General features: G+C 50.6%; 60 protein-coding genes and 1 pseudogene (1 of these 61 cut by a window edge). 33 read left to right on the top strand and 28 right to left on the bottom strand.

Features of this window, described 5'->3' with window-relative positions:
- Positions 1–89 precede the first annotated feature (89 nt).
- From IE074_RS06390 to IE074_RS06435, 10 genes and pseudogenes are all read right to left on the bottom strand, one after another.
- Positions 90–533, bottom strand: a pseudogene (locus IE074_RS06390) (tripartite tricarboxylate transporter TctB family protein); the annotation flags it as partial.
- A 122-nt stretch (positions 534–655) separates the two neighbouring features.
- Complete coding sequence (locus tag IE074_RS06395; protein ID WP_189384608.1) at positions 656–1,627, bottom strand: tripartite tricarboxylate transporter substrate binding protein BugE; 972 nt, start codon at positions 1,625–1,627, stop codon at positions 656–658.
- A gap of 180 nt (positions 1,628–1,807) precedes the next feature.
- A complete protein-coding gene (locus IE074_RS06400; RefSeq protein WP_189384609.1) occupies positions 1,808–2,791 on the bottom strand; it encodes a branched-chain amino acid ABC transporter permease in 984 nt (327 codons plus the stop codon).
- On the bottom strand, positions 2,788–3,675 hold the full coding sequence (locus tag IE074_RS06405) for a branched-chain amino acid ABC transporter permease (RefSeq protein ID WP_189384610.1): 888 nt from the start codon (positions 3,673–3,675) through the stop codon (positions 2,788–2,790). Before IE074_RS06405 ends, IE074_RS06400 begins: the two co-directional genes overlap by 4 nt.
- A gap of 106 nt (positions 3,676–3,781) precedes the next feature.
- Positions 3,782–4,999 (bottom strand): ABC transporter substrate-binding protein, encoded by a 1,218-nt coding sequence (locus IE074_RS06410; protein ID WP_373297782.1) that lies wholly within the window; start codon positions 4,997–4,999, stop codon positions 3,782–3,784.
- A 32-nt stretch (positions 5,000–5,031) separates the two neighbouring features.
- Complete coding sequence (locus IE074_RS06415; RefSeq protein ID WP_189384611.1) at positions 5,032–5,751, bottom strand: ABC transporter ATP-binding protein; 720 nt, start codon at positions 5,749–5,751, stop codon at positions 5,032–5,034.
- Position 5,752: 1 nt separating this feature from the next.
- Positions 5,753–6,523, bottom strand: coding sequence for an ABC transporter ATP-binding protein (locus IE074_RS06420; RefSeq protein WP_189384612.1), 771 nt, complete (start codon positions 6,521–6,523; stop codon positions 5,753–5,755).
- Positions 6,524–6,755: 232 nt separating this feature from the next.
- Positions 6,756–8,189: an NAD-dependent succinate-semialdehyde dehydrogenase gene (locus IE074_RS06425; protein ID WP_189384613.1), complete on the bottom strand. Its 1,434-nt coding sequence runs from the start codon at positions 8,187–8,189 to the stop codon at positions 6,756–6,758.
- Positions 8,190–8,250: 61 nt separating this feature from the next.
- The gene (locus IE074_RS06430; RefSeq protein WP_189384614.1) at positions 8,251–9,441 is read right to left on the bottom strand and encodes an amino acid aminotransferase; all 1,191 of its coding nucleotides are present in this window, start codon (positions 9,439–9,441) and stop codon (positions 8,251–8,253) included.
- Positions 9,442–9,599: 158 nt separating this feature from the next.
- Complete coding sequence (locus IE074_RS06435) at positions 9,600–10,643, bottom strand: ABC transporter substrate-binding protein (protein WP_189384615.1); 1,044 nt, start codon at positions 10,641–10,643, stop codon at positions 9,600–9,602.
- Positions 10,644–10,880: 237 nt separating this feature from the next.
- On the opposite strand from IE074_RS06435, the gene pdxR reads away from it, so the two are divergent.
- The 27 genes from pdxR (at position 10,881) to IE074_RS06570 (ending at position 30,644) form a co-directional block, all read left to right on the top strand.
- Complete coding sequence (gene pdxR, locus IE074_RS06440; RefSeq protein WP_189384616.1) at positions 10,881–12,359, top strand: MocR-like pyridoxine biosynthesis transcription factor PdxR; 1,479 nt, start codon at positions 10,881–10,883, stop codon at positions 12,357–12,359.
- A 119-nt stretch (positions 12,360–12,478) separates the two neighbouring features.
- Positions 12,479–13,849 (top strand): aspartate aminotransferase family protein, encoded by a 1,371-nt coding sequence (locus IE074_RS06445; protein WP_189384617.1) that lies wholly within the window; start codon positions 12,479–12,481, stop codon positions 13,847–13,849.
- A gap of 18 nt (positions 13,850–13,867) precedes the next feature.
- Complete coding sequence (locus IE074_RS06450) at positions 13,868–14,980, top strand: ABC transporter ATP-binding protein (protein WP_189384618.1); 1,113 nt, start codon at positions 13,868–13,870, stop codon at positions 14,978–14,980.
- Positions 14,981–15,041: 61 nt separating this feature from the next.
- Positions 15,042–16,292 (top strand): ABC transporter permease, encoded by a 1,251-nt coding sequence (locus tag IE074_RS06455; protein ID WP_189384755.1) that lies wholly within the window; start codon positions 15,042–15,044, stop codon positions 16,290–16,292.
- Positions 16,289–17,128, top strand: a complete 840-nt coding sequence (locus tag IE074_RS06460) for an ABC transporter permease (protein WP_189384621.1) — start codon at positions 16,289–16,291, stop codon at positions 17,126–17,128. Before IE074_RS06455 ends, IE074_RS06460 begins: the two co-directional genes overlap by 4 nt.
- 1 nt (position 17,129) lies before the next feature.
- A complete protein-coding gene (locus IE074_RS06465) occupies positions 17,130–17,870 on the top strand; it encodes an SDR family NAD(P)-dependent oxidoreductase (RefSeq protein WP_189384623.1) in 741 nt (246 codons plus the stop codon).
- Between the two features lie 327 nt (positions 17,871–18,197).
- Positions 18,198–18,566 (top strand): 50S ribosomal protein L14, encoded by a 369-nt coding sequence (gene rplN / locus IE074_RS06470; protein ID WP_169293345.1) that lies wholly within the window; start codon positions 18,198–18,200, stop codon positions 18,564–18,566.
- Between the two features lie 10 nt (positions 18,567–18,576).
- A complete protein-coding gene (rplX, locus tag IE074_RS06475) occupies positions 18,577–18,897 on the top strand; it encodes a 50S ribosomal protein L24 (RefSeq protein WP_189384624.1) in 321 nt (106 codons plus the stop codon).
- A gap of 13 nt (positions 18,898–18,910) precedes the next feature.
- Entirely contained in the window at positions 18,911–19,450 is a 540-nt protein-coding gene (rplE, locus tag IE074_RS06480) for a 50S ribosomal protein L5 (protein ID WP_189384625.1), read from the top strand.
- 11 nt (positions 19,451–19,461) lie between these two features.
- Positions 19,462–19,767, top strand: a complete 306-nt coding sequence (gene rpsN, locus IE074_RS06485; protein WP_169293348.1) for a 30S ribosomal protein S14 — start codon at positions 19,462–19,464, stop codon at positions 19,765–19,767.
- A gap of 10 nt (positions 19,768–19,777) precedes the next feature.
- Entirely contained in the window at positions 19,778–20,173 is a 396-nt protein-coding gene (gene rpsH, locus IE074_RS06490; protein ID WP_189384627.1) for a 30S ribosomal protein S8, read from the top strand.
- Between the two features lie 10 nt (positions 20,174–20,183).
- Complete coding sequence (gene rplF, locus IE074_RS06495) at positions 20,184–20,717, top strand: 50S ribosomal protein L6 (RefSeq protein WP_189384628.1); 534 nt, start codon at positions 20,184–20,186, stop codon at positions 20,715–20,717.
- A gap of 21 nt (positions 20,718–20,738) precedes the next feature.
- Positions 20,739–21,104: a 50S ribosomal protein L18 gene (gene rplR, locus IE074_RS06500; RefSeq protein WP_189384629.1), complete on the top strand. Its 366-nt coding sequence runs from the start codon at positions 20,739–20,741 to the stop codon at positions 21,102–21,104.
- 15 nt (positions 21,105–21,119) lie between these two features.
- Positions 21,120–21,641, top strand: coding sequence for a 30S ribosomal protein S5 (gene rpsE / locus IE074_RS06505; protein ID WP_169293352.1), 522 nt, complete (start codon positions 21,120–21,122; stop codon positions 21,639–21,641).
- 3 nt (positions 21,642–21,644) lie between these two features.
- Positions 21,645–21,833: a 50S ribosomal protein L30 gene (rpmD, locus tag IE074_RS06510; RefSeq protein WP_169293353.1), complete on the top strand. Its 189-nt coding sequence runs from the start codon at positions 21,645–21,647 to the stop codon at positions 21,831–21,833.
- A 10-nt stretch (positions 21,834–21,843) separates the two neighbouring features.
- Positions 21,844–22,284, top strand: a complete 441-nt coding sequence (gene rplO / locus IE074_RS06515) for a 50S ribosomal protein L15 (protein ID WP_189384630.1) — start codon at positions 21,844–21,846, stop codon at positions 22,282–22,284.
- 12 nt (positions 22,285–22,296) lie between these two features.
- On the top strand, positions 22,297–23,631 hold the full coding sequence (gene secY, locus IE074_RS06520; RefSeq protein WP_189384632.1) for a preprotein translocase subunit SecY: 1,335 nt from the start codon (positions 22,297–22,299) through the stop codon (positions 23,629–23,631).
- A gap of 5 nt (positions 23,632–23,636) precedes the next feature.
- Positions 23,637–23,855: a translation initiation factor IF-1 gene (gene infA / locus IE074_RS06525; protein WP_189384634.1), complete on the top strand. Its 219-nt coding sequence runs from the start codon at positions 23,637–23,639 to the stop codon at positions 23,853–23,855.
- A 24-nt stretch (positions 23,856–23,879) separates the two neighbouring features.
- On the top strand, positions 23,880–23,993 hold the full coding sequence (gene rpmJ, locus IE074_RS06530; RefSeq protein ID WP_014752488.1) for a 50S ribosomal protein L36: 114 nt from the start codon (positions 23,880–23,882) through the stop codon (positions 23,991–23,993).
- Positions 23,994–24,025: 32 nt separating this feature from the next.
- Positions 24,026–24,391, top strand: coding sequence for a 30S ribosomal protein S13 (rpsM, locus tag IE074_RS06535; RefSeq protein ID WP_169293357.1), 366 nt, complete (start codon positions 24,026–24,028; stop codon positions 24,389–24,391).
- A gap of 15 nt (positions 24,392–24,406) precedes the next feature.
- Positions 24,407–24,805 carry a 30S ribosomal protein S11 gene (gene rpsK / locus IE074_RS06540; RefSeq protein WP_189384636.1) on the top strand — a complete coding sequence of 133 codons (399 nt, stop codon included), beginning with the start codon at positions 24,407–24,409 and terminating at the stop codon, positions 24,803–24,805.
- 17 nt (positions 24,806–24,822) lie between these two features.
- Positions 24,823–25,446 (top strand): 30S ribosomal protein S4, encoded by a 624-nt coding sequence (gene rpsD / locus IE074_RS06545; protein WP_169293359.1) that lies wholly within the window; start codon positions 24,823–24,825, stop codon positions 25,444–25,446.
- A gap of 222 nt (positions 25,447–25,668) precedes the next feature.
- Positions 25,669–26,652 (top strand): DNA-directed RNA polymerase subunit alpha, encoded by a 984-nt coding sequence (locus tag IE074_RS06550; RefSeq protein WP_189384638.1) that lies wholly within the window; start codon positions 25,669–25,671, stop codon positions 26,650–26,652.
- 158 nt (positions 26,653–26,810) lie between these two features.
- Positions 26,811–27,200 carry a 50S ribosomal protein L17 gene (gene rplQ / locus IE074_RS06555; protein ID WP_169293361.1) on the top strand — a complete coding sequence of 130 codons (390 nt, stop codon included), beginning with the start codon at positions 26,811–26,813 and terminating at the stop codon, positions 27,198–27,200.
- Positions 27,201–27,415: 215 nt separating this feature from the next.
- Entirely contained in the window at positions 27,416–28,258 is an 843-nt protein-coding gene (locus IE074_RS06560) for an aromatic ring-hydroxylating dioxygenase subunit alpha (RefSeq protein ID WP_189384640.1), read from the top strand.
- A gap of 35 nt (positions 28,259–28,293) precedes the next feature.
- Positions 28,294–29,997: a Rieske 2Fe-2S domain-containing protein gene (locus IE074_RS06565; RefSeq protein WP_189384642.1), complete on the top strand. Its 1,704-nt coding sequence runs from the start codon at positions 28,294–28,296 to the stop codon at positions 29,995–29,997.
- Positions 29,998–30,005: 8 nt separating this feature from the next.
- Positions 30,006–30,644 (top strand): glutathione S-transferase family protein, encoded by a 639-nt coding sequence (locus IE074_RS06570; RefSeq protein WP_189384643.1) that lies wholly within the window; start codon positions 30,006–30,008, stop codon positions 30,642–30,644.
- A gap of 38 nt (positions 30,645–30,682) precedes the next feature.
- Here IE074_RS06570 and IE074_RS06575 read toward each other — a convergent pair whose 3' ends face one another.
- The 5 genes from IE074_RS06575 to IE074_RS06595 form a co-directional block, all read right to left on the bottom strand.
- A complete protein-coding gene (locus IE074_RS06575) occupies positions 30,683–31,513 on the bottom strand; it encodes an ABC transporter permease (protein WP_189384645.1) in 831 nt (276 codons plus the stop codon).
- A gap of 66 nt (positions 31,514–31,579) precedes the next feature.
- Positions 31,580–32,656 (bottom strand): extracellular solute-binding protein, encoded by a 1,077-nt coding sequence (locus IE074_RS06580; protein ID WP_189384646.1) that lies wholly within the window; start codon positions 32,654–32,656, stop codon positions 31,580–31,582.
- Between the two features lie 43 nt (positions 32,657–32,699).
- Positions 32,700–33,737: an ABC transporter ATP-binding protein gene (locus IE074_RS06585; RefSeq protein ID WP_189384649.1), complete on the bottom strand. Its 1,038-nt coding sequence runs from the start codon at positions 33,735–33,737 to the stop codon at positions 32,700–32,702.
- Between the two features lie 4 nt (positions 33,738–33,741).
- The gene (locus IE074_RS06590) at positions 33,742–34,512 is read right to left on the bottom strand and encodes an ABC transporter permease (protein WP_189384650.1); all 771 of its coding nucleotides are present in this window, start codon (positions 34,510–34,512) and stop codon (positions 33,742–33,744) included.
- Between the two features lie 97 nt (positions 34,513–34,609).
- On the bottom strand, positions 34,610–35,248 hold the full coding sequence (locus IE074_RS06595; RefSeq protein ID WP_189384651.1) for a TIGR00725 family protein: 639 nt from the start codon (positions 35,246–35,248) through the stop codon (positions 34,610–34,612).
- Between the two features lie 159 nt (positions 35,249–35,407).
- On the opposite strand from IE074_RS06595, the gene IE074_RS06600 reads away from it, so the two are divergent.
- Entirely contained in the window at positions 35,408–36,178 is a 771-nt protein-coding gene (locus IE074_RS06600) for a DeoR/GlpR family DNA-binding transcription regulator (RefSeq protein WP_189384652.1), read from the top strand.
- Between the two features lie 77 nt (positions 36,179–36,255).
- On the opposite strand, the gene dsbD is transcribed toward IE074_RS06600, so the two are convergent.
- From dsbD to yihA, 5 genes are all read right to left on the bottom strand, one after another.
- Entirely contained in the window at positions 36,256–38,148 is a 1,893-nt protein-coding gene (gene dsbD, locus IE074_RS06605; RefSeq protein WP_189384653.1) for a protein-disulfide reductase DsbD, read from the bottom strand.
- A 10-nt stretch (positions 38,149–38,158) separates the two neighbouring features.
- Positions 38,159–38,491 carry a divalent-cation tolerance protein CutA gene (cutA, locus tag IE074_RS06610; protein ID WP_189384654.1) on the bottom strand — a complete coding sequence of 111 codons (333 nt, stop codon included), beginning with the start codon at positions 38,489–38,491 and terminating at the stop codon, positions 38,159–38,161.
- A 94-nt stretch (positions 38,492–38,585) separates the two neighbouring features.
- The gene (locus IE074_RS06615) at positions 38,586–38,849 is read right to left on the bottom strand and encodes a SinR family protein (RefSeq protein ID WP_189384655.1); all 264 of its coding nucleotides are present in this window, start codon (positions 38,847–38,849) and stop codon (positions 38,586–38,588) included.
- A gap of 166 nt (positions 38,850–39,015) precedes the next feature.
- Entirely contained in the window at positions 39,016–40,029 is a 1,014-nt protein-coding gene (gene hemB, locus IE074_RS06620) for a porphobilinogen synthase (RefSeq protein ID WP_189384656.1), read from the bottom strand.
- The gene (yihA, locus tag IE074_RS06625; protein WP_189384657.1) at positions 40,026–40,649 is read right to left on the bottom strand and encodes a ribosome biogenesis GTP-binding protein YihA/YsxC; all 624 of its coding nucleotides are present in this window, start codon (positions 40,647–40,649) and stop codon (positions 40,026–40,028) included. Before yihA ends, hemB begins: the two co-directional genes overlap by 4 nt.
- A 173-nt stretch (positions 40,650–40,822) precedes the next feature.
- Here yihA and IE074_RS06630 point away from each other — a divergent pair, with 173 nt between their 5' ends.
- The 3 genes from IE074_RS06630 to ccsB all read left to right on the top strand — a co-directional run bounded on the left by IE074_RS06630 (position 40,823) and on the right by ccsB (position 45,089).
- Positions 40,823–41,521, top strand: a complete 699-nt coding sequence (locus IE074_RS06630; RefSeq protein WP_189384658.1) for a c-type cytochrome — start codon at positions 40,823–40,825, stop codon at positions 41,519–41,521.
- A 115-nt stretch (positions 41,522–41,636) separates the two neighbouring features.
- Positions 41,637–43,727, top strand: coding sequence for a cytochrome c biogenesis protein ResB (locus tag IE074_RS06635; protein WP_229793921.1), 2,091 nt, complete (start codon positions 41,637–41,639; stop codon positions 43,725–43,727).
- A gap of 9 nt (positions 43,728–43,736) precedes the next feature.
- Positions 43,737–45,089 carry a c-type cytochrome biogenesis protein CcsB gene (gene ccsB / locus IE074_RS06640; protein WP_189384659.1) on the top strand — a complete coding sequence of 451 codons (1,353 nt, stop codon included), beginning with the start codon at positions 43,737–43,739 and terminating at the stop codon, positions 45,087–45,089.
- A 21-nt stretch (positions 45,090–45,110) separates the two neighbouring features.
- Here ccsB and cydC read toward each other — a convergent pair whose 3' ends face one another.
- The 7 genes from cydC to lptM all read right to left on the bottom strand — a co-directional run bounded on the left by cydC (position 45,111) and on the right by lptM (position 53,322).
- Positions 45,111–46,823: a thiol reductant ABC exporter subunit CydC gene (cydC, locus tag IE074_RS06645; RefSeq protein WP_189384660.1), complete on the bottom strand. Its 1,713-nt coding sequence runs from the start codon at positions 46,821–46,823 to the stop codon at positions 45,111–45,113.
- A gap of 2 nt (positions 46,824–46,825) precedes the next feature.
- Complete coding sequence (cydD, locus tag IE074_RS06650) at positions 46,826–48,535, bottom strand: thiol reductant ABC exporter subunit CydD (RefSeq protein ID WP_189384663.1); 1,710 nt, start codon at positions 48,533–48,535, stop codon at positions 46,826–46,828.
- A gap of 7 nt (positions 48,536–48,542) precedes the next feature.
- The gene (gene cydX, locus IE074_RS15045; protein ID WP_189384664.1) at positions 48,543–48,668 is read right to left on the bottom strand and encodes a cytochrome bd-I oxidase subunit CydX; all 126 of its coding nucleotides are present in this window, start codon (positions 48,666–48,668) and stop codon (positions 48,543–48,545) included.
- A gap of 12 nt (positions 48,669–48,680) precedes the next feature.
- Positions 48,681–49,841 carry a cytochrome d ubiquinol oxidase subunit II gene (gene cydB / locus IE074_RS06660; protein ID WP_189384665.1) on the bottom strand — a complete coding sequence of 387 codons (1,161 nt, stop codon included), beginning with the start codon at positions 49,839–49,841 and terminating at the stop codon, positions 48,681–48,683.
- A gap of 11 nt (positions 49,842–49,852) precedes the next feature.
- A complete protein-coding gene (locus IE074_RS06665; RefSeq protein WP_189384666.1) occupies positions 49,853–51,421 on the bottom strand; it encodes a cytochrome ubiquinol oxidase subunit I in 1,569 nt (522 codons plus the stop codon).
- A gap of 315 nt (positions 51,422–51,736) precedes the next feature.
- Positions 51,737–53,029, bottom strand: coding sequence for a diaminopimelate decarboxylase (gene lysA, locus IE074_RS06670; protein ID WP_189384667.1), 1,293 nt, complete (start codon positions 53,027–53,029; stop codon positions 51,737–51,739).
- Positions 53,030–53,076: 47 nt separating this feature from the next.
- On the bottom strand, positions 53,077–53,322 hold the full coding sequence (gene lptM / locus IE074_RS06675) for an LPS translocon maturation chaperone LptM (RefSeq protein WP_189384669.1): 246 nt from the start codon (positions 53,320–53,322) through the stop codon (positions 53,077–53,079).
- Positions 53,323–53,359: 37 nt separating this feature from the next.
- Between lptM and cyaY the strand changes: the two genes are divergently transcribed.
- A complete protein-coding gene (cyaY, locus tag IE074_RS06680; protein ID WP_189384671.1) occupies positions 53,360–53,689 on the top strand; it encodes an iron donor protein CyaY in 330 nt (109 codons plus the stop codon).
- Between the two features lie 138 nt (positions 53,690–53,827).
- Here the strand turns inward: cyaY and IE074_RS06685 are convergent, their stop codons facing one another.
- Complete coding sequence (locus tag IE074_RS06685; protein ID WP_189384673.1) at positions 53,828–56,278, bottom strand: penicillin-binding protein 1A; 2,451 nt, start codon at positions 56,276–56,278, stop codon at positions 53,828–53,830.
- Between the two features lie 156 nt (positions 56,279–56,434).
- Between IE074_RS06685 and IE074_RS06690 the strand changes: the two genes are divergently transcribed.
- Positions 56,435–56,644, top strand: the beginning of a protein-coding gene (locus tag IE074_RS06690) for a shikimate kinase (protein ID WP_189384675.1). It continues 351 nt past the right edge of the window; 210 of the gene's 561 nt are visible here — the first part of the coding sequence; the start codon lies at positions 56,435–56,437; its stop codon lies off the right edge, out of view.

Below are 56,644 nucleotides of genomic sequence, written 5' to 3' on the forward strand. Positions count from 1 at the left end.
CAAACAGCCCAGGAAAGCATAAGAGAGGTTTTCCAGCGTAAAGGCCACTGAAAAGCCCAGGGACAAGTGTTCCAGCAATTCCATCATGATTATTTGCTCCCTTTAATTTTTTTAATCAGGATAACGAAGCCGACAATAATCGATAGTGGAATAATGATCATTGCATAGGTGGGCCATTCGGCAAAGGGAACCGGCCACAGCGGGAAGATCAGGCCCAGGCCCCTGACAAAAGCCAGCCAGGTGAAGATCACCAGGAAAATGGCATTGCCAATGGCGATTTTAAGGCTGAACTCGTGACTGGCCAGGCTGCTGAAAATAACCAGCAGCACCAGTGAGATGTACAGGCCCAGGTTGTCCAGCATGACACCGAACACCACAATCGAGCCGATGATCAGGGCAAGAATGTCGAAGTCGAATTTGCCAATATGATGGTCATCCGCTTCTTTACCACGCAGTGAGCCAATGGTGACTACACCGCCCAGCAAGGCCAGGACAACACCCAGCCAGAATGGAAAATAGCCGGGCCCCATGCGGGNTTGATTCTTAATGTGCATAACTTACAACCTTAGTTAAATAGATAAATGTGTGAGATTTACGTGGATTGGGCAAAAAAGCGGATGAGACTTTCATCCGCTTTTTTTAAAAACCGCAGGGGTTACTGCAATTCAATATTGCCTTTTTTTACAACATCCCTGGCCCAGTCATACTGTTGCTGGATTTCCTTGGCAAATTCTTCAGGTGTGTTGCCTGAAGGGAATGCGCCCTGTTTTTCCAGGGCAGCAACCACGGCCGGGTCTTTCAACGCTTCAGCTGCCGCTTTATGCAGGGTGGCAATCACGTCCTCGGGTGTACCGGCAGGTGCCAGCAGACCATACCAGACGGGCTGGTTCAATTCGGGATAACCCAGTTCTTTAAAGGTGGGAACATCTTTCATGCTATCCAGGCGTTCTTCCCAGGCAATCGCCAGGGGACGAAGGTTTTTGGCGTCGATTTGCGGGAAAGAAGATGGCAGGTTGTCGAACAGAATTGCAATTTGTCCACCAACAGCATCGGTAACGGCTGGGCCTGAACCCCGGTAGGGAACATGAACGATATCGGTTTTGGTAGACAGGCGGAAGGCTTCGCCAAACAGGTGCAGAACGCTGCAGGTGCCGGATGAACCGTAAGAGTATTTATTTGGATTAGCCGTGATTTCAGCCAGGAAGGCTTTGAAGTCGTTGGCCGGGAATTTGGGGTTGACTTCGAGCACGTTGGGAACGTTGGCGAAGTTGGTAACCGGTGCAAAATCTTTCAGGGCGTCGTAACCCAGTCCTTCGGGTTTGCAGGCAGGGTTTACGGCCAGGGTTGAAACGGTTGCAATGGAAAGCGTATAACCATCGGGTTTGGCGCGCGCGGCTTCAGAGGCACCAATCGCACCACCCGCACCGCCTTTGTTTTCAACCACCATGGGTTTACCCAGGATGTCGCTCATTTTGGTGGTGACGATGCGGGTCACGATATCGGTAGAGCCGCCAGGGGCAAAAGGAACAATAACGCGGATGGGTTTGTTTGGGAAGTCAGCCGCGTAAGACGTGCCGGTCATTATGGCGGCAGTGCTTAAAACTGCGGTTAAAAGGGATTTTTTCATATAAATTCCTTGACAATTTGTAAATGCTATATCGAAAAATATGCTTATAAAAATAATCTATTTCGAGGTAGGGCAGATAATAGTAAGAACAACCTTAGCCTTGCAAGCATAAACACAAAAAATAAGGGTAATTGCTTAGAAATTTGCAGAAAGCTTGCAAGGTTTAGGGGGTATTTGTAACTATTGGCTTTTACTTTGTCGTGCAGTGAAAAAATGTGCTAGTTCCCCTACAATTCCTTTTCGGAAAGCCATCACACAGATAATAAAGATGAGCCCCATCACAATGGTAACCGATTCGCCCAGGCTTGAAAACCACTGTACGCCAGTCGTATCGGCAATCATGCGACCAAAATCGCCAATCTTGTTTTCAAGCATCACAACAATGAAGGCGCCAATGACCGGACCAATAAAGGTGCCTACACCGCCAATCAAGGTCATTAATACAACGATACCCGACATTTGCCACATGGCATCTGACAGGGTGGCTGACACAAACACCAGCATTTTGGTGGAACCGGCCAGGCCCGCAATAGCGGCGGACAGGACAAAAGCCAGCAGTTTGTATTTGTCCACATCATAGCCAAGCGAAATGGCACGGGGTTCGTTTTCCTTGATGGCTTTCAGGACCTGGCCAAAAGGTGAGTTGACGGTTCTCCAGCAGATGAAATAACCAATCATGAAGATGCCAACCACCATATAGTAAAGATTCAAGTCGTTTTTCAGGTCGAGCAGGCCGAACAGATGCCCCCTGGGAACGCCTTGCAAACCGTCTTCACCACCGGTAAATGGTGCTTGCAGAAAGAAAAAGAAAACCATTTGAGCCATTGCCAGCGTAATCATGGTGAAGTAAATACCGCTGCGCCGGATGGCCAGGCCCCCGATCACAAAACCAAGAGTGGCGGCAATCAGGATGCCGTAAAGAATACCCATTTCGGGTGAAAATCCCCATACCTTAATGGCATGGCCTGACGCATAGGCGGCACTGCCCAGAAAAGCGGCATGCCCGAAAGAGAGCAGGCCAACGTAACCCAGAAGCAGGTTGAAGGCGCATGCAAACAGGGCATAGCACAGGATTTTCATGATAAAAATGGGGTATATGCCGAACGCAGGCAATGAGGCGGCCACAATGGCAAATAATGCATAGCCAAGGATTTGTCGGTTCATTTTTCTTTCCCAAAAAGTCCGGCGGGGCGGAGTAATAAAACAATGGCCATAATAATAAAGACCACCGTGCTGGAGGCTTCAGGCCAGAATACTTTGGTGAGTCCTTCAATAACACCCAGGCCAAGACCGGTCACAATAGAGCCCATGATAGAGCCCATGCCACCGATAACAACGACCGCAAACACGACAATAATCAGGTTGGCGCCCATGAGGGGGGATACTTGTAGCACGGGGGCCGCCAGCACACCGGCAAAACCGGCCAGGGCAACACCAAAACCATAAGTCAGGGTAATCATGAGCGGCACGTTAATGCCGAACGCCTCAACCAGTTTGGGGTTTTCGGTACCGGCACGCAATAAGGAACCAAGACGTGTTTTTTCAATCATGAACCAGGTGAACAGGCAAACAATGACAGAGGCCAGCACAATCCAGCCACGGTAAATGGGCAGGATCATGAAACCCAGGTTGACCGCGCCGCGCAGGCTTTCCGGGGTGGGGTAGGGTTGGCCTGAAACACCATAAAAGCTGCGGAAAATACCCTCGATCATCAGGGCAATGCCGAAAGTGAGCAAGAGGCCATAAAGATGGTCGAGCTTGTATAAATGGCGCAGCAGCAGTCGCTCCAGAATCATGCCAAAAATGCCAACCAGAATGGGCGCGACAACCAGCATGACCCAGTAATTAAGCCCCAGGTATTGCATTCCCATCCAGGCCAGGAAGGCACCCAGCATGTATAAAGCGCCATGAGCGAAGTTGATGACATTGAGAAGACCAAAAATGACGGCCAGACCCAATGAGAGAATTGCGTAAAAAGAACCGTTTACAAGGCCCAGTAAAATCTGGCCAAGAAAGGCTTGAATAGGGATGCCGAAAATATCAATCATAATGCATAACGTTCAGTTTATTTATTGACAACATTTTTTAACTGGTATTGTGGCAGCCCCGTGTGGAGCTGCCATGACTACAGTGCGAGTTGATCGAGGGTGCGATTTACAGCTTGCAGGTGGATTCGCTTTCCGGACCGAAGGCTTTTTCGCCCGGAATTTTTTCAACCACGTTGTAGTAATCCCATGGGCCTTTGGATTCTTCCGGTGTCTTGACCTGCATCAGGTACATGTCGTGGATCATCAGGCCATCTTTGCGAACCATGGCATCCTTGGCAAAGAAGTTGTTAATGGTGTTTGACTTGAACCATTTCATGATGGCCTCACCATCATCGGTGCCGGTTTCCTTAACGGCTTTCAGGTAGGTTTCGGCGGCGGTATAGTCTGCAGCCTGAACGAACGAGGGTTTACGCTTGATGCGTTCCTCGAATTTGGCTGACCATGCGCGTGACTCGTCATCCTGGTTCCAGTACCAGGGGGCGGTCAGGTACAGTCCCTGTGTGGCTTTCAGGCCCAGTGCGTGCACATCGTTAATGAATACCAGCAAACCGGCCGGCTTCATGCCGGGGGTAACGCCAAATTCACTGGCGGCCTTGATGGAGTTGATGAAGTCACCCCCTGCATTGGCCAGGCCCAGGATTTGGGCGCCAGAGGTTTGGGCCTGCAACATGTAAGAAGAAAAGTCGGTAGTGCTTAATGGCACACGAACCGTGCCCTTGATGGTGCCTCCGGCGGCTTTCACCACATTGATGGTGTCCTGCTCAAGAGAATGGCCGAAAGCGTAATCGGCGGTAATGAAGAACCAGTCTTTGCCACCCTGGTTATAAACGGCAGAACCGGTTACATTGGCCAGTGCTTTGGTGTTATAGGCATAGTGAATGGTAAAAGGGGTGCAGTGGGTGGTGGTAAGTGCAGTAGAACCGGCACCAATCGAGATATAGGGTTTTTTCTTTTCGGCGGCAACGGCAGCTGAGGCCAGGGCAGTGGCAGAATTTGTGCCACCAATAATCATGTCAACCTTGCCCTGGTCGATCCATTCACGGACTTTGGCTGAAGCCACGTCAGCCTTGTTTTGGTGGTCGGCGGTAACCAGTTCAATTTTTTTTCCATTGATTTCACCACCAGCGGCCTCAATAGCCATTTTTATGGCCTCGCCACCGGCCGGTCCGTCCAGGTCGGAATAAACACCGGACATGTCGGTAATAAAGCCGATTTTGATGATGTCATCGGAAATTTCCTGGGCTTGGGCAAGGCCCAGACTGGATAGGGCAATTGCCGTGGTCAAGGCTGTTTTTTTCAATTTTGCTGTTTTCTTTAATCTCATGTTTGTCTCCGGGGATAGAATGAAAAAATAGCTTAGACACCCAGCAGGGTATGCAGGGTATCCTGTTTGGCAGCCAGCTCGGAAGCCGGGAATTGCTCAACGATTTCACCATGTTCCATAACATAGAAATGGTCGGCCAGGGGGGCGGCAAAGCGGAAGTTCTGTTCGACCATGACAATCGTGAAACCTTTTGCTTTCAGGGTCGTGATCATGCGGGCAAGGGTTTTGACAATCACGGGTGCAAGACCTTCTGAAATTTCATCCAGCAACAGGATATTGGCACCTGTGCGTAAAATGCGGGCAACCGCAAGCATCTGCTGCTCACCGCCTGACAACCGGGTTCCCGGGGAATTGCGACGCTCTAGCAGGTTGGGGAACATCTCGTAGATTTCCGCCAGTGACATGCCTTTGTCGCCGGCGGTAGTGCCGTTGAGCTGAGGGGGCAATAGCAGGTTTTCTTCACAGCTCAGGCTGGCAAAGATGCCTCGCTCTTCGGGGCAATAGCCAATGCCCAGATGGGCGATTTTATGGGTAGGCAGGTTAATCGCTTCAACCCCATGGACCTTGATGGAACCTTTGCGGGTTCCGGTCAGGCCCAGCAAGGCCCGCAGGGTGGTTGTGCGGCCTGCACCGTTACGTCCAAGCAGGGTAATGACCTGTCCTTTGGGAATGCTGATGTTGACACCATGCAGAATATGCGATTCACCATACCAGGCCTGCAGATCCTTGATTTCAAGTGCGAGTGCTGTCATGTTAGTGAGCTCCTTCCAGTTCACCCTGGGAAGTGCCCATATAGGCCTCCATCACGGCAGGGTTGCGGGAAACTTCCTGGTAATTGCCTTCAGCCAGTGTGGCGCCCCGTGCCAGAACGGTGATTTTGTCGGCAATCGAGGAAATCACGTTCATATTGTGTTCGACCATCAGGATAGTGCGTCCGGCGCTGACTTTTTTGATGAGTTGGGTTACCCGATCCACGTCTTCATGCCCCATGCCCTGAGTGGGCTCGTCAAGTAGCATGAGTTCGGGTTTCATGCCCAGCGTGGTGGCAATTTCCAGTGCCCGTTTGCGACCGTAAGGCAGATTGGAAGTGATTTCATTTTCAAATTCAAGCAGGTCAACTTCCGCCAGCAATTCTCTGGCCTGGTCGTCAAGTTCATGCAGGCATTGGTTGCTTTTCCAGAAATGAAAAGAATTGTTCTGCTGGCGTTGCAGGCCTATGCGTACATTTTCCAGCACTGTCAAGTCGGGGAAAACGGCCGAAATCTGGAAGGAACGAATAATGCCCCTGCGTGCAATTTGAGCCGGTTTTTCAGCGGTGATATTGTTGCCATTGAAAAAAATATTGCCAGAGGTGGGAGGCAGGAATTTAGTCAGCAAATTGAAGCAGGTGGTTTTACCGGCACCGTTGGGGCCGATGAGCGCATGAATGTGGCCACGCTGCACCTGCAGGTTTACATCGTTTACCGCTACGAAACCAAGGAATTCCTTGGTCAGGTTTTTTGTCTCTAAGATTAAATCACTCATGTTATGCATTAATTTTAAAAAATAGTGATTGAAAACACAGGTCAGGCCCATGCCTTTGGTACAGGATGAGTATGCGTTAGAAACAGATTGACTCGCTATAGGTGCTTTCCATAAGGATTTAAGATTAAAGCGAGTTGAAATGAAAAAAACGCAAAGAACAAGGCTCTTTGCGTTTTAAGTTATGAATATATTATTTTTTAATAGCGATAAAATTGTAAAAACAGCTTAATTGTTATACGTGTGTAATAAACTTGGTGACCAAATATCCGTCAAAGGTTTCAGAGCCGCCTTCACTGCCGATGCCACTGTCTTTAACGCCACCAAAGGGTGTTTCCGGCAGGGCAGAGCCAAAGTGGTTAATATTGACCATTCCGGCTTCAAGTGTATTGGAGACTTTGGTTGCGGTTTGAAGTGAATTGGTGAATACATATGAAGACAGGCCGAAAGGAAGGCTGTTGGCCCTGGCCAGGACTTCATCGGTATCACTGAATTTAACAACCGGTGCAATCGGGCCAAACGGCTCTTCGGTCATGAGCTTTGCATCATCTTTAATATTGGTGACAACGGTTGGCGGGAAGAAATAACCGGTTTGAGACAGTGGGTTGCCACCCAGTTCAATGGTTGCGCCACGTTGTCTGGCATCTTCCACAAATGCGCTCATGCTGCCAATGCGACGTTCGTGAGCCAAGGGGCCCATTTCGGTTCCCTGTGCCGTACCATCGCCCACCTGGATGTTTTTCAAGGCGCCAACAAATATATCCAGAAACTGGTCATAGGCTTTTTCCTGGACATAAAACCGGGTGGGTGAAACGCAAACCTGGCCGGCATTGCGAATCTTGAATTTGGCCAGGCTTTTGGCCGCCTGTTCGATATTGGCATCATCAAAGACCAGTACCGGAGAATGACCGCCCAATTCCATGGTGATGCGTTTCATGTGGGCACCTGCCAGGGCAGCCAGCTGTTTGCCAACCGGTACCGAGCCGGTAAAGGATACTTTGCGTACGATGGGAGAGCGAATCAGGTAGTCGGATACCTGGGCGGGTTCACCCCAGACAATATTCAAAACGCCTTTGGGCAGGCCGGCATCATGGAAGATGCGGGCAATTGCCATGACGGCACTGGGAGAGTCTTCGGGACCTTTCAGGATAATAGAACAACCTGCACCAATGGCGGCCGAGATTTTACGGATAGCCTGGTTGTAAGGGAAGTTCCAGGGGGTGAAGGCGGCGCATACGCCAATGGGTTCACGCACCACGATCTGGCGCACATTGGGTGTGCGGGGTGGAATGACCCGGCCGTAAATGCGGCGGCATTCCTCGGCATGCCAGTCGCAGTGGTCGGCGCATGAAATGATTTCACCTACCGACTCGACCAAAGGTTTTCCCTGGTCGCGAGTCATGTTCAGGCCAATCTCCTGGGCACGGTCACGGGACAATTGGGCTGCCTTGCGTAAAATGGCCGAGCGCTCCATGGGAGAGCTGTGCTTCCATGAATCGAACGCCCGCTGGGCAGCGGACAGGGCGCGATCCAGGTCGGCTTCGCTGGCGTGAGGAAGTTGCCCCAGCACTTCAAGGGTGGCAGGGTTGATGACGTCCTGGGTTTTGCGTCCTCCACCGGAAACAAACTCGCCATCTATATACAGACTCAGTGCTTCATATTGACTCATTTCTTTTCAGTCCTCATTTTGTGTTTTGATTAAATTTATTATTTCAATACTAAATTTTCTGCTAAACCACTTTGCTGACAGACTCGGCAAAGTAGGTGACGTTGTCTTCATTAAGGCCGGGCACGCTGATGCGCCCGGAGTCGATAAAGTAGACACCGTAATCGGCACGCAGTTTTTCAATTTGTGGCAGACTTAAGCCGGTATAGCTGAACATGCCATTTTGCCTGATGATGAACGAGCTGTCGAAATGAGGTGCCTGTGCCTTCAGGATATCGTAGGCTTTCTGGCGAATATTCCTGATGCGTGTGCGCATTTCATTGACTTCGCGATCCCACATGGCAAACAGTTCCGGATCGTTAAGTACATCGGAGATCATGCGGGCGCCATGCAAGGGCGGATTGGAGTAAATGCGGCGCACCAGCAACTTGATTTGTCCCAGTACCCGGTCGGCTTCCAGGGTGTTTTGGCACACGACGGAAAGGGCGCCACAGCGCTCGGCATAAAAAGAAAAATTCTTGGAAAAAGAGTTGGCCACCAGCATTGGGATGTTTCGGGAGGCCAGTAACCGGATGGCAAAGGCATCCTCATCAAGACCATTACTGAAACCCTGATAGGCAATGTCCAGGAACGGGATCAGTTTACGTTCAACAATAATGTCGGCAATTTCTTCCCATTGCGCGCTGGACAGGTCAGCCCCGGTGGGATTGTGACAGCAGGGATGCAGCAGCACAATGCTGCCAGCGGGAATGGTCTGGAAGGTTTGTTTCATCTCGTCAAAGAGCAAAACGCCATTGACGGAATCGTAATAAGGGTAGGTATGGGTTTTCAGGCCAGCGCCTTCAAAGATGGCATGGTGGTTATCCCAGCCCGGGTTGCTGATCCAGATTTCACTGTTGGGGCTGGCCAGATGCAGGAGTTCGCCACCAATACGCAGGGCACCGGTGCCACCCACGCTTTGCATGGTCACAATGCGGCCTTCGTTCAGGGCAGCACATTCTGTGCCAAAAAGCAATTTCTGTACCGCGCTGCGATAGCTGGGTAAACCTTCCATGGGAAGATATTGGCGGGTTTCCGGATGTTGAGCACGTTTCAGTTCGGCCTGATGGATACTGTCGAGGATGGGAATCTGGCCTTTGCCATCATAGTAAAGTCCAACGGTCAGATCCACTTTATTCTGGCGCTGGTCTTGGCGGAACATGTCACCAATTCTGAAAATGGGGTCACCTGCATAAGGTGCTAAATGCTCAAACATGGTTTTCCTTCTGGTTAAAAGCGTGTATGCGTGCAAAAAAATAACTGTACCATGGAAAAGCCGGATTCAAGGCATGGGTTTGTTTGCCACAATGCAATCATCTCCTGGTGGCAAAACCAGGAGATGATTGCTTAATGCCGTGATTTTAAAAAGAGCTGTTATTGTGCTACCCAGGCGTTATAGCGTTGCTCAAGGGCGTCACCATAATCGGTCCAGAAATTGACATCCAGCGCAATGGCGTTTTCGATGTTTTGCTTGGAACTGGGCAGGTCTTTGGCGATGTCAGCCGGCAGGGCATTGATGGCTGCAGTGGTTGGCGGGCCGTAAGGAATGTTGGATGAATAGGTAATCAGGTTCTGGGGCTGGCTGGCAAACCTGATGAACTTGAGGGCATTTTCAATATTGGGAGAACCTTTGGGAATGGCCCAGTAGTCAAGGGCATACAGGCTTTGGTTCCAGACGATGGAAAGGGGGCGGTTGTCTTGCTTGATGGCTTGGGAAATTCGCCCATTGTAAGCCGAAGACATGACGACATCGCCGGCAACCAGGTATTGGCCAGGTTGTGCGCCCGATTCCCACCATTGGATATGTGGTTTGAGTTCATCCAGCTTTTTGAATGCACGGTCAACGCCTTCCGGGGTTGCCAGTACTGAATAGACGTCTTTGGGGGAGACGCCATCGGCCATCAGGGCAATTTCAAGCGTGTATTTGGCCCCTTTGCGAAGCGCCCGTTTACCCGGATATTTGTTTACATCCCAGAAGTCGGCCCAGGAGGAGGGGCCTTCCTTGAGTTTGTCTTTATTGTAGGCCAGGGCCACCGACCAGATAAACGTGCCCACGCCGCAATCCTGTGCCGCATGTTCGATAAAGTCGGATTGCGGAATGACCTTGCTGTAATCAATTTCCTCAAACAGGCCTTCGGCACAACCGCGTTCCAGTTCGGGGGCCTCAACCTCTACCACATCCCACTGGACGCTATTGGTGTCTACCATGCTTTTTATTTTTCCCATTTCCCCGTTCCAGTCCACGGCATTGATTCTGATGCCGGTTTCTTTTTCAAAGGGTTGGAAGTAGGCTTTTTCCATGGCGGTTTTTGAGTCGCCACCGAAAGAAACCACAGTAAGGCTTTGTGCTGAGGCAACAGCACCAAAGGCGCTGAGCATGAATCCTGTCACGATGGCTGAACGAGCGTGTTTAAGCATAATTTCATATCCTTGTGTTTGGACATCATTGAATCACCTCCCGTGTTGCACAGTTTTTTTGGGCGGAACCCTGAAGGCTGAATCTGGGGGAAGATGATGAATGTGACATGATCGCAAGTTTTGTTTTTCATGGGAAATAGGGGTTTTCCCGTTAAGTGATGGGGTGATTGCGGTATTGGTGGATATGGGTTTGCGGCTTATTAAAATTATGAGAATAATGATTGATGTGCGAGTCTTATGTTTGAAATTCCGTTAGCTGAACTGGTGCTGGAAAAGCTGAACCGTGATGATAAAACCCCATTGCAGCGCCAGCTTTACCAGATTATTCATGATCTGATCAACAATGGCAAATTGCCGCCGGACAAAAAGCTGCCTTCTTCCCGTTTCCTGAGTAAAGAAGCGGGTATTTCGCGAATTACCGTCTCTTTGGTCTATGAACGTCTGGTTACCGAAGGTTATCTGTACAGCCGGGAGGGCAGCGGCACGTATGTCTCAAAGGTCGTCACTCCGCTGGTGCCTTCCGGCAATGCGCCCGTCATGAAATCCTGGGTGTATTCCGAAAGGGGGGCCCGGTTGCTGTTGTCGGAAAGCAGTCCGCCGCAACCCAAGGGGGAGTTTGTGCCTGGCATTCCCGATGTGTCCGAGTTCCCTTTTCATATCTGGCGAAAAATCCTGGGCAAATATTATTCAAAAAAATATCTTCACCTGTCGGGCTATGCCGAGTCGGGAGGCTATGTGGAATTGCGCAAGGCCATTGCCGCTTATCTGGCCATTTCCCGCTCCCTGCAGTGTGATCCCGACCAAGTGATTGTGACCTTTGGCACGCCCCAGTCGCTGGATTTATGCACCCGGCTGCTTAGTGACTCCGGGCAGCAGGCCTATATTGAGGATCCGCCTTATTGGGCGACCGAGTCGGTGTTTGAGGCGGGGGGGTTAAAGGTGAATTGCATACCGCTTGATGAAGAGGGAATGGCGCTTGAGGACGGCATGATTGCCGCGAACGGGAAATTCATTTATGTCACCCCTTCGCACCAGTACCCCACTGGTGTCACCATGTCGATGGAACGACGGGAGACAATCCTGGCGCTGGCCAAAAAGCATCAGCTATGGGTGATAGAGGACGATTATGACTGTGAGTTCAGGCATGATGACCTGCATTTGCCTTCTTTGCAAAGTCTGGATCAGGGCAATCATGTGATTTATTTCGGCACGTTCAGCAAATCCATGTTTTCAGGCCTGCGCCTGAGCTATATGGTAGTGCCACCAGGATTGGCACCTGCCATGCGGCGGGCCATTTCAAACCTGTACTTGCCCGGCATGCTGCAGTTGCAGGCGGCACTGGCCGAATTTATCAACGAGGGCCATTTCTACCGGCATATCAAGAAAATGAGGGCCATTTATTTTGAGCGCGGAGCCTTGTTCCGGCAAAGGCTCAAAGCGGTTTTCGGCAATAAAGTCACCCTTTCCCAGGGTAATTCGGGTTTGCACCTAATGGCCCGATTCAATACCCTGTTAAGTTTCGAACAATTTTCGCTTTGCGCCCGCCGTCACGGCATGATTGTACGGCAGGTCAAATTCCACAAACCCACGGAACACGGGCTTTGTCTGGTGCTGGGCTACGGTGGTGTACCTACCCGGGATATTGCCGGAGCGGTTGATCGCCTGCAGCAGGTTTTCATTGAAGGCGAACGCGGCCTGTTCTTCAGTGGTGCCTGAAAACGCAACTGGCCTGATCAAAATTACACAAGTGGATATAGCCGATTGTGACTTCCTGTCTTAGGATAAAAAACAGGACTGACTTGATTTTGCAATATTCGACTGTTACGGAGACCCAAATGGAAAACACATTAATTCAGCAGGAAAGTGATGATATCAATTACCACTTGCACCCTTATACCAATGCCCGCAAGCATCAGGAGCAGGGGCCGTTGGTTATCGTCAAGGGGGATGGGGTCTACGTGGAAGATATTCATGGCAAGAAATATCTGGAAGCCATGGCCGGATTATGGAGCGTGGCCCTGGGATTCAGCGAGAAGAGGCTGGTCCAGGCCGCCATGCGCCAGTTTGAAATATTGCCTTTTTATCATCAGTTTACGCATAAAACCCATGATGTGGCTGCCCAATTCGCCAAAAGGCTTATTGATATCGCCCCGGTGCCCATGAGCAAGGTGTTCTTTACCAACTCTGGCTCCGAGGCCAATGATACGGTCATCAAGCTGGTCTGGTATCGTTCCAATGCCCTGGGCTTGCCTAATAAAAAGAAAATCATCAGTCGCCTTAAGGGCTACCATGGCGTTACCGTTGCGTCTGCAAGCCTGACCGGCCTGCCAGGCAACCACCGTGGTTTTGATTTGCCGATTGATCGCATTTTGCATACGGCATGTCCGCATTACTGGCGTGATGCACAGGAAGGCGAAAGCGAAGAGCAGTTCTCAACTCGTATGGCCGAGGAACTGGAAAACCTGATCCGGAAAGAAGGCCCTGAAACCATTGCCGCGTTCATTGCCGAGCCCGTAATGGGGGCGGGGGGCGTGATTGTGCCGCCCGCCACCTATTGGGAAAAAATCCAGGCGGTCCTGAATAAACACGATATTCTGTTTATTGCTGATGAGGTGATTTGCGGTTTTGGACGTACCGGGAAAATGTTCGCCTCTGAGACGTTTGGCCTGAAGCCCGATGTCCTGGTACTGTCCAAGCAGATTTCTTCTTCTTACCAGCCTTTGTCCGCCATTTTGCTGAATGAAAAAATGTTCAATCCGATTGCCGATGAAAGTAACAAGCTGGGCGTACTGGGGCATGGTTTCACTGCGGGCGGCCATCCGGTTGCGGTGGCGGTGGGCATGGAAAACCTGAATATTATTCAGGAGCGCAAGCTGGTGGAGAATGCGGCAACGGTGGGCGCACACATGCTTAAGCGATTGCATGAGCTGGATAATCACCCGCTGGTGGGCGAAGTGCGTGGCATTGGCCTGATTGCCGGTGTTGAGCTGGTCATTGATAAATCCAAAAAAACAGCGCTGGAAGTCCCGGGCCAGCTGGGCACCATGGTTGGCAAGGTGTTGCAGGACCTGGGTGTTATCTCACGCAATATCGGTGATACGCTTGCTTTTTGCCCACCCCTGATTATTACGGTTGGGCAGGTTGATGAGATGGTGAGTAAATTCAAACAGGCGCTTGATATCGTTCATGAAAAATTGAATGGTTGAACAGAGGAGATAAGGCTTATGTCTGGACCTGACAGCAATAATACGGATATTCTGGTGCGTTTCAGGAATGTCCAGAAAAGTTATGACGGACGTTCCATGATTGTTAAAAACCTGAATCTGGATATACAACATGGAGAGTTCCTGACATTGCTGGGTCCGTCAGGTTCAGGCAAAACGACCAGCCTGATGATGCTTGCCGGCTTTGAAACGCCCACCTCGGGAACCATTGAGCTGGCAGGGCGTTCACTGGACGATGTGCCTGCTTACAAACGCAATATTGGCATGGTGTTCCAGAACTATGCCCTGTTTCCGCACATGACCGTGGCCGAAAACCTGGCCTTTCCCCTGAAAGTAAGGGGGTTGGGCAAGGATGATATAAAAAAACGGGTGGAAAACGGTTTGGCCATGGTGCAACTGAATCAGTTTGGCAACCGTTTTCCCAGTCAACTGTCGGGCGGACAACAACAACGGGTGGCCCTGGCAAGGGCGCTGGTGTTTGAGCCCCAGGTGGTGCTGATGGATGAGCCGCTGGGTGCCCTGGACAAGCAATTGCGCGAGCATATGCAATACGAGATCAAGCGCTTGCATAACAAGCTGGGTATTACGGTAGTGTATGTCACCCACGATCAGGGCGAGGCCCTGACCATGTCCAATCGTGTGGCTGTTTTCAACGATGGTGTTATCCAGCAAATCGATTCGCCCGAAGAGCTCTACGAGCGGCCTGTCACCGCATTCGTCGCCAATTTTATTGGTGAGAATAACCGTACCCATGGTCGTATTACCGGGGTTGAGAACGGATATGGCACGGTTCTGCTTGACAATGGCACGCATATGCAGGGTGTGCTGGCCAATCAGTCCCTGAAAACCGGTGATATGGTGTCGGTTTCCATTCGCCCCGAGCGTGTCGTGATTGATCCGCCTGCCGGTAGCACCGAACAGAACGGCCAGGGAGAAATTCTGGAGTTTGTTTATTTTGGTGATCATGTCCGTTTGCGCCTGAATCTGTATGACAATCCGAATTTTGTGGTCAAGCAGCCCATTGCCATGCTTGGCCAGACCCTGAAAGTGGGTAAGCGGATTAATGTAGGCTGGAAGCGGGAATTTGTTCGTATTCTTGATCCCTATCAGTGACGTTGTGTTGAGGTAGTCCGGCCAGTCCGAGAAGCATCCAAAGGAGGGGATAGTGAGTCAGATGGCAATAACAAAACCGGCCATGTCCGCCAGCGAAGCGGCGGCACTGCAAATAAAATTTTCAAAATCAACGAAACGCAATAAAGTCAAGGCGTTTGGCCTGGTACTTCCTTTAGTTCTTTTTCTTTTGCTGCTGTTCGTGGCACCCATCCTGGCCTTTTTGAATAAAAGCATCGAAAACCCCGAAGTGGTTTCCGTATTGCCCATAACAACCCAACAGTTGAGTGATTGGGAAGTAGGGCAGCCGCTACAGGAAAATTTTTACAAGGCATTGGCTCAGGATCTGGCCACGGCCAAGCAGGCGAGAACCTCGGGTGACTTGATGCGCAGGCTGAATTTTGAGGAACCCGGTGCCCGTAGCCTGTTGTCAAAGACCGTGCGTAGAATGCCGCTTCCAGAAACGGTAGCCTCTTACCGGGACGAATTTGAAAAAATTGATGCCAGCTGGACAGATCCGGCCACCTGGGCGCTACTTAAGCGCAATTCAGGTGAGCGTACCGCCTTTTACCTGCTGACAGCCCTGGATATGAAATATGACAAACGCAATGAGATTGTCAGTGCCGGCCCGTCAGAGTCCATTTTTCTGGATATCTATTTGCGGACCTTCAAAATGGCGCTGGTGGTGACGCTTTGCACCCTGATACTGGCCTACCCCCTGGCTTACCTGCTGGCAACTTTGCCGGCCAAAACCAGCAACCTGCTCATGATTCTGGTGTTATTGCCATTCTGGACGTCCCTGCTGGTGCGAACCGCAGCCTGGATTGTACTGCTGCAAAATGGCGGGATTATCAACGGATTTTTAATCTGGGCCGGTATTATTGAGCAGCCCGTGCAATTGGTTTTCAACCGGATCGGGGTGTATATAGCCATGGTGCATATTATGCTGCCATTCATGATTTTGCCCATATACAGTGTCATGAAAGGCATTTCACCCACTTATATACGTGCGGCCGTGTCTCTGGGCTGTCATCCCATCACCAGTTTCTGGAAGGTTTATTTTCCCCAAACCGTGGCGGGTATCAGTGCCGGTTGCCTGCTGGTTTTTATTACCTCCATTGGTTATTACATTACCCCGGCATTGCTGGGAGGGCCCAAAGACCAAATGATCAGTTACTTCATCGCCTTTTATACAAACGGTTCCATTAACTGGGGTCTGGCGGCTGCCCTGGGCGGGTTCCTGCTGGTGGCCACGCTTATTCTTTATGCCGTATATAACCGTCTGGTTGGCAGTGGCAAAGTGAGGCTCGCATGAAAAAAAACAAAGAAAACCGTACGGCCGTGGAAATGGTTTGGTTTTATTTGCACAGGATGATTTGTGCGCTGATTTTGCTGTTTCTGATTACCCCGGTACTGGTGATTGTGCCACTGTCATTCAGTGAAAGCGCGTTTCTGGTTTATCCGGTGCAAGGCTTTTCCCTGCGCTGGTATGAAAACTTCTTTTCATCACCGACCTGGATGCTGGGCCTGAAAAACACACTGATTGTGGCGCCACTGGCTACGCTTATCGCCATGGTGTTGGGAACGCTGGCAGCGTTGGGATTCAATCGTGCCAACTTCTTTGGCAAGGCGTTTCTGATGAGTTTGCTGGTTTCGCCCATGGTGGTGCCGGTTGTAATTGTAGGGGTGGCGGCTTACCTGTTTTTTGCCCCCCTGGGCATGGCCAATAATATCTGGCTGCTGATTTTAATGCATGCGGTGCTGGGTGTGCCGTTTGTGGTGATTACCGTATTGGCAACGCTTGAAGGCTTTGACCAGAATCTGGTCAAGGCGGCCAGCAGTCTGGGCGCGTCTCCGGTATATGCGTTTTTCAGGGTCACCTTGCCGATTATTGCGCCAGGCGTTATTTCAGGTGGTTTGTTTGCCTTTGGCATCTCCTTTGATGAAGTGGTTCTGACTTTATTTGTGGCCGGGCCTGATCAGTTTACGCTGCCTCGCGTGATGTTTAGCGGCATTCGTGAAAACCTGAACCCCACGATTGCCGCGGCAGCCACATTACTTATCATTTTTTCAGTTGTTATGCTTTTGACGCTGGAATGGCTCAGAAGACGCAGTGAAAAAATGCGCCTTGGATTGGCGAATGGAGACTAACATGACAGACCAAACGCGATATGTACTGTTAACCGGAGCCAGTCGTGGCATTGGACATGCGACTGTCAAGCTGTTTCAGGAGCGGGGATGGCGGATTTTTACCGTATCGCGCCAGCCTTTTTCTCAGGAATGCAGGTGGGCAGACGCCAAAGAAAGTCACATCCAGGCTGATTTGTCTGATTTGAGCGGACTGCGCGATTTGGTGGATACGGTGCGTCAAAAACTGCCTGATGGAAAACTGCATGCCTTGGTGAACAATGCCGGTATTTCGCCCAAGGGGGAAGGGGGCAGGCGCCTGGGCGTACTGGATACCGATGAGTTCACCTGGGTGAACGTACTGCGGGTGAACCTGGTTTCCACGGCCCTGTTGTCGCGTTACCTGTTTCCCGAACTGAAAAAAGCCGGAGGCAGTATCGTTAACGTAACCTCGATCGCCGGATCGAGGGTTCACCCCTTTGCAGGTGCGGCCTATGCCGCTTCAAAGGCGGGTTTGGCTGCTTTAACCCGGGAGCAGGCGCATGAGTTTGCCCCGCAGGGGGTAAGGGTCAATGCCATAGCGCCGGGTGAGATCAATACCTCCATCCTTTCCCCGGACACCCATAAGATTGTTGAGACCCAGATTCCCATGCATCGCCTGGGAACACCCCATGAAGTGGCGCAGGCCATTTATTATTTATGCAGTGAACAATCCTCTTACATTAATGGTTCAGAATTGCAAATCAATGGCGGTCAGCATGTCTAAACGGCCAAAGCCGTTGCCGAGTGCATAAATCGTAGCGGGGAAATACGATATATTGTTGTTTTTAAAGTATTATCCAGAAAACAAACGGTTTAAGAGCTTGCTAAAGAATGCTTTATGGTGTATATTAGCAGTCTTCGCTCATTCTACAGTGGGTGGAGAGTTCTTATTTAAGCAGATTTCAACCCAGGGTGGTTTGGTCTAAAACCAAGTGGTTTTAAGTTAAACAATCTGACGGGACCAAAACTGGTTATATGAATAGCGAAAGCGAATATGGTCCGCCACATTTTGTTTGGCGGTATATGTAACTAAGTTGGAACAGGAATAATCATGATCCAAATGCAAAGCACGCTAGACGTGGCTGATAATACCGGTGCGCGCCGTATAATGTGCATCAAGGTGTTAGGTGGCTCCAAGCGCCGTTATGCTTCCATCGGTGACATTATTAAAGTTAGTGTTAAAGATGCAGCACCGCGCGGACGCGTCAAAAAAGGCGAAATTTATAACGCGGTAGTCGTACGTACTGCCAAAGGCGTTCGTCGTAAAGATGGCTCATTAATCCGTTTTGGCGGTAATGCAGCTGTATTGCTCAATGCCAAGCTGGAGCCAATCGGTACTCGTATTTTCGGCCCTGTTACGCGTGAATTGCGTACAGAGCGCTTTATGAAGATCGTGTCCCTGGCACCTGAAGTGTTATAAGAGGGTAACGATGAACAATATCCGTAAAGGTGATGAAGTTATCGTATTGACCGGACGCGACAAAAAGCGTCGTGGTGTTGTGCTGGCTCGCGTCGGTGCTGACCACGTTCTGGTTGAAGGCGTTAACGTCGTGAAAAAACACCAAAAACCTAATCCCATGACAAACAATCCAGGTGGTGTTGTTGATAAAACACTGCCTATCCACATTTCAAATGTGGCCTTGTTTAACCCAGAAACAGGTAAAGCTGATCGCGTTGGCGTTAAAGAAGTGGATGGTCATAAAGTCCGTATTTATCGCTCCAACGGCGCTGTCGTTGGCGTGAAAGCGTAAGGGGCACAATATAATGGCTCGTTTACAAGATTTGTATAACAGCAAAATTGCTGGCGAATTGAAAGAAAAATTCAATTACAAAAGTGACATGGAAGTGCCTCGCATTACCAAAATCACTTTGAACATGGGCGTTTCCGAAGCAGTTGCAGACAAGAAAGTTATTGAACACGCTGTTTCCGACCTGACCAAAATTGCAGGACAAAAGCCTGTCGTAACCAAAACCCGCAAGGCGATTGCCGGTTTCAAGATTCGCGAAGACTACCCTATCGGTTGTATGGTTACTCTGCGTGGCAAACGCATGTATGAGTTCCTGGATCGTCTGGTTACCGTGGCCCTGCCACGTGTACGTGACTTCCGCGGTATTTCCGGTCGTGCTTTCGATGGTCGTGGTAACTACAACGTTGGGGTTAAAGAGCAAATCATTTTCCCTGAAATTGAATACGACAAAATTGATGCACTGCGTGGTCTGAATATCAGCATCATTACAACTGCTAAGACTGACGAAGAAGCGAAAGCGCTGCTCACAGCATTCAGCTTCCCGTTTCGTAACTAAGGGGCGATGACGTGGCAAAACTATCACTCATCAATCGCGACATCAAACGTGCAAAGCTGGTTGCCAAATACGCAGCCAAACGTGCCGAATTGACAGCGATCATTAACGATACATCTAAATCAGACGAAGAGCGCTATGTCGCCCGTCTGAAAGTACAACAATTACCTCGCAATGCAAATCCAACACGCATGCGTAATCGTTGTGTAATTACTGGCCGTCCTCGTGGCGTGTTCAGCAAGTTTGGTTTGACTCGTCACAAACTGCGCGAAATGGCAATGCGCGGTGAAGTGCCTGGTATGACTAAAGCAAGCTGGTAGGAGAATATAAATGAGCATGAGCGATCCAATCGCCGATATGTTGACGCGTATCCGTAACGCACAGCAAGTCGAGAAAGTTTCGGTATCTATGCCCTCCTCTAAGCTGAAAGCGGCTATTGCTGCTGTGCTGAAAGATGAAGGTTATATCGAAAACTTCGAAATCAAAGGTGAAAAAACCAAGCCCGAGCTTGAGATTTCACTGAAATACTATGCAGGTCGTCCCGTGATCGAGCGCATTGACCGCGTTTCACGTCCTGGCTTGCGTATCTACAAAGGCCGTGGTTCCATCCCTCAGGTGATGAACGGTCTGGGTGTGGCAATCGTTTCAACTTCGCGCGGTGTAATGACAGACCGTAAAGCACGCTCAGAAGGCGTGGGTGGCGAAGTTCTGTGTTATGTGGCATAAGGAGAATTCAATGTCACGTATAGCAAAATATCCAGTTATTGTACCTAATGGTGTGGAAGTTAAAATTGCTCCCAACAACATCAACGTGAAAGGTCCCCTGGGCGAAATGAACCAGGAACTGAGTGGCGATGTAGCCATTACGCTTGATGACGGCAAATTGTCTTTCGCAGTCACTAACGAATCACGCCATGCCAAAGCTATGTCAGGTACATTGCGTGCCCTGGTAAACAATATGGTTACCGGTGTTAGCAAAGGTTTTGAGCGTCGTCTGAATCTGATCGGTGTGGGTTTCCGCGCACAGGTTCAGGGAAATGCGCTGAAAATGGATCTTGGCTTCTCTCATGATGTCATCCATCCGCTGCCAGAAGGCGTAAAAGCCGAATGTCCAAGCCAGACAGAAATCGTTCTGAAAGGTTACGACAAACAGGTGGTAGGACAGGTTGCTGCTAAAATCCGCGGTTATCGTCCGCCAGAGCCTTACAAAGGCAAAGGTGTTCGTTATGCGGGTGAGCAGGTTATCATCAAAGAAGTTAAGAAGAAATAATAGCGCAGGCAAGGATAAATCATGGACAAGAAAGTATCCCGTTTGCGTCGTGCAGTGGCTACACGCCGGAAGATTTCAGAGTTGCGTATTCATCGCTTATCTGTATATCGTTCCAATCTGCACATTTACGCGAACGTTATTTCGCCAGAAGGCGACAAAGTGTTATTCAGCGCATCTACTCTTGAAGCAGAGGTTCGTAAAGAACTGGCTGATGGCAAAAAGAATGGCGGCAATGTCGAGGCAGCAGTTATCGTAGGTAAACGTGTTGCCGAGAAAGCCAAAGCCGCAGGTATCGAATCGGTCGCATTTGACCGTTCGGGTTTCCGTTATCATGGCCGTGTTAAAGCGTTGGCAGAAGCTGCGCGTGAAGCCGGTCTCAAGTTCTAAGCGAGGAATTGTCAAATGGCTAAAGCACAAGGCAAAAACGCCCCTGAACAAGAACGCGATGACGGTTTTCGTGAAAAAATGATCGCGGTCAACCGCGTCAGCAAAGTGGTCAAGGGTGGTCGCACCATGAGCTTTGCAGCGTTAACCGTGGTTGGAGATGGCGATGGTCGCATCGGCATGGGCAAAGGCAAAGCACGTGAAGTGCCGGTAGCCGTTCAGAAAGCAATGGAACAGGCCCGTCGTGGCATGGTCAAGATTGCCCTGAACAATGGCACCCTGCATCACACTGTAGTAGGTAAGCACGGTGCATCCACCGTTCTGATCTCTCCAGCTGCAGAAGGTACTGGCGTTATCGCCGGTGGCCCAATGCGTGCAATTTTCGAAGTAATGGGTGTACGTAACGTGGTTGCAAAAAGCTTGGGTTCAAGCAATCCATACAACCTGGTACGCGCAACCTTGAACGGTTTGAACGCATGTTTGACGCCATCTGAAGTGGCTGCCAAACGCGGTAAATCCGTTGAAGAAATTCTGGGGTAAATCATGGCACAGAATAAACAAATTAAAGTAACACTGGTTCGCTCTGTCATTGGCACCAAACGCGATCACCGCGACACCGTTCGTGGTCTGGGTTTGGGTAAAGTGAACAGCAGCCGTGTGTTGCTTGATACGCCCGAAGTTCGTGGGATGATCCGCAAAGTGGATTATCTCGTGTCAGTATCAGAAGCCTAAAGGAACAGAGATGTCTGAAATGCAACTCAATACGTTAGCTCCTGCTGCTGGTAGCAAGCATGCCAAACGTCGCGTTGGACGCGGCATTGGTTCTGGCTTGGGTAAAACAGCAGGTCGTGGTCATAAAGGTCAGAAATCACGTTCAGGCGGCTTCCATAAAGTCGGCTTCGAGGGTGGTCAGATGCCTTTGCAACGTCGTTTGCCAAAACGCGGCTTCACTCCACTGGGTCGGCATTTGCACGCAGAAGTGCGTTTGTCTGATTTGCAGAAAATTGAAGCTGATGTCATCGACGTTCAGGTTTTAAAACAAGCTGGTGTTATTGGCCAAAGCGTTCGTTACGCCAAGGTCATCCTGTCAGGTGAATTGTCACGCAAAGTGTCTCTGAATGGCCTGACCGCCACTGCAGGTGCACGCGCAGCAATTGAAGCCGCTGGCGGTTCACTCGCTTAAAAAGGGGTAAAAGTGGCTAAAGCGCAGGCAGCAGGTAAAGCAGGTAGCGGTAAAAAATACGGCGACCTTAAACAGCGACTTGTGTTCCTGATTCTTGCTCTGGTTGTGTACCGTTTCGGTACACATATTCCTGTCCCTGGCATCAACCCTGGTGCCATGCAGGATCTGTTTAATACACAGTCAGACGGGATTCTGGGTCTTTTTAACATGTTTTCCGGTGGTGCCCTCGAGCGCTTTTCTGTCTTTGCATTGGGTATCATGCCGTATATTTCGGCATCGATCATCATGCAGCTGGTGACAGCGGTCGTGCCATCCCTGGAAGCCTTGAAAAAAGAGGGTGAATCGGGTCGTCGCAAGATTACCCAGTACACCCGCTATTTCACTGTTGTATTAGCGTTGGTACAGTCATTTGGTATTGCAGCAACTTTGCAGGCACAACCCAATCTGGTAATCACCCCGGGAGCGATGTTTGTCTTCACGACGGTGGTTACCCTTGTAACGGGTACCATGTTTGTAATGTGGCTGGGTGAGCAAATCACCGAACGTGGTTTAGGTAACGGTATCTCAATCCTGATTTTTGCAGGTATTGTGGCCGGTTTGCCTACTGCACTGGCAAGCATGTTTGAACTTGTTAGCCAGAATCAGATCGGAACGGTTGCAGCGTTGTTCATTTTTGCGCTGGTCGTGGCGATAACCGCATTGGTCGTATTTGTTGAGCGTGGTCAGCGCCGCATTACCGTGAACTATGCCAAACGTCAGGTTGGAAATAAAATTTATGGTGGACAAAGTTCTCACTTGCCACTGAAGTTGAATATGGCGGGTGTTATTCCTCCCATTTTTGCTTCGTCAATTATTTTGTTTCCGGCCACGATCGCGAATTGGTTTTCAAGTGCAGGCCAAGTTCGTTGGCTAAGTGATATATCAGCTGCTTTGCAGCCTGGTCAACCGCTTTATGTCACTGTATTTACTGCTTTGATTATATTTTTCTGTTTTTTCTATACGGCTCTTGTTTTCAACAGTCGTGAAACAGCAGATAACCTGAAGAAAAGTGGTGCATTTGTACCGGGTATTCGTCCAGGTCAGCAAACAGCAAAATATATTGACAAAATATTAATGCGTTTAACGCTGGTGGGCGCCATTTACATCACGCTGGTGTGTCTGGTTCCTGAATTCCTGAGGATGCAATGGCAGAATGTACCGTTTTATCTGGGTGGCACCTCACTGTTAATTATTGTGGTGGTGACCATGGATTTTATGGCCCAGGTTCAGGCCTACATGATGTCGCACCAATATGATTCGTTACTCAAGAAAACCAGTTTCAAGGGTACGAATTTACCAATGAGATAATCATTATGGCTAAGGACGACGTCATACAAATGCAGGGAGAGGTTATAGAAAACCTCCCCAACGCAACTTTTCGCATTAAACTGGAAAATGGCCATATGGTTTTAGGCTATATCTCTGGCAAAATGCGTATGCACTATATTCGGATTCTTCCGGGTGACAAGGTGACTGTGGAATTAACCCCATACGATCTTTCACGCGCCAGAATCGTATTCCGCTCTAAATAAGCTGGAACAATTAGGAGTCAACCAATGAAGGTAATGGCATCGGTTAAAAAGATCTGCCGTAATTGCAAGATCATTAAACGTCACGGAGTTGTACGAGTAATTTGTACAGATCCGCGTCACAAGCAACGCCAGGGTTAATCCCTGCGTTAACGACTTAACGAGGAACAGTCATGGCCCGTATCGCAGGCATCAACATTCCGCCGCATCAACATGCAGAAATCGGTCTAACCGCTATTTTTGGTATTGGACGCACCCGCTCTCGTCAGATTTGCGAAGCATCAGGTGTACCATTCGATAAAAAAGTCAAAGACCTGACAGATGCAGAACTCGAGAAAATTCGTGAACAGGTAGGTACGTTCACAGTCGAGGGTGATTTGCGACGTGAAGTACAACTTTCGATTAAACGCTTAATCGATTTGGGAACTTATCGTGGCATGCGCCACAGACGTGGACTGCCCGTCCGTGGTCAGCGCACTCGTACGAATGCGCGTACCCGTAAAGGACCGCGTCGTGCAGCTCAATCACTGAAGAAATAATCGGGGTAGGTTATTATGGCGAAAGCTTCTAGCGGCGCAAATCGCGCACGCAAAAAAATTAAAAAGGTTGTATCGGACGGCATTGCGCACGTTCATGCATCTTTTAACAACACAATCATCACAATTACTGACCGTCAAGGCAATGCCTTGTCATGGGCGACGTCGGGTGGCGCGGGCTTTAAAGGCTCACGTAAATCGACGCCTTTTGCAGCGCAGGTTGCAGCCGAGTCAGCGGGACGTGTAGCATTGGAATTTGGTATCAAAACACTTGAAGTCCGCATCAAGGGACCCGGTCCTGGCCGTGAGTCTTCAGTGCGTGCATTGAATGCGCTGGGTATCAAAATTTCAAGTATCTCTGATATCACGCCAGTTCCGCATAACGGTTGCCGCCCTCCTAAACGCCGCCGTATCTAATATATTAAGGGAACATAATGGCACGATATACTGGACCAAAATGTAAACTTTCACGTCGTGAAGGTATTGATTTATTTCTGAAGAGTGCACGTCGCTCTTTGGATTCCAAATGTAAACTGGATTCCAAACCAGGTCAGCACGGTCGCACTTCCGGTGCCCGTACTTCCGATTACGGTTTGCAGTTGCGCGAGAAACAAAAACTCAAACGTATGTACGGCGTACTTGAAAAACAGTTCCGTAAATACTTTGCTGAAGCTGAGCGTCGCCGTGGTAACACAGGCGAGACCCTGATTCAGTTGTTGGAATCGCGCCTTGATAACGTGGTATACCGCATGGGTTTTGGCTCTACACGCGCCGAAGCACGTCAGCTGGTTAGCCACGGAGCTATTGAACTGAACGGCCACAAAGCCGATATTCCTTCAATGCTGATCAAAAGCGGAGACATCATTTCCGTACGTGAAAAGTCCAAAGGTCAGGCTCGTATTAAAGAGTCTTTGGATCTGGCAACCGGTAATGGTCTGCCACAATGGGTTGAAGTTGATGTTGCCAAATTAAGCGGCACATTCAAACAAGCCCCTGATCGTGCAGATGTTGCGCGTGATATTAATGAATCAATGGTTGTTGAATTGTATTCTCGTTAATGTCGTGAAAAAGCAGAAAAGGTTTTGGCCTTTTCTGCTTTTTAGCTTCTACCCATGCTTGCGATGGCAATTGCATGAAAATAATAAAAATAAGTTATAATCTTCCGGTTCTCCAATAGGTTGATCTGCGTTTATGTTCGCAATCAGTCTGTTTTTTATACTTTTATCTTATCCATCAGCCTTATCGGTGTAACGAGCCGAGGGTATTGAAAAGGAAATGAAATGTCTCAGGCTTTTCTTAAACCACGTTCCATTGACGTAACCCCTATTACCGATAACCACGCTAAAGTTGTCATGGAGCCGTTTGAGCGCGGTTTTGGCCATACTTTGGGCAATGCGCTACGCCGTATCCTGCTGTCTTCCATGACAGGCTACGCACCTACAGAAGTGCAAATTACCGGTGTCGTGCACGAGTATTCAACCCTGCCTGGCGTAGGTGAAGACGTGGTTGACATCCTGCTTAACCTGAAAGGTGTGGTATTCAAACTGCACAACCGTGAAGAAGTAACGGTCACTTTGCGTAAAAGTGGTACAGGTCCTGTTCTGGCCAGCGACATTGAACTTCCCCATGATGTTGAAATCATCAATCCTGATCACGTTATTGCCAACCTTACCGAAAACGGCAAGCTTGAAATGCAGATCAAGGTAGAGCAGGGGCGTGGTTATGTGCCTGGTAATGTACGCGCCCTGGCAGATGATAAGGCACATACGATTGGCCGTATTATCCTGGACGCTTCTTACAGCCCCATCCGTCGTGTCAGCTATGCTGTTGAAAGCGCCCGTGTTGAACAGCGTACCGACCTTGACAAACTGATTCTCGATATCGAAACAGATGGTGTGATTACACCTGAAGAGGCCGTACGTCAGGCTGCCCGTATCCTGATGGACCAGATTTCCGTGTTTGCCGCCCTTGAAGGCGCAACAGAAACCTACGAAACACCGGTACGTGGTGCACCACAAATTGATCCTGTTCTGCTGCGTCCTGTTGATGATCTTGAGTTAACCGTGCGTTCGGCCAACTGCCTGAAAGCGGAAAACATTTACTACATCGGTGATCTGATCCAGCGCACCGAAAATGAATTGCTGAAAACACCCAACCTGGGTCGCAAATCATTGAATGAAATCAAAGAAGTATTGGCCGCACGCGGCCTTACACTGGGCATGAAACTTGAAAACTGGCCACCACTTGGCCTGGAACGCCCATAAAGCCAAGCATTTGTTGCCAGCCGGTTTTTAAATCCGGCTGGCAATATTTAATCAACCGGACCGCCGTCTTTGGTAATCATTTCAAGAACGGATAGAAGAGCTGGATTAACCGGATGATCAGCCGATCATCTTAAATTTAGATTCATAGGAAATATATCATGCGTCATCGCAGTGGTTTACGTAAATTAAATCGTACTAGCAGCCATCGTCTGGCTATGTTCCGCAACATGTCTGTATCCCTGATCCAGCACGAAGCGATTAAAACAACATTGCCTAAAGCTAAAGAGCTGCGCCGTGTCATCGAACCCCTGATCACCTTAGCCAAAGAGCCAACCCTGGCCAATAAACGCCTGGCATTTGCCCGTTTGCGCGATCGTGATGCTGTAGTTAAACTGTTTGCTGAAATCGGTCCCCGTTTCCAGGAGCGTAATGGTGGTTACACCCGCATCCTTAAAATGGGTTTCCGTCAAGGCGACAATGCACCTATGGCTTTCATGGAATTGGTTGACCGTCCAGAAGTTGCTGACGAAGTTGTTGACGCCGAGTAATTGAGCAATCAATCATTCAGGTATCAGGAAAAGCACCCTTAGAGGGTGCTTTTTTTACACCTGACTATGTCATGGTATGGTTATTACTTTATATTGGCTGAGCCGGGCCAACATGACACAATGTCCATAATGCGCGTAATATGATTGTGTGCCGGCTTGGTTGTTTTGTAATTGATAAGGGCAGGTTTCCTGCCATGGGCTGTGAAGGTGTGAACATGAAAATCGAATCGGTTGTGCTTGACCAATGGTATCCGGTAGCCACGGAAAACATGCCTGTTGCAGGCAAGGCTTACCATACGCAGTTACTGGGGCAGCCCATTGAATACGGATTGGACGAAAATGCCGCGTTTTATGCCATTCAGTGCAATACCCGGGTGCGGTTACCCGTATTCAGGCAGCATTATACTTATTGGGTCAGCCTGGGAAATCCGCCGGCCCTGTTTGATATTCCCGAATTTCACGAGGCTGAACGGCGTGTGCTGGCGACGGTGCCGGTATGCGTGCGTGCGTCCGGTTTGCGGGTCATCGAAAATTTCCTGGATATGGCGCATTTCCCGTTTGTTCATGAAGGGACGCTGGGTGAAATGCCGTATACGGCAGTCAAACCTTACCGTGTTGAGATTGAAAATGATGAACTTTATGCACGGGACGGCGAGTTTTATCAACCCATGGCCGCCTTCAGTCATGAAGGGGGCATGAATATTGCGTATATTTACCGGGTATGCAGCCCGTTTAGTGCCTTATTGTATAAAACCTGCCCCTTGCAGCCGGCCAAAAAAGACCTTGTATGTCTTTTTGTCCAGCCCTGCGATGAAGACCGCAGTATTGTTCATATGCCCATGGCTTACCTTGATGACAGCGCCAGCCTTGAAGATCTGCGTTTGTTTCGGCAAAGCATTCTTGGCCAGGATCTTGCCATCTTGAATAATCAGGTGCCGCGTAAGCTTCCCCTGCTTTCCGATCTTGAAATTTCAACCGGTGCAGATGCCTCTTCGCTTGCGTATCGACACTGGCTAAGTGAAAAAGGCGTTTCCTATGGAACCTTTCAGAATCCCTGAAATACAGTCTGTCTTAATGCTGATAAGAGTTGAATATGTTTGAAGATAAATGGTTTCCCGTTGCCAGAGCTGATGAACTGGTCTTGCGTCACGTGTTTCATGCCCAATTGCATGGCGTGGAATTGGCTTTATGGAGAACAGACAAGGGTGAGGTCAATGCCTGGGAAAACCGCTGCCCACACCGGGGCATGCGCTTGACCCTGGGTATTAATACCGGCAAGAGCCTGAAATGCCAATACCATGGCTGGCAGTTTCACTCCGGGGACGGTCAGTGTTCAGTGGTTCCTTCCATACCCGATGGCAGCATGCCGCACTCGGCCTGTGCCAAAAGCTTTTCCGTGGCAGAAAAAAACGGTTTTGTCTGGGTCAATCTTGCCCGCGATTATTTAAGTGAGCCAAGCACGCTTGTTCATCCTTTTTCCTTGCCATCCAGTGTGTTGCGCAGTATCACCGTCAATGCGCCATTGGCGCTTGTCAGGGCGAAGTTGCCGGGTTTCTGTCATTATGACCGGCATGTCGACAGACAAACCTTTCAGGCTCAGGAAGATGGCTTGATGGTGCATGTCTGCTGGCAGGAATATATGCTGCAAACCATTGAAGTGCTGTTCATGCTGCAGCCGGCACATACCGAAAAGACCGTGATTCATGTGATGTGTAACCAAAGTGATGATGAACTGAAGTGGACACGTCGCATTAACCAGGCTCTGGTAAACCTGAAGCTTGAACTGGAGGCCGACAGGCAGATCAGGGAACACGAGCCGCTTATTGCCCCCCAGCCGGTACAGGCTTTGCCGCGCTGGTTACCGGCGCGGGTTGTCGAGCGCGAGGAAATTGCCGAACAGGTGGCCTCATTTCGTTTGCACTTGCCATCATTTAACCGTTTCAAGGGGATCGAGGCCGGCGCGCATATTGATGTCCGCACGCCGCAAGGCCTGGTGCGACAGTTTTCCCTGGTGGAATGGGACACGAAAGCGCAGGAGCTGTTGATCGGGGTCAAGCTTGAGCCCGAATCCAGGGGAGGCTCAGCCTCTTTGTATAACGAAGTCAGGGAAGATAGCGTACTGGAGATTTCAGCTCCCAGGAATCATTTTCGCCTGGTGCCCGGCAAAGGCGGAACACTGATTGCCGGCGGGATTGGTGTGGCGCCGCTTGTGGCCATGGCAACCCAGCTGGAACATGAAAAACTGCCCTATCATTTGCATTATTTCGTGCGCAATATCTATTCCCGCGCTTTTGTGGACCAGCTTAACAAACTGGCTAACGTTTCATTTTATCAGGCCATGCAGCCAGACCAGGTGTCTGAACAGCTGAACTCCATTCTGGCCAAGGTAACGCCCGAGCAACCCAATGTCTATGTTTGCGGCCCTAAAGGTTTGCTTGATACTGTCTTCAAGGTAATCCGCGAGAATGGCTGGTCGCATATCCAGGTTCGTCATGAGCTTTTTTCCAACCGGGTGACTCATCAGGATGAGCACACATTCAGGGTCACGCTGGCCAGATCGGGGCAAAGCTATATCATTCCTTCCGGTGTCAGTATTACTGATGCCTTAAGGGAATACGGGGTGCATATTGAAACTTCGTGTGAACAGGGGGTATGTGGCACCTGTTATACAAAAGTCCTCTCAGGCAACATCAATCACAAGGATGTTTACCTGAGTGAAGAAGAAAAACAAAGTGGCGCTTGCATGATGCCTTGTGTATCACGTAGCGCAAGCGGTGATTTGATACTGGATATTTAGGAGCGGGCATGTTGAGTTTGTACGATTGCGAGTTTTCGGAAAATTGTTATAAGGTTCGCCTGTTCCTGAGTATTCTGGGGCAGGAACACCAGCTTATCCCGGTTGAGCTTTTTCCGGGGCAGGAGCATCAACAGGCCCGTTTTCGTGCCATCAATCCTTTGGCCAAAGTGCCGGTACTGGAAGATAACGGGTTTATTGTGCGCGATTCACACGCCATTCTGGTTTATCTTGCCTGTAAATATGCCCCTAAGGGAAAATGGTATCCACTTGAGGATGCATCCCGGATTGCCAGTGTCCAGATGTGGCTGTCCTTTGCCAATGACCTGAATGAAACGGTTTCAACCGCACGCTGGGCACAAGTGTTTGGAAAGGATGAAAATGTGGCTCTGCGGTGCAAGACGGCCCGGCAATTGCTGGCGGTTATCGACGAACACCTGTGGTTTGCCGAAAAGGCAGGTCATGCGTGGCTGTGCCCAGGTGAGCGTCCCACTATTGCCGATCTGGCCTGTTTCCCCCATATCATGCTGTCTGATGAGGCCGGTATCTCCTTGATTGATTACCCGGCCTTGCGTCGCTGGACAGACCGCGTCAAGGGGATCAATGGCTTTACGGTCATGCCAGGCATTTTCAGTGCAGCAAACAGTTAAGACTATATCCTTGGCCAGAAGTGGTGACGGTATTTCTCTTAATGTGAGCGCCGCCTGTTTTTTCCTGAAGAGACAAACACTTCACCAAGGGCAATAATAATGCAGCACAGGGCCATCAGGATCAGGGAGATGGCGGCAGCAGACGGCAGGTCGGTGCCACCTTCGGAGATTTTGCTGTAAAGCAATAAGGGCAGAATATTCATTTGGGTACCTACCAGCGCCAATGCCGTGCCGTAGGCGCCCATGGCCACGGCTGCGGTCAGGCAGTAGGCAGAGACCAGACTTGGCAATATCTGGGGCAACATGACTTCCAGAATGGTACGCAGATAACCGGCACCCAGTGAGCGTGCAACAGACAGCTGGACCATGTCAAAATTTTGTACTGCAGGCAATAAGATCATGATTACCCGTGGGATCAGATAATATGAGTAGGCGAGGCCCAAGCCTATTGGAGAATATATCAGCGCACCAACGACGGCAGGATCAAAGCCGAACAGGGCTGCAATTTGTGTGACAAAACCCGCACGGCCGAAAGCCAGAATAAAACCATAGGCAATAATCAGCCCTGAAAAGGTTAATGGCAAGGAAATGGCAAACAGGGAAGCGGTACGCATGCCGGGTTTCATGCGGTTCAGTGCCATGGCAACACAGAATCCGATAGCAACTGAAAATAAAGGGGCTACGGTTCCCAGTACGATGGTTCCCCACAAACCTTTCTGAAACAAAGGGTCAGACAGGACGCGTCCAAATGCGGATTTATCCGAGATCGCTTCGCCAAGGATCAGAATGACCGGCAGGATAAAGCATAGGCAAAACAACACCAGGCCGGGCAGGGTGAAAATGGCAAAGCGTTTGTGTGAAATGAGCATGATATCAGTCAACCGTAGAAAGCAGGGATGGCCATATGGCCATCTCCTGATGATACAGGGTGGGTATTATTGACCCAGGACAGCCTGTGCCCATTCTTTGTCAATGTTGGTTTTTTGGGCAGTAGCCTTGGCAATCTCGATTGGCTTGATCTGGGGCGCATTTTGCAGTTTGGCTGCAACGTCTTCAGGCAGTTCAATGCCAGGAACCGAAGGGCGAACAAAGCCTTCGGCAAAGGTTACCTGCCCTTGATTGGTCATGATGTAGTTCAGCCACAGTTTGCCTGCATTGGGGTTAGGGCCGTTTTTGACCAGGCTGATGGCATAGGGAGCAGCGGCAGAGCCTTCCTTGGGAATGATGACATCAAGGTCATCGCCCATGCCATCAACGAACTTGGCTTTCAGACCATCATTTTCATAGCCGATCCAAATAGGGATTTCGCCTTTCAGGAATTGAGCATAAGGGGTAGTGCCAACCGTGCGCAAGACGTTGCCGGTTTTTTGCAGTTTGCCCAGATACTCAATGCCAGGCTTGATGTTGTCCATGTCACCGCCATGGGCAAAATTGCTGGCGAACACAATAACCTGTCCCTGGCCGGTTGAGCGGGGGTCTTGATACACGATACTGCCTTTGTACTCGGGCTTGAGCAGATCGGCCCAGGTTTGCGGCACGTTTTTAACCAGTTTTTTATTGACCAGGAAAGCGATGTTCAGGGTATGCACGGTAAACCATTTGGCATCTTTGTCTTTAAGGGTTTCTGGCAATTTTTCATAATTGACGGGTTCAAATCCGGTCACTACGTCTTTGCTGACGGCATCCAGTGCTGAAGCCGCAAAATAATAGGCGGTGTCGGCCTGCGGGCGATTGCGTGACTTGTCCAGGGCAACAACGGTTGCGGCAGAGCCAAGGTCGTTGTAAACCAGTTCTACGCCCGGATAACGTTTTTTGAACGCATTGAATTGTGCGTTCCAGTTAGCCCAGGTGGGACCGGTGTCAAAGGAAACGACCATGCCTTCTTTTTGGGAGGCTTCGTATAGGGCTTTTTCGCCTTCGTAAAGTTCAGGGCCGTCAAATGCCTGGGCAGCAGAAGCGGCGGTACAGAGTGCGGCAATCGAGATAAGTCGCAGCGGGTTGAATCGGGTCATCGTATTCTCCAAGGGGTTAAGTGAAGATGGGTGGGGTGGATGTTTATTCTGCCGGTAATAGTTTGATGGCTTCGATCGGAATCGTTACTTGTTCAAAAGGTTCGCGTGACAGGGTATCCATGCGTAATAGTGCTTCCTTGATTTTCAGGTCGATCCGGCGGGTCGAACCCAGAAACCGGTCTGCATGAATATGGCCTTGCAGGATATTGGATGTGGGCTGGCCGGGTTTGATGCCGGGCACTACTGATTCTGGCCTGATCATGACGGTAACAGGTGTGCCGGGCGAATAATTGCCCGTATCACAGCGTAAAATACCGGCTGGTGTTTCTACGTGGTTTTTCTGGCCTCCCGTTTTTCCATTCCATAAATTGGCCTGTCCAATAAAAGAGGCTACCCAGCGATTGGCCGGTTTGTCATAGAGTTCTTTGGGGGTGCCTAACTGGATAATTCTGCCGGCCTGCATAATAGCGATACGGTCGGCAATCGAAAGCGCCTCTTCCTGGTCGTGGGTGACATGCAGGGTGGCGATATTGGCGTTGCGCTGCACCCGCAGGATTTCATCGCGCATTTCAACACGCAGGGCCGCGTCAAGGGCAGACAGTGGTTCATCCAGCAGGAGCGCCTTTGGAGAAAATACCAGTGCGCGTGCAAGTGCCACCCGCTGTTGTTGGCCTCCGGAAAGCGACAAGGGCATGCTGGAGGCCCATTTTTTCAGGCTGACCCGATCCAGTGCTTCTAAGGCCATGGCGCGCCGCTGTGTTTTGGCAAGTCCTCGGATTTTCAGCGGATAGGCAACATTATCCAGCGCAGACATGTGAGGAAATAGTCCATAGGACTGGAATACGATGCCAAGCTCCCGTTTTTCAGGTGGCATGCGGGTAATCTCTTTGCCATCAAGGATGACCGAACCGGAGGTTGGTACGGCAAAACCGGACAGCATCTTGAGCAGGGTTGATTTGCCAGAACCGGATGGCCCAATGACGGCCAGAAACTCACCCTCGTTAATTTCCAGGTTAATATCGAATACGCCATTGGCGCTGTCAGGATATTGGTAATTGACGTTTTTAAAAAGAATCGGCATGAGTTCAGCCTTGTTTTGTCAGGGTTGAGGTGGCGGTGCTTCCCAATGAAGCCAGAATGGCCAGAAAAAGCAGGACAACAGTGGCGGCACAGGCAAAACCGGTGGCACCATAAAAGGCCTGAAGCAATACAACTGGGTAAGTTCTGGACAGGAAGCCGGCAATCAGGTTGGAGATCTGGAATTCGCCAATGGACAGGGCGGCAACCATTAGCAGGGATGAAAATATGCTGGTGCCAATCAAGGGCAGCACAATGTCTTTCTGGCGTGTCCAGAAACCGGCGCTTAGTGTTGCCGCCACTTGTTCATAACTATCCAAACGCTGTTGCTGCATATCGGCCAGTACGGTATTGACTGTGTAAGGAATGGTCAGAATGGTATGGGCGGCAATCAGCAGCCAGATACTGCCCAGCCATGGCAGGGTATCTGAAGAAAAAACCAGAATAAATCCGAAGCCAAGCACCAGATCAGGGACGGCAATAGGTAAAAGTGCCATGATTTTGGCAGCCAGTTGTACCCCACGGCGGGCACTTGCGTAAATGGCGTATGCCAGGGGAACGCCAATCAGGATATTCAGTACACAGGTTGCCAGTACAACCTTGATGCTGGTCCAGAACGCCCTTCGAAAACTCGGATCATTGGCGAGCTGTTCAAACCATTGCCAGGTGAAACCAACCGGCAGGATGGTGTTGCTCCAAGACTCACCAAAAGCACCAATGAGTAACAGTACAATGGGCGTGAACAGGAAGACGAGATATAAGATCGTAATTAGTAGCACGACTTGCCGTCCATGGTTATGTAATAAAGTTTACATTTTATAAGGTGAAAATGAATGTTTTATTACAATCATTCATTTATGTCAATGTATGTATGGTTTATTTGGGGTGATCGCAACGCAGCAGGTAAGCGGCGGTACAGCTGACAATGTCGTCAATATCGCTACAGGCAACGGCACCTGGCAAAACCGGAGCATTTCCCAAAGTCAGGATGAGTTTATCGAAATGAAGTCCGAAAGCCATTTCCGACATCGTGCCATATCCGCCACCAATGGCAATCAGGACCGGGCAGGCCTGGGCAATAATGACATTGCGCGACTTTCCAATTCCAGTGGCAATCGGAATGCTGATATATGGATTGGCTTGGGTCCATTCCGTTTCTGGAATCAGGCCGATGGGCATTCCCCCAGCTTCAAGATGACCTTTGGCAACCGCTTCCATGACACCGTTCTTGCCGCCGCACAGCAACTGTAACCCCGCCTCGGCCATGGCCTTGCCCAGCTGGCAGGCATATTGGTATTCTTCTTCAGTGGCTTCACGGGGACCAATAACGGCAATCGGTACTTTACGTAGACGTGGCTGTAACAGCTTCAGGGCTTCAATTGCATCTACTTCCCTTGCATCCTCGGCAAGGGTTTCGTTGATGGCATGCCATTTCCACTGCCAGGGATCGAATTGGAAATTGGGATAATAAAAAAGAATCTGCTGTTTTTCAGACCACAACAAAGTACGGTTCATATAGGATTCCAAAAAAATAGTGTTGGATGGACAACTACCCAGGGGCAGGAGTTTGGAGGTTTGTTAATTATAATGTAAACAAACTTACATTATAATTAAATTATTATGTAGGCTTCATGACGACCTGGCAGTCGTTGGTATCTTGATTTCAAATAAAGTATGACTTTTGAACTAAACAAACGGCAATTGAAAATCCTTGAAATGGTTACTGAACAGGGGTTTGTCACCATAGAGTCCCTGGCGACTTATTTTGACATTTCCCAGCAAACCATCAGGCGTGACATCATTCTGATGGATCAACATCAGTTTTTGTGCCGTTTCCATGGCGGGGCAGGTATTGCACAAGATCAGAAACGCATCTCTTATTCCGACAAGCAACAGGTTGCCGTGGAAGCCAAAATGAAGATGGCGCTTAAGGCCATGACACTGGTGAAACCGTCAATGACTGTTTTTATTGATGTAGGTACATCGGCAGAAGCATTGGCCCGGGTTCTTAGAATCAGTGAAATTAGCCCTTTAAGAGTGGTCACGGCCAGTATTATTGTGGCCAATATACTGCTTGATATGCCGGGAGCAGAAATTCTGGTGCCGGGTGGCAGCTTGAAAACAACCGATGGCGCATTGGTGGGCGGGTTTGTAAGTCAGGTACTGCGTTCATTCCGTTATGATCTTGGTTTTATTGGTGGTTCGGGTTTTGACGTGAACGCAACCCTGATGGATTTTGATGTGGAAAAGGTGCTGGTCAAGCATGCTGCCATTGATAACAGTCATAAAGTGGTGGTGCTGGCAGATTCAGGTAAATATCGTCGTAATGCCAGCATTAAAGTAGTGGGAGTGGAAAAAATGGGTTATCTGGTTTCTGATGCCCTGCCATTTGGTTCTTTGCGAGAACAAATGCAAAAGGCATCGGTGGAAGTGTTGGTGGGCTAAACAATACGCGGGTAAGAACAGGTGTTACTGCCTGTTAAGCCCGGTTTTCCGGATAAAGACAGAACAGACTACCCGGTTCAATTCAACACTTTATCCAGCGTCCCGGAGAATTTTTCGGCATTCTGAAAACCCACGACGCGGATTTTTTCAAGTTCCTGGCCTTGCTTATTGAAAAAGACAATACCTGGTGGGCCAAACAGCTTGAAGCGTTTTAACAGCTCGCGATCGGCTTCGTTGTTCTTGGTGACATCTACCTGCAACAGCAGCATCTGGCCCAATTTCTGCCTGACGGTGGGGTCGGAAAAGGTGAAAAGTTCCATTTCCTTGCAGGAGATGCACCAGTCGGCATAAAAATCCAGCATGACGGGTTTGCCGGCATTTGCAACCGTGTTTTCGAGCTCTGCCAGTGTTTTAACCAGCACAAACGGGGTTTTTTCCACGGCTGCGGTGTTGCCCCGTTCGGCAGACGCCTGGCTGTTGCCAGCGCTTAAGCCCTTGAGCGGGCTGAGCACGCTTTGCCCACCGGCAGCCAAACCCAGTATGAGCAAAATGGCCCATAAGGCAAACAGCAGGCCAGTCGCCTTGAACAGCAGTTTCAGAATGCCGTTATTGTTGGGTAAAGGGTTAAATGCACCCAGTAACAGTGCCAGGCACATGGACAGGAAAGCCCAGGCCAGCATGTTGAACCAGCCTGGGGTGATGGGCATGATCATCCAGACTGCGGTGGCCAGTAACAGCAGGCCGCAGAAGTTCTTGATACTGTCCATCCAGGGGCCGGCCTTGGGCAGTAAGGCACCTGAAGATGTGCCCAGGATTAACAGGGACGTGCCCTGGCCCCAGGCCAGTACAAACAGGGCCAGGCCACCGGTGGTCAAGTCGCCGGTTTGTGAAATGAACAACAGCACGCCGGCCAGAGGAGCTGCCACACAAGGACCGCAGATCAGGGCGGAAATTATGCCCATGAAGAAGGCATTGCCCATGCGGCCGCCTGGCATGCGGGAAACTTTTTCATTAAGGGAAGACTGCAGGCTGGCGGGCATTTGAATGGTAAAGGCCCCAAACATGCCAATGGCCAGAATGACCAGGACAACGGCAAACAGGCCAAGCACCCACGGGTTCTGGATCCAGGATGCCATCACGGCGCCAATAGAGGCGGCCAGAATGCCCAGGATGGTATAAACAACCGACGTGCCCAGCACGTACATAAGGGTCAGGTTCAGACCCCTGAAGCGTGAGACGGCGGCATGGCCGGCTTTGCGATCACCCACCACAATAGACAGCAGGATGGGCAGCATGGGCAGTACGCAGGGCGTAAAGGACAGCAGAACCCCAAGGGCAAAGCTGAGCAGGATGATTTTCAGCAGGCTGGCATCGCCCAGCCAGGCGGCAATGTCGGTATCACCGGCATCAAACAGGGAAATGTTATTGTTATTGCTGGCTGATAAAGCTGGCGGGCCGCCCAGCAAGACGCCTTCACCTGCCGTGATCTCATAGCCGGTAGCGGTGGGGCTCAGGCCAATTTCATAGGTCATGGGCGGATAGCACAGGCCTGCATCGGCACAACCCTGGCCAATCAGCTCAAGGGTGAAAGGATCACTGCCTTGGTTTAGGGGTAACTGGATTTCAACATTGTTGTAATAGACCTCCATTTCCTTGTCGAAAGTGGGGTCATATTTTATTTGTCCCGAGGACGGATATATGGGCTTGCCCAGCAGCATGCCTGCCTGGGTGGCGCTGTCATTATCATCTTTAATATGATATTCAAAGCGCTCGCGGTACATGTAATATTTTGGCGCAATGTCAAAACGGATTTTCAGCAGGTTGTCGGTTTGCATTTGGGCTGAAAATACAAATGCCTTTTCGGGAGCAAGGAAATCTTCTTCTGCCTGCAATGGAGAGAGGGCGGCGAAAAAAAACAGGGTGAAAACAGAAAATAACCAGAGAATTTTTTTGTACAGCGATGCAATCATGGGGCTTGACTCAAATTTTTGTTTGTTGCTGGACCCAGTATAAATAGGGGGCGTGTCCATCCAGGATGGGCACCACAATGATTTCGGGTAATTCATAAGGATGCAGCTGGGCAATTTTCTGAATACAGGCCTGCTGGCTTTCCCGGGTGGTTTTTATGGTTAAGGTGATTTCTTCAGTGCCTTCAACCACATTTTCCCACAGGTAGATAGACAGGCCTGGCGCACTTAGGTTCACACAGGCGGCCAGTTTTTCTTCGACCAGGATATGGGCAATGCGTTTGCCCAACAGCAGGTCGGGAACCGTGCTGTAAATAACAATGCAGTTGCCGGTATCTGTTTTCATGAAAATGACCTTTGAGATAAACACAAAGGTCATTTTAACGTATGAAGGCGATGACTTGCCTGACCCGGGTTAAGGAAACAGGCTTTGGCACAGATTAATGTTCAAGCAGCAGACGGTTTTTTTCAGAAATGCCGATGCCTGCCCAGTTGTTACCCAGTTCGCTAACCAGCAGGCAGTCGTTAACACTTAGGGCTGGTAAAAGCAGGTCGCGCACCTGATTGGCATCCAGGTTGGTGGAAACAATATAGCTGGCGTCAAAACAATGCCAGCGGTTGGGGAAGTGCTCGTCAATGATTTCTTTTAGGCGGGTATAGCGTGAACCCAGCAGGCGCAGGTCGTAAGCGATCAGGATTTTCATGGTATTGCCTTTTGCTGATGGTTGATTGGTTTGCTTATCTTAATGACAATTGGCAAGAATAGCCATGGGTAAGGCTGGATAGATTGAAAATTGTCTGGCCGGTGACGGGGCGGCCAGACGGTTTGGATGAAATTCCGGAAGCGGCGACGGGATAGCCGCCCGGTAGTTATTTCTGCTGTTGCAGGATTTTAGCCGCCTCGATGGCAAAGTAAGTCAAAATGCCATCGGCGCCGGCCCGTTTGAAGCAAAGCAGGGACTCCATCATGACTTTGTCGTGATCCAGCCAGCCGTTAATGGCCGCCGCCTTGATCATGGCGTATTCACCGCTAACCTGGTAGGCATAGGTTGGCATCCGGAACATTTCCTTGACATCGCGAACAATATCCAGATAAGGCATGCCAGGCTTGACCATGACCAGGTCGGCACCTTCGCGGATATCGGCAGCCACTTCACGCAGGGCCTCGTTGCGGTTGGCCGGGTCTATCTGGTAGGTCATTTTGTCGGATTTGCCCAGGTTGACGGTAGAGCCCACCGCATCGCGGAATGGGCCATAAAAGGCACTGGCGTACTTGGCGGAATAGGCCATGATACGCGTGTAAATGAAATGGTGGGCTTCAAGTGCCTGGCGAATGGCGCCAATGCGTCCGTCCATCATGTCACTGGGGGCGACATAATCGGCACCGGCCTCGGCCTGCACCAGTGCCTGCCTGACCAGGATTTCAACCGTGGGTTCGTTTAGCACATAGCCGCTGTCATCAATCAGACCGTCCTGGCCGTGGCTGGTGTAAGGGTCAAGGGCCACATCACATAAGATGCCCAGTTCGGGGAATTCTTTTTTTAATGAGGCGATCACACGCGGGATCAGCCCTTCGGGGTTGGTCGCTTCGATGCCATCGGGTGTTTTCAGGGAGGGTTCAATAGATGGGAACAGGGCCAATACCGGAATGCCCAGCCTGACGCACTCTTCTGCAACCGGCAAGATGGAGTCGGGCGAGTAACGCACGATACCGGGCATGGACAATACGGGTTCGTGCAAGTTGTTGCCTTCTTTCACAAAGACAGGGTAAATGAAATCATTGACCGAGAGGATGTTTTCCCGCATCAGGCGGCGGGAAAAGTCGTCGCGGCGGTTGCGACGGGGGCGTGAAGCGGGAAAATCGGCAGTAATAATTGAGCTCATGGTACAACCTTTGGTGAAATCCAGTTGATGATTTTGAGATCGGCCTCTTCAAGTCCAATACGGTGGGTGGCTGAAAAAGGGATGGCATTCAGGGCGCCGATATCGGCCAGGTCTTTGCGCACGGCAGCGACGGCTTTCAGGCGCTGGCCATACGGCAGTTTATCGGCCTTGGTCAATAATACAAGAACGGGTTTGCCGGTGGGGGCGATCCAGTTGGCCAGCCGGCGGTCCAGGTCGGTGACACCACGGCGGATATCAACCAGCAGTACGATACCGGCCAGGGAAGTACGCTCACGCAGGTAGGCACCTAACACATCGGCCCATTCTTCACGGGCATCACGTGCAACCGAGGCATAGCCATAACCCGGCAGGTCGACCAGAAAGCCCAATGGATGTTCCGGGTCGAGCGGATCGGGCAGACCAAACATGTTGATCAGACGGGTGCGTCCGGGGGTTTTGCTGGAAAATGCCAGCCTTTTCTGGTTGGCAAGCACGTTGATGGCCGAGGATTTACCTGCATTGGAGCGGCCCACAAAACATACTTCGGGAACCGACGGAGGAGGCAGCTGATGCAGCTTTGCTGCTGAGGTAAAGAAGGATGCCCGATGTAAAATTGACACAAGTACACTCAAATAAATAAAAAATAAGTCTCTATTGTATAATCCTTATCCATAAAAATCGCCTAAATTTCGTGATTGAGGTTTATACTCCTACGTTTATAAGCATTATCTTTTACAATAGACGCTAATTTAGACCAATGCGTACTGATCCGCTGTGATCATAGAGGGTATTCATGAAGCAAGTTTTATCAAAAATTTTAGTGACAAGTGGCGTTGCCATGGGCCTGGCCATGAGCGCTTCCAGTTTTGCCGCCAAGCCTGATGCCAAGGCCGGAGAAGAGCTGTATGCCAATGGCGACATGTCACGCGGTATTCTGGCCTGTGTAGCCTGTCATGGTGTTGCTGCCAATAGCATGATTCCCATGTATCCAAGTCTGGCCGGGATGCCCTATGAGTACATCATTAACCAGCTGAAGAATTTCCAGACGCCCGAAGGTGCCAAGTCCAGTAACCGGGTTGACGCTCAGGGCAACCCCACCATGATGGCGCCTATTGTTGCCCAAATGACTCCGGAAGACATGCAGAACCTGGCTATTTACATCAGCAAGCAAACCCTTGCCCAGCCAGCAACCGCCAAACTGGGTGCCGATCTTGAAGTGGTGCAGCGTGGCCGTGAAATCTGGCGTGCCGGTATCCCCGAGCGTAATGTTCCCGCCTGTGCCTCCTGTCATGGCGCAACCGGCAAGGGTATGCCTTCCGCATTCCCCGCTTTGTCTGGCCAGCACCCCGAGTACCTCGAGGCCCAGCTGCTTGCCTTTGCCGACGGTTATCGTAAAAATGGTGGTACTGAAAACATGATGGGCGTCATTGCCAATCGCATGAACCGTGCAGACATGAAAGCGGTTGCCGATTACGCAGCCGGTATTCGCTAATTTGTTTAATTGTTTACTCCCGACATATGCGGGGGAACTTTTACAGATAGTGTTATCTAAGATAGGGAGTCCATACGTTGGTACTCCCTATTTTCTTATGAATTAATAATTGACGATGGCAAAAAATACCACCCGCAGAAGATGGACTGCTGATTTTTTTGAACTGATGGGCTCCATGCGCTTTGCGGTGAGCCTGCTCTCATTTATCTGTGTCGCCAGTATTATTGGTACGGTGTTGCCACAAAACCAGACCGAGCTTCAATATACCGATCAATTCGGTACTTTCTGGTACACCGTTTTCAGTAAATTTGGGGTGTCGCAAATCTATAATACCTGGTGGTTCCTGGTTATTATGGGTTTTCTGGTTATTTCCACCACGGTTTGCCTGCTTCGCAATACGCCTAAAATGGTTAAGGACATGCGTTCTTTCCGTGAGTATATCCGCGAGGGCAGTTTGCGGGCGTTTCCCCATAAATTGAATGTGGACGTTGGTTTCGACCAGGAAACCGCCGTGCGCATGTCCAAATCATGGCTCAAAAAAGAGGGTTACCGCTTCCGTGAAAAAAATTCGGAAAATGGTGTGTTGCTGGCTGCCAAAAAAGGCAGCTCCAACCGGCTGGGCTATATTTTTGCCCACGTTGCCATTGTCGTGATCTGTATTGGCGGTCTGCTTGACAGCGAATTGCCCAACCGCTTGCAAATATGGTTTGGCAGCAAAGCGCCTATTCCCGCAACCGCGAAATATATTTCCGACGTTGCCGAAGAAACCCGTTTTTCTTCCTCCAACCCCAGTTTCCGTGGCAATGTCTCCATTTCAGAAGGTGGCAATTCCAGCTATGCCCTGCTGGGCTTGGGGGGTGAGCAATTCCTGCAGGTGTTGCCATTTGATATCAAGCTGAACAAGTTTATTATCGAATACTATGAAACCAATGGCATGCCCAAGCGCTTTGCCAGTGACGTGACCATTACCGATCTGGCAACCAAAGAGGTACAGAACCGTATTATCGAGGTGAATCATCCTTTTACCAAAGATGGCATTACCCTTTATCAGTCCAGTTTCCATGATGGTGGTTCCAAGTTGCAGTTAACCGGTTACCCGCTTGGCGGGCAGACCACTGAAACCTTTGAATTGAATATGGAGGTGGCCGGCACCTCTAAACTGACCACCTCGCTTAACGGGGAACACAAAGAGTACCGGGTGACGATTGATGATTTCAAGCCCATCAACGTGGAAAACCTGAATGCCGGCACTCCACAGCCCAAAAGCTTTGAAGAGCAGATTCTGGCGGTGACCGGCAGTGCGGCAGGTAAAGAGCGTGAAGTGCAAAACGTGGGCCCCAGCGTCGCTTACACCCTTAGTGATGATAATAACCAGTCGGTCAAATATAACAATTACATGTTACCCATGCTGCTTGATGACTCGCTGGTTTTTCTGGCGGGCATACAGTTGCCTGGCGAAAGCATGTTCCGTTATGTGCGCATGCCTGCCGATGACAATGGTACGCTTAACGAGTTCATGGCCATGCGCGCCGCGTTTGAGAATCCTGACATGAGAAGCAAGGCTGCCCGTGCTTTCGCTGAAAAATCCCGGGATGAACGATTTAATGCCGACATGATCACCCCCTTGGCCGAGCAGGCCCTTGGGATATTTGCCAAAGGCGGCTTCATGGGAATTGATCAATACGTTGATGGCACCAATGTTCCCGAAGCGGAACGGGTTCCTGAAAATTTGCGTGAACCCATGAAAAAAATCCTGCGTGATTACCTGCTGTTCAGTGCGGTTGAATTGCGTAACCTGGTGCGCCTTGAGACGGGCCAGGCGCCAGTTTCGCTAAGCAGTCGTGAAGAGGCGGAAAAACAGGCTCGCTGGTTTGATGTATCCCTGCGTGCGCTGTCAGATTTAAGCGCCTATCCGGCTCCGGTCATGCTGCAGATCAAAACTTTCGAGCATATTCAGGCCAGTGTCCTGCAGGCAACCCGTTCTCCAGGAAAAAGCTCTGTCTATCTGGGCTCACTGTTCCTGATTATCGGTGTTTTTGCCATGTTTTATATTCGTGACCGCCGCATCTGGATGTGGATTAAACCGGGCGACACGGAAAATAGCAGTAAAATCATGTCAGCAATGACTTCACAGAAAAGAACGCTGGACTTCAATCGTGAGTTTGAGCGTTTCAGGCAAGACTTTTCAGATTTGGCTAAAAAGTAGGAATTGAATATGTCCAATACCTTGGTACAACCTTCTCCGGGAACGCGTTCATCAGCGAAGTGGGAAGAGAAAATGTCAGAAACCGGTGATAATCGTGTTTTGCGCGGCAAGCCCGACTGGACCGACCTGGTTTTCTTTCTGATCCTGGTGGCAGGTGCAGCGTATGCCATCGTGACTTATCCCAATGAAATGGATATTTACGAGAAATACATTCTGGCCGGTTCCACCATTTTTGTGACCTGGATCGGCTGGCTGTGGCGGCCGTTGCGTATGCTCATGATTGCCTGTGGCGTGGCGGCCTTGCTGGCCATTGGCCTGTATGATGGCAATCTGGCACAGGCTGATAACCAGTTTCTGCTTAAATACCTGCTGTCTTCACAGTCTGCCATTTTATGGATGTGTGCCCTGTTTTTCATGGCAACAGTGGTTTATTGGTTGGGTTATGTGAGTCCAACCGCTGCCTGGATGGGCACCGCTTTCACCTGGACTGGCGTGTTTTTTGGTTTTACCGGCTTGCTGGTTCGCTGGCGTGAAGGTCACCTGATTGCTCCCGACATGGGGCATATTCCGGTCAGTAACCTGTACGAGGTTTTCGTGCTGTTCTGCCTGATTACCGCCGTTTTTTACCTGTACTATGAAAAACGCTATAACACGCGGGCTTTGGGCGGGTTCGTGCTGCTGGTTATTTCCGCAGCGGTTATTTTCCTGCTTTGGTATACGTTTGAGCGTGATGCGGCGGTTATTACCCCGCTGAATAACGCGCTGCGCAGCTGGTGGATGAAACTGCACGTACCGGCCAACTTTATTGGCTATGGCACCTTTGCACTGGCGGCCATGGTGGGTTTTGCCTATCTGGTCAAACAGCACGGTGAAACCGTTTCCTGGAAACCCATGATTCCCCTCTTGCTGGTGGGCGGAGCCATGGTGTCTGAACCGTTTATTTTCAGTGACAAGGAAAATTTCGGTTTCTGGATTCTGTATTTTGGCATCAGCGTTATTATTGTGGCCTGCATTTTGATGGCGCGTAAAACCATTGCCAGTAAATTGCCGCCGCTAGAAATCCTGGATGACATTATGTACCGGGCCATTTCGGTGGGATTTGCCTTCTTTACGGTCGCGACCGTACTGGGCGCCTTGTGGGCCGCTGATGCATGGGGAACCTACTGGCAGTGGGATCCTAAAGAAACCTGGGCTTTTATTGTATGGTTGAACTATGCGGCCTGGCTGCATTTGCGCCTCATGAAAGGCATGCGGGGAACGGTTGCCGCTTACTGGGCACTGGCCGGACTGATCATTACCAGTTTCGCCTTCCTGGGCGTAAACATATTCCTGTCTGGCCTGCATTCATACGGAGAGCTGTAAAACAGGCATGGCAAGGCGCTGCTAGATCAACTCCTCTTGAGGTTTTTCTTCGGCTTCATTATGCCGTTCAAGGTGCAAGCGCCCGCCAGCCAAGATAAAGCTTTCGTCAACCACGCCCTTTGGCAAGTTGGCATGTGTCACAATAATCACCGTACGGTCTTTGGCCACCTGTTGCAGGTTGGTAAACCAGGCATCGGCGGTGGTTTTGTCAAGGCCGGCGGTGGGTTCGTCCAGTAACCAGACGCTTGCCCGGGATAACAAAACACGTGCCAGGCATAAACGGCGGATTTGGCCGGTAGACAGGGTGTTGCCCCCTTCACCGGTCCAGGCATCCAAACCACCGATCTGTTCAATATGGCTGGCCAAATGAACCTGATGCAAGACTTCCCACAAGCGTTCATCAGTGGCTTGCGGGTCGGCCAGCAGGAGATTATGGCGGATGGTACCCATAAATACCGGTGAATGTTGCGACAGCAGGGCCATGCGCTGGTAAAGCAATGGGCTGTTTACCGTGTTTAAATGAACGCCACCATATGTGATAGTGCCTGACGTTAATGGTTGTACTTGCATGATGGCCATGAGCAAAGTGGTTTTACCGGTTCCGCTTGGGCCGCGAATGGCGATGCGCTGGCCATGATCAACGTAAAGATCAAGCTGGCTTAAAACCGTCTGGTTTTCATGGGCAACACAGACATCTTGCAAGTGTAATGGTCCTGTTGCAGGAAGAATGGCTGTTGGCTGGGCCTGGCCGGCCTTGGCCTGCGTGTTTGCCGCCGGGCTGGCGGTAAGGTCCTGAATACGCCGGGCGGCGGCTTCCACAGCCCCCAGGCCTGCCGCACCCCGCATAATCGGAGACAAAATTTCAAACAGGCCCATTGACCCCAGCAAAAGCCCCACCCATACCGGAGCAGACAATTCCTGTTGTGCCTGCGCATTGGCACCCAGCCATAAAAGCGCCAGTACCAGGGTGCCCATTAACAGTTGCTGGATGAGCGTGCCGAAACTGCCTGCCTGTGCAACCTTTTGCTGTGCCTTTGCCAAACGCAGGCCGGCCCGGTCAAACTGTTCTTGTGCTGCCAAGGTGACGCCAAACACCAGCAGATCGGTATGGGCGTCAATGGCTTCATGCGCAAGCGCCCGTAATTCGGCATTGGCCGCCTGTACTTCCAGCCCGGCCACTGCGGTTTTGCGGGCCAGTAAATAGGGCAGCACACCGGCTGCCAGGCATAATACCAGCAGCAGGATCCAGCCGGCCAAGGGCAAGGCCACGCCCATAAGCAGGCTGAAAAAACCACCCGCAATAATGGCAGTAAAAATCGGGGTGATAATCAGTAAAAAGAAAGTATCCAGCCGTTCTATGTCGTTGATTAAACGAGCCAGTAAATCACCGTCACGGTAGTGCGCCAATTGGGCCGGTTTGAAAGCGGCCAGTCGGGCAAAACTGCCGGTGCGGATTTCGGCCTGCAAGTCTAACGTGACCATATGGCCGCATACCCGCTCGGCATAACGTGAGGCAATGCGCCACATTGACAGGCCGCGCACCAGTGCCGAAGGGACGAATAAATTGAAGGCCAGGCTTGAACCGGCCAGAAAGGCACCGGTTAAAAACCAGCCCGATACGGTAAGAAGACCCACGCCGGCAAAGACGGTAGACAACGCCAGGCACAGGGCCAGAAGGGATATGCGCCAATGCTGTTTAATCCAGGGTCCGGCCAACTGCCACCACAATTTCACGCTTATTCCTTGATAATGATTTGTTGATCCTGCAGGTGCCAGACCTGACCAATCTGCTGCGCCATTTCTTCATCGTGGGTTGCCACCAGCAGGGCACGACCCCGGGAAAAACGTAAAATGGCCCGAATCACCCCATCACGGGTTTGTCCGTCCAGGTAGGCGGTGGGTTCATCTAGCATAATTAATGCCGGATCGGTTAAAAACAGCCTGGCCAGTGCCAGCCGGTGCGCCTGCCCGCCAGACACGCCGTGCCCGCGCGTACCCAGCACGGTATCCAGCCCTTGCGCCAGGCCTGCTACAAAACTGGCCGCCTGGGCCTGTTCAAGGGCAGACCATAGCTGTTGTTCGGTGGCCTGGGGGTTGACGGCCAATAAAAACTGCCGGATGCTGCCCAGGCCGATAAAGGGTTGCTGCCCAATCAATACGTATTCATTTTCAGCAAAATAATGCAGCAGCTCCCCGCTCGCATAAGGTCGCAGGCCGGCCAGGGTTTCAAGCAGGGAGGTTTTGCCAATGCCGCTTTCGCCCATTAAGGCGATGGGCTGGTTTATTTGGATGGTAAAGTTGGCGGGCAATAAAATATCCCGTCCTTGCGGGGTTTGCAGGGCAAACTGGTTTGCCTGCAATACGACCCCGTTGGTGCCGCGTGCCTGACGCTGGATAATAGGTGACTTAGTGATGGCCGGCAGGGTCGTGTCGTGATGGGTGGGCAGTTGTTGGTACAACTGGTGCAAGCCTTGAGCGGCTGCCTTGGCGGTTGCCCGGTCATGGTAGCTGGCTGCCATCTGGCGCAGCGGTATATATACTTCGGGAGCCAGCAATAGGCAGAACAGACCCTGTTGCAGGGTATTACCTGAAAAACCGGCACCCAGCATGCCCAAATAACTTAAGCCGATATAAATGGCCACGCCAGCCACGCCCAAGGCGGCAAACAGTTCAAGGACCGCCGAGGAAAGGAAAGCAATACGCAATACTTTCATGGTGGTGGCGCTTAAGCTTTTGCTGGCTGAATGCACGGCATTGACTTCGTCCTGGGTGCGTCCCATTAAAGCCAGGGTGAATAGCCCTCGAATCCGGTCTGCAAAAATTCCCGACAGGCGGCTTAACAGCTGCTGGTGTTTTTGGTTGGCGGCTTCGGCGCGCATGCCAATTAATGCCATAAACAAGGGGATCAGGGGAGCACTGAATAAAAACAGCAGCGTCACGATCCAGTCTATGGGAAGAATCACGATGGCGAATGCCAAAGGCAAAAATACCGCGGAAATGGTGGCGGGTAAAAAACGCTGTAAATAGCCATCGAGAGCCTGTACCTGGTCGAGGATGGCGGTGGTTAAGGCTCCGGCTGGTGTTTGTTTGCTCCAGGCAGGGCCCCTGGCCAGCAATTGCGCAAAAAATTGTTGGCGCAACTGTTGCTTGATTTGTTCGGAAGCCCGGGAAGCGGCCATTTCGCCGGACCAGGTAATAAAGGCCCGCAAGGCAATGAGCAGGGCAATAAGCAACATTGGCCCCCATAATTGATAGGGGGCAACTGATAAACGAATGGCCAGGTCCAGGGTTTTTGCCAGTACCCAGGCCTGAAATACCAGGACTCCCCCTGCAATAAGCGGAGCACCGATGGCCCATATCATGCCAAGCGGTGCCATTTTCCAGAGACTTAATAACCAGCGGTTCTGTATGGCGGCTTCTGTTTTAGAGGGAGTTTCCGGTGACATCGTTAATTTAATACTGTTTTGTTTCTGGGGCTTTAGTGTTTTTTTCTATTGTACGCAACTCGTACCACATTGCGTTCAGGATAGAAAAAGCACACGCCAGGCCTAAACCTAAAATCCAGGAAAAATACCACATATCAGTAACTCCTTAGTAAGCATGAGGGGCATCGTTAACCGTTTCAGGGGTAACTTTGCCTCGCATGACGCGAAATACCCAAGAGGTATAAACAATGATTAATGGCAGGAAGATGATGGTTACCAACAGCATAACCCATAAAGTCATATGACTTGCCGAGGCATCGTAAATGGTTAAGCTGGACGATGGGTCCAGGGATGAAGGCAACAGGAATGGGTAGGTGGAAAAGCCAAAAGTAAAGATAATGGCTGCAATGCTTAATGAAGACATTAGCACAGACAGCAATGGCTTTTTTTTCACCAGCAACATGGCCAATAGCGTAACGGCAATGCCTGCCGCTGGTGTAATCCAGGCCAAAGGCGTGACGCTGTAAATACCCATCCAGGCGCCTGCTTCAACGCTAACAGATTTGCCGCCTGCCAATGGGTTGGACACATCATTGCTTGCCAGCAGGCTTGCATCCATGGTGTAGCCAGGAACGCCGCTGGCAACCCAAACACCACCAATCACAAACAGGGCGATTACCGCAATACCAGACCAGATCGCCCAGCGTTGTGCCGCCTGTGCGATACCGGCTTCTGTTTTCCAGCTTAATACGGTTGTGCCTTGCAACAGCAACATGGCAATGCTAAGCAAGCCGCACAGAAGGGCAAACGGTTGGAACAGCCCAAAAAAGCTGCCTTCATAAATGGGGCGCAACGTGTCAGGATCGAAACGGAAAGGAACGCCCAGGATGACATTGCCAATGGCGACGCCAAATACCAAAGCGGCGACCAGACCGCTTAAACACCAGGTAATATCCCAGTTTTTACGCCATCTTTCTGATTCGAGTTTACTGCGGTATTTAATGGCAACCGGACGCAGGATGAGTGCGGCCAGCAACAGCATCATGGCCAGATAAAAACCCGAGAAGGACATGGCATAGAGCAGGGGCCAAGCCGCAAAAACAACCCCGCCGGCGGTGATCAGCCAGACCTGGTTGCCCTCCCAGGTTGGGCCGATGACATTATAAAGAACACGGCGTTCGGCATCGGTTTTGGTCACCAGGGGCAACAGCATGGCCACCCCAAGGTCGGCCCCGTCCATGATGGCAAACGCGATTAACAGTACACCCAAGAGCAGCCACCAGATGTGGCGCATGGTGTCATAATCAAGCAGAATGATCGATTCCATTGTCCAACTCCTTATTTTGCAGTAATTGCACTGGCAGCAAAATCATTTGCGTCAGGCTTGTTGTCTTCGTCAGGTCCCTGGTTAACCGTGTGCCACATCATTTTGGTGCCCAGTACCGCCAATGTGCTGTAAATAACAAAGAAGATAAGCATGCTGATGATCAGGTCGGTAACGCTGAGCCCGGATGCGGCATAAAAAGTGGGCAATACCCCTTCAATAATCCAGGGCTGGCGACCAAACTCGGCCACGAACCAGCCACATTCAACGGCAATCAAGGGTAATGGAACCGTGAAGACCGCCAGTTTCAGAAAGCGTGGTGATTGGGTAATGCGGTCTTTGGTGGACAGATAAAATGCGGTAATAAAGAAAGCAATAAAGTAAAAGCCCAAGGCAACCATGATGCGGAATGTCCAGAATAGCGGAGCAACCTGCGGGACGGTATCCCATGCAGCCTGGTCAATTTGCCCTGGCGTGGCTGTGTCAAGATCTTCTACATAGCGTTTGAGCAACAGGGCATAGCCCAGATCTTTCCAGTTAGCGTTAAAAACGGCCTGTGCCTGTGCATCTTCCTTGTTGGCGCGCAGTATCTGCAAGGCGTTATAGGCGTCAACACCATGCCCGATGCGAACCTTGGCCCTGTCAACCAGTTCATTGATGCCTAACAAGGGGGTGGTTAGTGAACGGGTGCCAATAATACCCATAGCCCATGGAATTTCTAATGCAAACTCATTGCGCCGTTCTTCCTGGTTGGGCAGGGCAATCAGGTTGAAATTGGCAGGAGCCGGCTCTGTTTCCCACATGGATTCCATGGCGGCCAGTTTCATTTGCTGATGCTCGGTGCTTAAATAACCGCTTTCATCACCTAACACCACGACCGACAATGCGCCTGCCAGCCCGAAGCTGGAGGCAATAACCATGGAGCGGCGGGCCAGTTCAATATGACGGCCACGTAACACATACCAGGCACTGACACCTAAAACGAAAACGGATGCCAATACATAGCCTGAACTGACGGTATGCACAAATTTTGCCTGGGCTACCGGATTAAGCACGACTTCGGCGAAATCGGTCATTTCCATGCGCATGGTTTGCGGGTTAAAGTAGGCGCCCACCGGGTTTTGCATCCAGCCATTGGCGATTAAAATCCACAAGGCCGAAAAGTTGGCGCCAATCGCCACCAGCCAGGTAACAATTAAATGGGCAACTTTGGACAAACGGTCCCAGCCAAAGAAGAACAAACCGATAAAGGTGGCTTCCATAAAAAACGCCATAAGACCTTCAATGGCCAATGGCGCTCCAAAAATATCACCCACATAATGACTGTAGTAGGACCAGTTCATACCGAACTGGAACTCCATGACCACACCGGTTGCAACCCCAAGGGCAAAGTTGATGCCAAAAAGTTTACCCCAGAACATGGTCATGCGACGCCAGATGTCTTTGCCTGTCATGACATAGACGCTTTCCATGATAGCCAGCAAAAAAGCAAAGCCCAATGTTAATGGTACGAAAATAAAGTGAAACATGGCTGTCAGCGCAAATTGCAAGCGTGACAGGGTGACGACATCTAGATCTATCATGTTGATTCTCCAGAGTAAGGGGTAAGTTTACGGTGTCAGGCGTATTCAAGAAGACTAACGCTTTGTAAGCTTGGCGACAATGTATAGAATTGGATTATAACTTACTTTTGGTAATGAATTATAAGGAATACATCAATAAGTTTATATGTTTAAATTAGGTGATATTAAAAAATACGAATCAATATGCTAGCAAAACATTATTAATAATATGTGTCGCTATGTTGGGGTTTTGCCATGAACCGGAAAAGACAATGACCCCGGGGTGGGGTCATTAAAGGCTAAAAATGGTTTGTTACTGAACGTGGCTCAGGACTTTCAGGGCAGGAGCTGCTCGCCTTCAAACAGGTCTTCCAGTTTTTCGCGCTGGCGAATAATATGGAAATGCTCACCATCTACCATGACTTCTGCCGCCCGCGGACGGGTGTTGTATTGGCTTGACATGACAAAACCATAGGCGCCCGCAGATTCAAGGGCCAGAATGTCATCCTGTTCCAAAGCAATGCTGCGTTGTTTGGCCAGCCAGTCGGCGCTTTCACAAACAGGACCCACGATATCATAGGTTTCAGGCGTTTGCGCTCGTGGCCTGACGGCCAGCAGTCCATGGTAGGCATCATAAAGTGCGGGGCGCATCAGGTCGGTCATGGCGGCATCAATAATGGCAAAATTGCGGGCTTCTGCATGCTTGAGGTACTGGACCCGCGTGAGCAGCACACCCGCATTGCCAACAAGGGAACGGCCCGGTTCAAGAACCAGCTGCAAGTGGTCATAGCCACGTTGGGCCAGTTTTTCGTAAACCGGTTCAAGCAATTCTTTGGGATCTAGCGGGATTTCATCGGTGTAGCGGATGCCCAGGCCGCCGCCAATATCCAGATGTTCTACCTGGATGCCCTGCAGGCCAAGCATGTCAAGCAGGTTCAGTGTTTTGTCCAGGGCGTCAAGATAGGGGCTGACTTCGGTAATTTGTGAACCGATATGGCTGTCGACGCCCACGATTTTGATGCCCGGCAGGGTATTGGCTTTTTGGTAAGCCGCGGGCGCAGCACCAATTTCGATCCCGAATTTGTTTTCTTTCATGCCGGTTGAAATATAGGGGTGTGTTTTGGCATCGACATCGGGGTTCACGCGTAAAGAAACCGGTGCGGTTTTGCCCAGTCGCGTAGCCACTTCAGAGATGCGTTCAAGCTCTGCCACCGACTCTACGTTGAAGCACTTGATGCCGGCCTCAAGAGCCGCTTCAATTTCCCAGTCCTGTTTGCCAACACCCGAAAAAACGACCTTGGCTGCTTGTCCGCCCGCTTTCAGGACGCGGGCCAGTTCGCCACCCGAAACAATATCAAATCCGCTGCCCAGTTTTGCGAATTCGTTCAGGACAGCCAGATTTGAATTGGCCTTCATGCCATAACAAACCAGGGTGTTTCGGCTGCCAATGGCGTTTTGATAGGATTGCCAGGCTGCCTTGAGTGCGGCCCTGGAGTAAACATACAGGGGCGTGCCCAGTTCCCGGGCCAGGATTTCCAGGCAAACGCCTTCAGCGTGCAGGGTGTTGTTTTGGTAATGAAAGAAGGGTGAGCCTGCGGGAGTGGGTAGGGGTTGGGATTGTGTGGTCATTGCAAATTGATAATCAGAATTAACGGTGTATGAAAAAAACGGGATTATTATTCAGGGAGACGGGTTTTTGGGTCCTGCTCCCGGGCACGGGTCTGTTCCTTTTCTTGCCGGGCCGCTGCTTTGGCGGCTTCCTTGCGTGCCTTTATCCTTTGTTCGCGTGCTTCTATTTGCTGTAATTGTTCTTGGGTAGGATAATATAGGGGTGCCTTGTATCCGCAGGCGGAAAGACCCAAACTTAAGCCAAGCAGGGATGCAATTGAAAGACTGCGGTGTATTTTTGTAAACGCAGGCAATTTACTACTCCAAAAAATTTTTTATAGAATTGATATTATGACTGAATCAGAATTTCTTGCACGTGCAGACGATATTTTAGACAAGATTCAGGCCCAGGCTGATGGCTGGTTCGAACATCTGGATATTGATGTTGATGCGAACCGCAGTGGCCAGGTGCTTACTCTTGTGTTTGACAGTACCCGGCATGTGGTCATCAATAGCCAGGCCCCTTTGCAGGAAATGTGGGTGGCTGCGCCCAGCGGTGCATTCCATTACCGCTTTGATGGCCAGGTGTGGCAAGACACCCGTGGCGGTCTGGAACTGGCAGCCAATGTTGCCGCCCTGTGTTCTGAAATTGCCGGTCAGCCGTTAACCGTTACCCTGTAAGCCTGGTCAAGGTAATGAAGGGATGGCGGTAAAAACGTCCTTGATGCGGGGGCAGTGGTTTTCCAGAGTCACCGTGCGGCAAGGATGACAAAAAAACGCTCATTTCATATTTTGAAAATGAGCGTTTTTTATGTGTTGCTAGAAGCGGATGGGAGGGCCACCCAAGGGGTTGAAGGATTCGATCAGCTTGCCAATCGCATCGCCACTACCCTGTGCTGCCGGTTTTGCGGCACCTGTCTCTTCAGTGCCAGGGGCATAACCACTGCCGCCTACGCCCAGGTTCGCAATGGCTTGCCCTGCAGGGAACTCGGTATAGTAAAAATTATCGCCAGCCTTGACCAGTCCTTGTGGCAAGGGGCCTTGTTTGGTAACCGGTATGGAAGGCAACACACTGGCCATGTAATCAAGCCAGATGGGCATGGCCGCGCCACCGCCCGTTTCGCGGTCACCCAGGGAACGGGGTTGATCGAAACCAAGCCAGGCAACCCCCACCATTTTTGGTGTATAGCCGGCAAACCAGGCATCGAAGGATTGGTTGGTGGTACCGGTTTTACCGCCAATATCCGGGCGTTTGAGCGTTGCCTGGGTTCTGGCTGCCGTACCGTTACGGGCGACCCCTCGCAGCAGGTCATCCATGATGTAGGCCGTACGCGGGTCAATCGCGCGATTGGCCTCATCTCCGGCCTTGACCGGTTGGGACTTCATGAGGACCGTGCCATTGGGATCGGTCACGTAATTGATAATGTAAGGATTCACGCGATAACCGCCGTTGGCAAATACGGCATAGGCGCTGGCCATTTGCAAGGGCGTTACGCTGCCGGCACCCAGTGCCATGGTCAGATAGGCGCCTTTGGGGGGGTGTCGGGCGGGATCAAAGCCAAAACGCTCGATGAATTCCGTTGCAAAATCGGGGCCTACGGCCTCGAGGATACGAATGGAAATCATGTTTTTGGATTTGTACAGGCCCTGGCGCAAAGTTTGGCTATAGGTGTAGCTGTTCCCGTAGTTTTTGGGTGTCCATGGCTTGCTGCCGGTTTTGGCCGCGCTTAAGTAAAACGGCTGGTCTGAAATATTGGTTTCAGGGGTTAAGCCGCGTTCAAGGCCTGCGGCATAAATGAACGGCTTGAAGGTTGAGCCGGGCTGGCGCCATGCCTGGGTAACCCGGTTGAAGTCGCCACGGTTGAAGTCAAACCCGCCAATCATGGATTTGATGGCACCATCGGTAGGGTCAAGGGCAACAAAAGCACCTTCGACTTCGGGCATATTGATAATGGTCCAGCTGTCTTTGACTTTTTGCAGGTAAATGACTGAGCCCCGCATGATATGCCGTTTGGTACTGGGTTTGGCGACCAGGGCACGTTTTGCATTGTTCAGCGAGGTACCGGTTAGTTCGATGGGGTGGCCGGCATCGCGAATGGCCACCACTTTGCTTGGGCTGGCTGACAGCACCAGATACGTGTGCAGGTCATTGCTGTCCGGGTAGTCGGTTTTGACTTTATCCAGGAATTCTTCCATTTTTTCCTGGTTCTGCTCAAGGCCTGACGGTAATTCAAGTTGGGCAGCCGGGCCAGGATAGGGTTTGCGGCGGGTGTAAGTAAGGATTCCGTCACGCACGGCCTTATAGGCGATTTCCTGGTCTTTGGAGTTGACGGTGGTATACACATTCAGTCCGCGACCGTACACATTATCTTTGTAGATGTTGTACATCAGCTGGCGTGCCAGCTCGGAAACATACTGGCCATGAAGGGCAAACTGGGTTTCTGCCGCATTGTTGTCACGGGATTTGACCTGGATTTTTTCATTCATGGCCTCATCGTACTGTGCCTGGCTGATGTAGTTCAGTTTCAGCATGCGACCCAATACATAGTGCTGACGCTCGATGGCGCGCTTCAGGTTGGTTTTGGGGTTAAAGCGCGATGGCGCCTTGGGAACACCCGCCAGGATGGCGGCCTGTGCAATGCTGACTTTAGACAGGGGAACACCAAAATAAGTCCGGGCTGCGGCTGCAAAACCGTAAGCACGATGGCCCAGGTAAATCTGGTTGAGGTAAAGCTCAAGGATCTGGTCTTTGGTGAGGGTGTCTTCTATTTTGTAGGTAAGTAAAAGCTCATAAAATTTGCGAATGAACGATTTCTCGGATGACAGGTAGAAGTTACGGGCCACCTGCATGGTAATGGTACTGGCACCCTGGGCCTTTGCGCCCGAGGTGATGTTGGCCAATACCGCCCGGCCTACGCCCGACCAGTCAACCCCGTTGTGCTTATAGAAATTGTCGTCTTCAGCGGCCAGGACCGCCAGTTTCATGACATCGGGAATCTCATTGAAGCGCATCACGTTGCGTCTTTCTTCACCATACTCGGCCAGCAGGACTTTGTCTTCGGAATAGATGCGCAGCGGAATGCGTGGCCGGTAATCGGTCATGGCCTGAAGATCGGGCAGGTTTGGCCAGGTAAGGCCAATGGCCATGATGACCAGCAAGGCGCCACAAAGCCCGATGCCTGCGCAAAATACGATGGATTTCATGATAAACCGTCCCAGCCATGAGCCGGAAGACGATTTCTCTTTTTTGGGTGCGGTAGTTTTACTCATTACACGGGATTTTAAAGCTTTGTGGGCAGAATTTCCTGAAAAACTCACGGGTTTCTGTAACTGAATTGTGCAGTTTAGCGCTCCTTACTTAGGTTGCAAGTGATAATATGCAAAACTGTGCAAAATAAGTCTCAAATTACCGACATTTTTAAATATATGAGTGAAATAATACATGATACTGCCCCAGTCGGGTTGTCCACCAGGCAGCCGGTATTTTTGGTGGGCATGATGGGGGCAGGTAAAACAACAATAGGACGGGCCCTGGCCCGCGCCATGAATCGGGATTTTCTGGATCTGGATCATGAGATTGTCGGGCGGTGTGGGGTCAGCATACCAGTCATCTTCGACATCGAAGGAGAGGAAGGG

Source organism: Advenella faeciporci, from assembly GCF_014652395.1.
GTDB lineage: Bacteria > Pseudomonadota > Gammaproteobacteria > Burkholderiales > Burkholderiaceae_B > Advenella > Advenella faeciporci.

Bases quoted from the DNA above. Each gene is read 5' to 3' on its own strand.
- IE074_RS06395 (WP_189384608.1), bottom strand. From the start codon at position 1,627: ATGAAAAAATCCCTTTTAACCGCAGTTTTAAGCACTGCCGCCATAATG.
- IE074_RS06400 (WP_189384609.1), bottom strand. From the start codon at position 2,791: ATGAACCGACAAATCCTTGGCTATGCATTATTTGCCATTGTGGCCGCC.
- IE074_RS06405 (WP_189384610.1), bottom strand. From the start codon at position 3,675: ATGATTGATATTTTCGGCATCCCTATTCAAGCCTTTCTTGGCCAGATT.
- IE074_RS06410 (WP_373297782.1), bottom strand. From the start codon at position 4,999: ATGAGATTAAAGAAAACAGCAAAATTGAAAAAAACAGCCTTGACCACG.
- IE074_RS06415 (WP_189384611.1), bottom strand. From the start codon at position 5,751: ATGACAGCACTCGCACTTGAAATCAAGGATCTGCAGGCCTGGTATGGT.
- IE074_RS06420 (WP_189384612.1), bottom strand. From the start codon at position 6,523: ATGAGTGATTTAATCTTAGAGACAAAAAACCTGACCAAGGAATTCCTT.
- IE074_RS06425 (WP_189384613.1), bottom strand. From the start codon at position 8,189: ATGAGTCAATATGAAGCACTGAGTCTGTATATAGATGGCGAGTTTGTT.
- IE074_RS06430 (WP_189384614.1), bottom strand. From the start codon at position 9,441: ATGTTTGAGCATTTAGCACCTTATGCAGGTGACCCCATTTTCAGAATT.
- IE074_RS06435 (WP_189384615.1), bottom strand. From the start codon at position 10,643: ATGCTTAAACACGCTCGTTCAGCCATCGTGACAGGATTCATGCTCAGC.
- pdxR (WP_189384616.1), top strand. From the start codon at position 10,881: ATGTTTGAAATTCCGTTAGCTGAACTGGTGCTGGAAAAGCTGAACCGT.
- IE074_RS06445 (WP_189384617.1), top strand. From the start codon at position 12,479: ATGGAAAACACATTAATTCAGCAGGAAAGTGATGATATCAATTACCAC.
- IE074_RS06450 (WP_189384618.1), top strand. From the start codon at position 13,868: ATGTCTGGACCTGACAGCAATAATACGGATATTCTGGTGCGTTTCAGG.
- IE074_RS06455 (WP_189384755.1), top strand. From the start codon at position 15,042: ATGGCAATAACAAAACCGGCCATGTCCGCCAGCGAAGCGGCGGCACTG.
- IE074_RS06460 (WP_189384621.1), top strand. From the start codon at position 16,289: ATGAAAAAAAACAAAGAAAACCGTACGGCCGTGGAAATGGTTTGGTTT.
- IE074_RS06465 (WP_189384623.1), top strand. From the start codon at position 17,130: ATGACAGACCAAACGCGATATGTACTGTTAACCGGAGCCAGTCGTGGC.
- rplN (WP_169293345.1), top strand. From the start codon at position 18,198: ATGATCCAAATGCAAAGCACGCTAGACGTGGCTGATAATACCGGTGCG.
- rplX (WP_189384624.1), top strand. From the start codon at position 18,577: ATGAACAATATCCGTAAAGGTGATGAAGTTATCGTATTGACCGGACGC.
- rplE (WP_189384625.1), top strand. From the start codon at position 18,911: ATGGCTCGTTTACAAGATTTGTATAACAGCAAAATTGCTGGCGAATTG.
- rpsH (WP_189384627.1), top strand. From the start codon at position 19,778: ATGAGCATGAGCGATCCAATCGCCGATATGTTGACGCGTATCCGTAAC.
- rplF (WP_189384628.1), top strand. From the start codon at position 20,184: ATGTCACGTATAGCAAAATATCCAGTTATTGTACCTAATGGTGTGGAA.
- rplR (WP_189384629.1), top strand. From the start codon at position 20,739: ATGGACAAGAAAGTATCCCGTTTGCGTCGTGCAGTGGCTACACGCCGG.
- rpsE (WP_169293352.1), top strand. From the start codon at position 21,120: ATGGCTAAAGCACAAGGCAAAAACGCCCCTGAACAAGAACGCGATGAC.
- rpmD (WP_169293353.1), top strand. From the start codon at position 21,645: ATGGCACAGAATAAACAAATTAAAGTAACACTGGTTCGCTCTGTCATT.
- rplO (WP_189384630.1), top strand. From the start codon at position 21,844: ATGTCTGAAATGCAACTCAATACGTTAGCTCCTGCTGCTGGTAGCAAG.
- infA (WP_189384634.1), top strand. From the start codon at position 23,637: ATGGCTAAGGACGACGTCATACAAATGCAGGGAGAGGTTATAGAAAAC.
- rpmJ (WP_014752488.1), top strand. From the start codon at position 23,880: ATGAAGGTAATGGCATCGGTTAAAAAGATCTGCCGTAATTGCAAGATC.
- rpsM (WP_169293357.1), top strand. From the start codon at position 24,026: ATGGCCCGTATCGCAGGCATCAACATTCCGCCGCATCAACATGCAGAA.
- rpsK (WP_189384636.1), top strand. From the start codon at position 24,407: ATGGCGAAAGCTTCTAGCGGCGCAAATCGCGCACGCAAAAAAATTAAA.
- rpsD (WP_169293359.1), top strand. From the start codon at position 24,823: ATGGCACGATATACTGGACCAAAATGTAAACTTTCACGTCGTGAAGGT.
- IE074_RS06550 (WP_189384638.1), top strand. From the start codon at position 25,669: ATGTCTCAGGCTTTTCTTAAACCACGTTCCATTGACGTAACCCCTATT.
- rplQ (WP_169293361.1), top strand. From the start codon at position 26,811: ATGCGTCATCGCAGTGGTTTACGTAAATTAAATCGTACTAGCAGCCAT.
- IE074_RS06560 (WP_189384640.1), top strand. From the start codon at position 27,416: ATGAAAATCGAATCGGTTGTGCTTGACCAATGGTATCCGGTAGCCACG.
- IE074_RS06565 (WP_189384642.1), top strand. From the start codon at position 28,294: ATGTTTGAAGATAAATGGTTTCCCGTTGCCAGAGCTGATGAACTGGTC.
- IE074_RS06570 (WP_189384643.1), top strand. From the start codon at position 30,006: ATGTTGAGTTTGTACGATTGCGAGTTTTCGGAAAATTGTTATAAGGTT.
- IE074_RS06575 (WP_189384645.1), bottom strand. From the start codon at position 31,513: ATGCTCATTTCACACAAACGCTTTGCCATTTTCACCCTGCCCGGCCTG.
- IE074_RS06580 (WP_189384646.1), bottom strand. From the start codon at position 32,656: ATGACCCGATTCAACCCGCTGCGACTTATCTCGATTGCCGCACTCTGT.
- IE074_RS06585 (WP_189384649.1), bottom strand. From the start codon at position 33,737: ATGCCGATTCTTTTTAAAAACGTCAATTACCAATATCCTGACAGCGCC.
- IE074_RS06595 (WP_189384651.1), bottom strand. From the start codon at position 35,248: ATGAACCGTACTTTGTTGTGGTCTGAAAAACAGCAGATTCTTTTTTAT.
- IE074_RS06600 (WP_189384652.1), top strand. From the start codon at position 35,408: ATGACTTTTGAACTAAACAAACGGCAATTGAAAATCCTTGAAATGGTT.
- dsbD (WP_189384653.1), bottom strand. From the start codon at position 38,148: ATGATTGCATCGCTGTACAAAAAAATTCTCTGGTTATTTTCTGTTTTC.
- cutA (WP_189384654.1), bottom strand. From the start codon at position 38,491: ATGAAAACAGATACCGGCAACTGCATTGTTATTTACAGCACGGTTCCC.
- IE074_RS06615 (WP_189384655.1), bottom strand. From the start codon at position 38,849: ATGAAAATCCTGATCGCTTACGACCTGCGCCTGCTGGGTTCACGCTAT.
- hemB (WP_189384656.1), bottom strand. From the start codon at position 40,029: ATGAGCTCAATTATTACTGCCGATTTTCCCGCTTCACGCCCCCGTCGC.
- IE074_RS06630 (WP_189384658.1), top strand. From the start codon at position 40,823: ATGAAGCAAGTTTTATCAAAAATTTTAGTGACAAGTGGCGTTGCCATG.
- IE074_RS06635 (WP_229793921.1), top strand. From the start codon at position 41,637: ATGGCAAAAAATACCACCCGCAGAAGATGGACTGCTGATTTTTTTGAA.
- ccsB (WP_189384659.1), top strand. From the start codon at position 43,737: ATGTCCAATACCTTGGTACAACCTTCTCCGGGAACGCGTTCATCAGCG.
- cydD (WP_189384663.1), bottom strand. From the start codon at position 48,535: ATGTCACCGGAAACTCCCTCTAAAACAGAAGCCGCCATACAGAACCGC.
- cydX (WP_189384664.1), bottom strand. From the start codon at position 48,668: ATGTGGTATTTTTCCTGGATTTTAGGTTTAGGCCTGGCGTGTGCTTTT.
- cydB (WP_189384665.1), bottom strand. From the start codon at position 49,841: ATGGAATCGATCATTCTGCTTGATTATGACACCATGCGCCACATCTGG.
- IE074_RS06665 (WP_189384666.1), bottom strand. From the start codon at position 51,421: ATGATAGATCTAGATGTCGTCACCCTGTCACGCTTGCAATTTGCGCTG.
- lysA (WP_189384667.1), bottom strand. From the start codon at position 53,029: ATGACCACACAATCCCAACCCCTACCCACTCCCGCAGGCTCACCCTTC.
- cyaY (WP_189384671.1), top strand. From the start codon at position 53,360: ATGACTGAATCAGAATTTCTTGCACGTGCAGACGATATTTTAGACAAG.
- IE074_RS06685 (WP_189384673.1), bottom strand. From the start codon at position 56,278: ATGAGTAAAACTACCGCACCCAAAAAAGAGAAATCGTCTTCCGGCTCA.